Genomic DNA, 57,536 nt, shown 5'->3' on the forward strand with positions numbered 1-57,536 from the left:
CAACCCCGATGGCACGCAGAGCGAAGGCTTGGGCGACTGGGACATCAGTCGCGATGCGCCCTACTTCGGTATCGAGATTCCCGATGCGCCGGGCAAGTATTTCTATGTGTGGCTGGACGCGCCTGTTGGCTACCTGGCGTCGCTGAAGGCGCTGTTGGCCAAGCGCGGCGTGGACTACGACGCCTACATGGCCAACCCCGAACTGGAGCAGTACCACTTCATCGGTAAAGACATCGTCACGTTCCACACGCTGTTCTGGCCCGCGATGCTGAAGTTCAGCGGCCGCAAGACACCCGACAACGTGTACGTGCACGGCTTCCTGACCATCAACAACGGCGAGAAGATGAGCAAGAGCCGTGGCACCGGCCTGAACCCGCTCAAATACCTGCAACTGGGCATGAACCCCGAGTGGCTGCGCTATTACCTGGCCGCCAAGCTGAGCGGACGCAATGAGGACATCGACTTCAACGCCGATGACTTCATGGCGCGGGTCAACAGCGACTTGATTGGCAAGTATGTGAACATTGCCAGCCGTGCGGCGGGCTTTTTGACCAAGCGGTTTGATGGCAAGCTCTTGCAACGGAATGCATGGCACAACCGAGACGCCGTTAGTTTGATGGCAGATATCCAGGCCATGAAACAGCCCCTTGCGGAACTCTACGAGGCACGCGACTTCGGAAAAGCAATGAAAGAAGTCATGGCTTTGGCTGACGCAGTCAATTCCTTCGTAGACAAGAACAAGCCCTGGGACCTGGCCAAGGACACAGCCAACAACGCCCAACTGCACGAAGTCTGCTCCGTGCTGATCAACGCCTTCGCCGCGCTGACCCGCTACCTGGCCCCCGTGCTGCCCAGTCTGGCCAAGGCTGTGGAAGGCTTTGTGGGCCAGAGCATGCAGCAGTGGGATGTGGAGGGCAATGTGCAAGCCATCCAGCCCTACCAGCACCTGATGCAACGCGTCACCCCCGAGCAGCTCGATGCGCTGTTTGAGCCCCCAGCCCCCGTGGAATCTGCACAGGCCGCTACAGAAAGCGCAGCAAATGTTCCCGGTGGCGAGGAGATTGCACCCACGATCACCATCGACGATTTCGCCAAGGTGGACCTGCGCATCGCCAAGATCGTGGCCTGCGAGGCGGTGGAAGGTTCGACCAAGCTGCTGCGCCTGACGCTGGACGCGGGCGAGGGCAAGACGCGCAATGTGTTCAGCGGCATCGCCAGCATGTACAAGCCCGAACAACTGGTGGGCCTGCTCACTGTGCTGGTGGCCAATCTGGCGCCGCGCAAGATGAAGTTTGGCGTGTCTGAGGGCATGGTTCTTGCAGCCAGCCATGGCGATGAAAAAGCCAACCCCGGCATCTACGTTCTCAACCCCTGGCCCGGCGCCCAGCCCGGCATGCGCATCCACTAGCGCGCCACCGCCATCAACGCCCGCGCAGCATGCTGATGCACCACCGCCCCACACCACGGTCACGGGAGTGCACAGCGACATGAGCTACCGCGTGCACTGGTGGGCCGACATCCACCGCAGCGCGGCCCGCAATCTGCGCCTGGGCTGTGCGCTGTGCGTGGTCGCCGGGGCCACCAATGCGGGCGGCTTCCTGGCCGTGGGACAGTACACCTCCCACATGACGGGCATCGTGTCTTCGGTGGCTGACAACCTCGTGCTGGGGCAATTGCAACTGGCGGCCGCCGGGCTGGCCCTGGTGCTGGCCTTCATGGGCGGCTCCATGACCACGGCCTGGATCGTCAACTGGAGCCAGCGCCGCCAGATGCGCAGCGCCTTTGCCCGGCCCCTACTGCTGGAATCCGTGCTGTTGTTGGTCTTTGGCCTGTTTGGCGCCGCCATCCACCACTTCGCCGGCCTGTTCGTTCCGCTCACCGTGCTGCTGCTGTGCTTCATCATGGGCTTGCAGAACGCAGTCATCACCAAGGTATCGCATGCCGAGATACGCACCACCCACGTGACCGGCTTGCTGACCGACCTGGGCATCGAGGTTGGCAAGATGCTGTACATCAACGGCCCCGCCTACAGCCAGAAAGTGGTGGCCAACCGCGCCAAGCTGCGGGTCCACGCCTGGCTGGTTGGCAGCTTTCTGGGCGGGGCCCTGCTGGGCGCCTTTGGGTTCAAGACCTACGGCTATGTCGCCACGCTGCCCCTGGCCCTGCTGCTGCTGGCCTTGACCGCTGGGCCGCTGCTGGACGACCTGCACAACGGCCGCTTTGCGTCGGGACCACGGGGGTAAAATACCGCCAAGCAAGCCGCCTCTGCGAGGCGCCGCAACGACGAACGAGGTTTACACCATGGGTTTTTTCCGCCGCCCCGACTACAAATCCGACACCACGCTCTTCATTGAAAAGATGAAAAGCGACCAGCCCAAGCTGGTGACCGAACAACGCACGGGCCTGGCCCTGCTGTGGAACAAGCTGGTGGACCGCGACGCCTGGGCCGGTTACCGCAAGGGTAAAGTGGCACAAAAGCCCTACGTCTACCAGACCAACAACACCCAGCAATAAGCCCAATCAGGCTCTAGCCCTCGCGAATACTGCGTAGCCCGCTATTGCTTCGATAGCAGCCCTATGACACAAGCGCCCGCGAACGCGGACCCGGCCAGCGCCGACCTGGCCATTCTGCCCGCCATGCCCGACGTGGTGGACCACGTCGCCGTGGCCCGGCTCTATGGCGAGCCGCTGTTTGCGCTGCCGCAAGACCTGTACATCCCCCCCGACGCGCTGGAGGTCTTTCTAGAGGCCTTTGAAGGCCCGCTGGACTTGCTGCTGTACCTGATCCGCAAGCAGAATTTCAATATTCTGGACATTCCCATGCTCAGCGTGACCAAGCAGTATCTGGTCTACGTGGACCAGATCCGCAAGCGCAACCTGGAGCTGGCGGCCGAATACCTGCTGATGGCGGCCATGCTGATCGAGATCAAGTCGCGCATGCTGCTGCCGCCCAAGAAGGTGGCCGAGGGCCAAGAGGCCGAAGACCCGCGCGCCGAATTGGTGCGCCGCCTCATCGAATACGAGCAGATGAAGCTGGCCGCGGCCCGCCTGAACGCCATCCCGCAGTTCGGCCGCGACTTCTTGAAGGCCGAGATCACGATCGAGCAATCGCTGGCCCCCCGTTTCCCCGATGTGCACCTGGTGGATCTGCAAGAAGCCTGGCGCGATATCCTCAAGCGCGCCAAGCTGGTCCAGCACCACAAGATCACGCGCGAAGAGCTGTCGGTGCGCGAGCACATGGGCATGGTGCTCAAGCGCCTGCAAGGCCGCCGTTTCGTCGGCTTTGAAGACCTGTTTGACCCCGAGAGTGGCGCGCCCGTGCTGGTCGTCACCTTTATCGCACTGTTGGAACTGGCAAAAGAGACCCTGATCGAGATCACCCAGGCCGAGGCCTTTGCGCCCATCTACGTGCGGCTGGCGTACGCGCCCACCTGAAACTTTGCGGGACAGACCGCGCCCAACGCAGATCTGCACCAATGCGGTTAGTATTCGCCCGTTCTCGCACCAAAACCGTCAACGGACCAACCTAAACCCCTATGACACAACCCACCGACAGCAACGCTGCCGCGCTGCATGCCACGCCCTACGGCACGCTGCCCCCGGCATCCCCCATGCCCAGCCGCAAACCCATCAGCCTGCCACGCCTGGCCGAGATGCGCACCCGCGGCGAAAAGATCACGATGATCACCGCCTACGACGCCACCTTCGCGGCCGTGGCCGATGCGGCGGGCATCGACAGCATCCTGGTCGGCGACTCGCTGGGCATGGTCTGCCAAGGCCTGCACACCACGGTGGGTGTGTCGCTGGAGCACATGCGCTACCACACCGAGATGGTGTCGCGCGGCCTGCGCCGCGCCCAGGCCACGGCATGGCTGATCGGCGATATGCCGTTTGGCTCGTACCAGGAATCCAAAGAGCAGGCCATCCGCAGCGCGTCGGTACTGATGCAGGCCGGCGCCCACATGGTCAAGCTCGAAGGCGGCGGTTGGACGACGGAGACCGTACGCTTTTTGGTGGAGCGTGGCATCCCCGTCTGCGCCCACCTGGGGCTCACGCCACAGACCGTGCACTCGCTGGGCGGCTACCGCGTACAGGGCAAGACCCAGGCCAGTGCCGAGGTGCTCAAACGCCAAGCCCATGAGTTGCAAGACGCCGGCGCCACGATGCTGGTGCTGGAGATGGTGCCCGCCCCGCTGTCCAAAGAGTTGACCGATGAATTGGTGCATTGCGCCACGATCGGCATTGGCGCGGGCAAAGGCACGGCTGGTCAGGTGCTGGTGATGCACGACATGCTGGGCCTGAACCTGGGCAAGAACCCCAAGTTCGTGCGCAACTTCATGGACGAGGCCAGCAGCATACGCGGCGCGTTCGAAGCCTATGTGGCTGCCGTCAAAAACGGCAGCTTCCCCGACGACACCGTACACGCCTGGTGAAGAAGCGACGCCTATGAAAGTCATCCACACCATTGCCGAGCTGCACCAGGAACTCAGCGCCTACCGCCACCCCGCCGTGGTACCCACCATGGGCAACCTGCACGCCGGCCACCTGGCCCTGGTGCGCCAGGCCAAGCCGCTGGGCGACATCACGGTATCTACTATTTTTGTGAACCGGCTGCAGTTCGCACCGCACGAGGATTTCGACACCTACCCCCGCACACTGGACGCCGATTGCCAGCAGTTGGAGGCCGCTGGCTGCGACCTGGTGTTCGCCCCCAAAGAGGCCGAGATGTACCCGCAGCCACAGACCTTCAAGGTGCACCCACCCACCGAGCTGACTGACATTTTGGAAGGCCACTTCCGCCCCGGCTTCTTCATCGGCGTCTGCACCGTGGTGCTGAAGCTGCTGTCGTGCACGCAGGCGCGCACAGCGCTGTTTGGCAAGAAGGACTACCAGCAGCTGATGGTCATCCGCAACATGGTCAAGCAGTTCGCGATGCCGGTGAATATCGTCGGCGGCGAGACCCAGCGCAGTGAAGACGGCCTGGCCCTGTCCTCGCGCAACGGCTACCTGAGCCCCGCAGAACGCCAACAAGCCGTGCAGCTGTCGGCAACACTCAAGACCGTGATCGCTGCCTTGCACGCCAACCCGGCCATTGATGCTGCCGGCATCAGCCGCCTGGAGTCACAAGCCATGCAAAGCTTGAGCACGCTGGGCTGGCGTCCCGACTATGTGGCCGTGCGCCGCCAAGCCGATCTGCAGGCCGCACAGGCCGGGGATGCGATGGTGGTGCTGGCTGCGGCGCGGCTGGGGGCTACGCGCTTGATAGACAACATGGAAGTGTGACGAGGCTGCCTGGGTGAGCGCTGGGGATACAGCCACACTCGCCCCAAAACCTATGCTACTTTTTATGTAGCTACAAATCACCGTCTGACGAGGGCTAGAGGCCAGTTTCACTGACACCCACCTTTAAAATACCCGAAATGGGTATTTCAGATAGGCAGGCAATGCCACAAGCCTACATACGGCTATCGGCGCGCCTGTTGGATGATCGAATGCGCTTGACAGCGTATGCACCGGCAATCACGACGAGGACTTTTCCCCACTCGGCTACGAACATCGCCATGGAAATCTTGTGTGGCAGCAACAGGGAAATAAAAGCACCCGCGCAGTACCAAAGAAGAACGAATGGAATAACCCACACCATTCGATTCCCTTTTCCCACGAGAATGAATGACACGGCACCGCCGGCGAAGAACGGCAATACTTCACCCAACAAGAAGGCAACGGCAAGCAGGTCGCCTTTCATTTAATTCGTAAACGCAAGGCGTTGATACACGGCAACCGCCTACAAAAACCGATCCAATATCTTCCGACTCCGCACATCCAGCGCCAGATGGTCCTTGATCAAAAACTGGATGCCATGCGAGTCCGACACGAGCAGGGTGCCTGCGGTACCGATGCGGCGAATATCTTCATCGCCGCGCAGCACAAACTCGGTGTCACCGCGGTCTGTTTCCACTTTCCAGGTGCAGGGCGTCGAAAAGCTGGTGACTGCGGTGATCTTGGCTATCACCGGCATGAATTCACGGGTGCCCAGTTCCTGGCGCACCAGGGTCTGGGCGGGCTCGGCCACGGCGGCCAACTGTTCGATCCAGGCGACCTCATGCCCATCCGTATCGACCAACGAGATGCCGACCTCGGGCGACTGGATGGGGAAGGCGCGTATGGGCACCACGCCCACAAAGCGTTCGCCCTGAGCGTTGGTCAACACCAGTTTGCCAAAGGCGTCGCGCTGCAGGGTCCAGCCGCTGGTAATCACAATGCTTTGCTCGTTCATGCAGAGGCGTCCATGTCAACGTCCATATTGCGGGCCTGGGCCTGGTAGAGATTGAAGTAGGCACCCTCGGCGGCCATCAGCACATCGTGCGACCCTTCTTCGACCACACGGCCCCGGTCCAGCACCACCAGACGGTCGGCACGGTGCAGCGTCGACAGGCGGTGGGCGATGGCGATCGTGGTGCGGCCCTTCACCAGATTCTCCAGCGCCTTCTGGATTTCTTTCTCGGTCTCGGAGTCCACCGACGAGGTGGCCTCGTCCAAAATCAAAATCCGCGGGTCGATCAGCAGTGCGCGGGCAATCGAGATGCGCTGGCGCTCACCGCCCGACAGGCCCTGGCCGCGCTCACCCACCATGGAGTCATAGCCTTGCGGTAGCCGCAGGATGAACTCGTGCGCATGGGCCGCGCGGGCGGCGGCAATGATCTCGGCCCGCGTGGCATCGGGCTTGCCATAGGCGATGTTCTCGGCAATCGTGCCAAAGAATAAGAAGGGCTCCTGCAAGACCAAGCCGATGTTCTGGCGGTAGTCCGGGATGGCGTAGGAGCGGATGTCTACGCCATCGACCTTGATGGCGCCTTCGGACACATCGTAAAAACGGCAGATCAGGTTGACCAGCGTGCTCTTGCCCGAGCCGCTGTGGCCCACCAGGCCAATCATTTCGCCGGGCTCAATCGTCAGATTGATGCCGCGGTTGACCTCGCGGTTGCCATAGCGGAAGCCCACATCGCACACCTCGATGCGGCCCTGCACCTTGCCCACATGCACGGGCTGGGCGGGCTCGGGCACGCTGGAGACGTGGTCCAGGATATCGAAGATGCGCTTGGCAGCCGAAGCCGACTTTTGTGTGACCGACACGATGCGACTCATCGAATCCAACCGGCCATAGAAACGGCTGATGTAGGCAATGGCCATCAGCAGCATACCCACCGTGATCTTGCCCTTGGATACCTGCCAGATGCCAAAGGCCCACACCACCAGCAGACCCACTTCGGTCAGCAGCGACACACTGGGCGAGAACAGCGACCAGATCTTGTTGATGCGGTCGTTGACCAGCAGGTTGTGGTGGTTGGCCTCGCGGAAGCGCTTGGCCTCGCGCTGCTCCTGGGCAAAGGCCTTGACGACGCGGATACCGGGAATGGTGTCGGCCAGCACATTGGTGACCTCGCCCCAGACCCGGTCGATCTTCTCGAAGCCGGTGCGCAGGCGGTAGCGCACGAAGTGGATCATCCAGCCGATGAAGGGCAAGGGCACCAGCGTGATCATCGCCAGATAGGGGTCCATCGTGAACAGGATCACGGCGGTCATCACGATCATGACCACGTCGCTGGCAAAGTCTGTCAGGTGCAGCGACAAATAGACGGCGATGCGGTCACTCTCGCTGCCCACGCGCGACAGCAAATCGCCCGTGCGCTTGCCGCCAAAGTATTCCAGCGACAGGCGCAGCAGATGCTCGTAGGTGGTGGTGCGCAGGTCAGCCGCAATGCGCTCGGACACCAGGGCCAGCACATAGGTCTTGCCCCAGCTCAGCACCCAGGCCAGCAAGCCAGCACCCAGCAGGGCCAGCAGGTAGAAGGCGATGGTGCCAGTGCCCACGTCTTGGCCGTTTTGCAGCGGGATCAGCACCTTGTCGACCAGGGGAGCGGTCAGGTAGGGCGGCACCTGGTGGGCGGCGGTGCCCAGCAGCATCAACGCAAAGCCCAGTGCCAACTGGCCCTTGTACGGTTTGGCGAAGCGCCACAGGCGAAACAGCGTCCAGGTGGAGGGTGGCGTGTGGACCACCTTGGTGCAGATGGGGCATTCCTCCTGGTCCGGCTCCAGCGGAGCCTTGCAGCTGGGGCAGACATTGCGAAGCGCCTGCACCAGGGGTTTGCCGCTGATGTGGCTATCCAGTTGGGCCTGGAACTGGTTGACCAGGCGGATAGCGTGCAGGTTTTGGCCCAATGTAAAGCGCCAGGTGGCCAACAGGCCTTGGGTGTCCACCAGGTTCAGGTGGCCCACGCCGGCATGGTCGTGGTGGCGCAGCTCCAGCCCCTGGCGGAAGGCCCATTCCTGCCAGCGGGTGTCGCCACCGGCGCGGCTGAGCACGCGCAGATTGGTCACCACCACCAGGCTGCCCACGAAATTCAGCTTGGCATCAAGGTCAACCTCCAGCGTGGCCAGAACGTTCTCCTCTGGTCGGAGTTGTGATTGCAGGGCCTCGCGCCAACGGGCGGAAACATCACCCAGCATCGGGCTCGCGGCAATAGCGTCAGAGGTCATGGGATACAGCAGAAATTCTTTTCATTTTGAACCGGGAGCAGCCCGCAAACCGATTGCAGCAGGCTCCATACTTTACGATACTCAGTTTGGAGCATCCTCGCCGCTCCCCCCAGGGGGTTCGGGCGGGCAAGATACACAACGCGGTCAGCGCCACATTGGTGGACTGGCCCCCTGAAAAGCAGCCATGACGGACCTGAAAAAGATAGAGATTCTCCGGGTAACACACCTGCGTGGCCCCAATATTTGGACCTACCGCCCGGTCATCGAGGCCTGGGTGGACATTGGCACACTGGAAGACTTCCCCTCCAACACCCTGCCCGGCTTTGTGGATAGGCTCAAGGCCTGGCTGCCCAATATGGTGGAGCACCGCTGCAGCGAAGGCGTACGCGGCGGCTTTTTTCAGCGTTTAGAGGAAGGCACCTACGCCGCCCACATCCTGGAGCATGTGACGCTGGAGCTGCAAAACCTGGCCGGCATGAAGACCGGCTTTGGCAAGGCCCGATCCACATCCAAACGCGGCGTCTACAAGGTGGCCTTTCGCACCCGGCAAGAGCAGGTCGGGCGCGCGGCGCTGGAGGCCGGCCGCCAGCTGCTGGAAGCCGCCATCAACGACACGCCGTTTGACATGGCCGCCACCGTCGCCCATCTGAGCGAAATGGTGGACGACCTGTGCCTGGGCCCCAGCACCTCCCACATCGTGGATGCAGCCACCGATCGCCGTATCCCCTCCATTCGCCTGACCGAAGGCAACCTGGTGCAGTTGGGCTATGGCATCAACCAGCGCCGCATCTGGACGGCCGAGACCGACCAGACCAGTGCTATTGCCGAAGAGATCGCCAGCGACAAGGATCTGACCAAGGCCCTGCTGAAATCCTGCGGCGTGCCCGTGCCCGAAGGCCAGTTGGTGCGCAGCGCAGAAGCTGCCTGGGAAGCCGCGCAAGACATCGGCGTGCCCGTGGTGCTCAAGCCCTACGACGGCAACCACGGACGTGGCGTGTCGCTGGACCTGCGCACGCAGGCAGATGTAGAGGCGGCCTATGCGCTGGCCCACCGCAAGGGTGGCGGCAGCAGCGTCATCGTCGAGAAATTCATCCCTGGCAACGAGCACCGCATCCTGGTCGTTGGCAAGCAAGTGGTTGCCGCCGCGCGGGGCGAGGCCCTGTGGGTGGTAGGCGATGGCATCTCCAACATCGACCAGCTGACAGACGACCAGATCAATTCCGACCCACGGCGCGGCAGCGGCGAAGACTTCCCGCTCAATGCGCTGATGCCCAGCCGGTCGGGCGAAATCGTCCTGGAGCTGGAGCGCGCCGGCCTGACGCCGCAATCCGTTCCCGCCAAGGACCAGAGGGTGCTGATCCAGCGCAACGGCAATGTGGCCTTTGACGTCACCGATGCGCTACACCCTACCGTGGCCGCCGCGGCCGCACTGGCCGCACGCGTGGTCGGCCTGGACATTGCCGGTGTGGACATGGTGCTGGACGATGTGTCCAAGCCCCTGCAATCCCAGGGTGCCGCCGTCATCGAGGTCAATGCCAGCCCCGGCTTGCTGGCCCATATCCGCCCCGCAGAAGGCCAAGGCCGGCCGGTGGGCAAGGCCATCATGGAGCATCTGTTCGGCATGGACCGCAATGGGCGCATCCCCATCGTGGGCATCACCGGTACGCAAAAGACGGGCCGCATCGCCCGCATGGTGGCTTGGCTGGCGCACATCAGCGGCAAGCACGTGGGCCTGGCCTGTAGCGAAGGCCTGTACCTCGATGGCCGCCAGGTGGACGCCCGCGACTGCGCCACCTGGGACGCCGGTCAACGCCTGCTGATCAACCGCTCTGTGCAGGCTGCCGTTTTTGAAAACGGCAGCCAGACCATACTGGCCGAAGGGCTGGCCTACGACAAATGCTCTGTGGGTGTGGTCACCGACGTGAGCTGGAATGAGTCCCTGGTGCCGTTTGACATCCTGGATGCGGAACAGGCCTTCAAGGTGGCCCGCACCCAGGTCGATGTCATCCTGCCCACCGGCACCGCCGTACTGAATGCGGCCGACCCGCAGGTGGTGGAGATGGCTGAACTGTGCGACGGCAAGGTCATCTTCTACGGCATGGACGGCAACAGTGCCGTGCTGTCCCAGCACCGCGCTGCGGGTGAGCGCGTGGTGTTTGTGCGCGACGACCAGATCGTGCTGGCCCAGGGCGCCCAGGATGTGGCCCTGCTGCCGTTGGCCTCGCTGAAGCCGGCCAAGGCCTCGCAACCGGAAATGGTGATGGCCGCCGTGGCCGCAGCCTGGGCCCTGAACATTCCCCCCGAGTTGATCGGCGCAGGCCTGCGGACCTTTGAGTCCAACCCCAAGAAAACCCCTTACTGATCGAGACACCATCCATGGAAGTCACCCGCATCCGCGCCCTGCGTGGACCCAATTTGTGGAGCCACCACACCGCCATCCAGTCCATTGTTTCCTGCTCCCCGCTGGAGCGGGATGTCGGCAAGATTGACGGCTTTGAAGCCCGGCTGCGGGCACGCTTCCCCGAGATCAGTCCCTTTCAACCAACCGGCCATGACGACTCCATTCCCATGGTGCATGTGCTGGAGTTGGCGGCTCTGGGCCTGCAGGCACAAGCCGGCTGCCCGGTGACCTTTAGCTGCACCACGCCCACGGTGGATGCGGACGTCTACCAACTGGTGGTGGAGTACAGCGAAGAGGCCGTGGGCCACCTGGCCATGGACATCGCCCAAACGCTGTGCACGTCGGCGCTGGAAGACACACCCTTTGACCTGGCCAACGCCCTGACCCAACTGCGCGACCTCGACGAAGACGTGCGCCTGGGGCCCAGCACCGGTTGCATCGTCGACGCGGCCGTGGCCCGCGGCATTCCCTACAGCCGCATGACCGAAGGCAGCATGGTGCGCTTCGGCTGGGGTAGCAAGCAGCGGCGCATCCAGGCCGCCGAGATGGATGTGACCAGTGCCATCTCCGAAGCCATCGCCCAAGACAAGGAACTGACCAAGAAGCTGCTGGCCGCCGCCGGCGTGCCCGTGCCCTCGGGCCGAGCCGTGACCGATGCCGAGGATGCCTGGGCTGCAGCCCTTGAAATCGGCCTGCCCGTAGTGGTCAAGCCCAAGGATGGCAACCAGGGCAAGGGTGTGACGGTCAACATCACGACCAAGGAGCACCTGACCCGGGCCTATGCCATTGCCTGCGAATTCCGCGACGACATCCTGGTTGAGCGCTATATGCCCGGCAACGATTTCCGTTTGCTGGTGGTTGGCGACAAGCTGGTCGCCGCGGCGCGGCGCGACCCACCCAAAGTGGTGGGTGACGGCGTGCACACCATCACCGAGCTGGTCCACCAGATCAACCAGGACCCGCGCCGGGGCTCGGGCCACTCCACGTCGTTGACCAAGATCCGCATCGACGATATCGCCCACACCTGCCTGGCCAACCAGGGCTTCAAGGCAGACGATATTCCAGCCAAGGGCCAGCGCGTCAACCTGCGCAACAACGCCAACCTGTCCACTGGCGGCTCTGCCACCGACGTGACCGACGACGTGCACCCCGAGGTAGCGGCCCGTGCGGTGGCTGCGGCCCATATGGTGGGCTTGGACATTTGCGGGGTCGACCTGGTGTCGGACAGCATCTTGCGCCCCATCGAAGAAGTGGGCGGTGGCATCGTCGAGGTGAACGCCGCACCAGGCCTGCGCATGCACCTGAGTCCCTCGTTTGGCAAGGGCCGGGCCGTGGGCGAGGCCATCATCTCCAGCATGTTCAAGAACGGCCAGAACGGCCGCATTCCCATCGTGGCGGTGACGGGCACCAATGGCAAGACGACCACGGTGCGCCTGATCTCGCACCTGCTGGCGCAGAACGGCCTGACGGTGGGCATGACCAATACCGATGGTGTCTACGTGGGTGGCAATGTCATCGACACCGGCGACTGCAGCGGCCCTAAGAGCGCCAAGAGCGTGCTGTTGCACCCTGATGTGGATGCCGCCGTGCTGGAAACCGCCCGTGGCGGCGTGTTGCGCGAAGGCCTGGCCTTTGACCGCTGCGACGTGGCCGTCGTCACCAATGTGGGTAGCGGCGACCACCTGGGCCTGAACTACATCACCACGGTGCAAGACCTGGCCGTGCTCAAGCGCGTCATCGTGCAAAACGTGGCGCCCACCGGCACCGCAGTGCTCAATGCCAGCGACCCCATCGTGGCGGCTATGGCCAGCAAATGCCGTGGTTCGGTCACCTTCTTTGCTGTCGACAAATTCCACCCGGTCATGGCCACGCACCGCGCACAGGGCCAGGCCGTGGTCTATGTGGAGAACGGCCATATCGTCGCCAGCAAGGGCGACTTCCAACAGACCATTGCATTGGCAAGCATTCCTGTCACCATGGGCGGCCTGATCCCCTTCCAGGTGGAAAACGTCATGGCCTCGGTGGCTGCGGCCTGGGCACTGGGCATGGACTGGGACACGATACGCCAAGGCCTGTCGGGCTTCTCCAATGACACCCACAATGCCCAAGGCCGCTTCAACTTCTTCAAGTACCGTGGCGCCACCGTCATTGCCGACTATGGCCACAACCCCGACGCCATGATTGCACTGGTGCAAGCCGTGCAGGCCATGCCGGCCAAGCGGCGCTCGGTGGTCATCAGCGGCGCAGGTGATCGGCGCGACCAGGACATCCGCCAGCAGACCGAGATTCTGGGCGATGCCTTTGACGAAGTCATCCTCTATGAAGACCAGTGCCAACGCGGCCGCCGCGACGGCGAGGTGATTGCGCTCTTGCGCCAGGGCCTGGCCCACGCACGCCGGACCACACAGACGTCGGAGATCAAGGGCGAGTTCCTGGCGATCGACACCGCCATGGACAAGCTAGTGGCCGGTGAGCTGTGCTTGATCCTGGTGGACCAGGTGGAAGAAGCCTTGGCCCACATCGCGGCCAAGGTGCAAAAAGGCTGAATCTAGCCCCGTCTCACACGCCTTCAGCGGTGGGGCCTCGCCCCATCAGTGTGGCCACGGCCTGCGCGGGTTGCAGGCGGCCGTCCAGCAGATCGACGACACAGCGGGCTATCGGCATGTCCACCCCCAGGCTGGCGGCGCGCTGTACCACGGTGCGGGCGCTGTACACGCCTTCGGCCACATGGCCCAGCGCCTCCACGGCCTGTTGCAGGCTGTGGCCCTGGGCCAGGGCTTGGCCCACACGTCGGTTCCGGGACAAATCACCGGTGGCGGTCAGCACCAGATCACCCAGGCCGCTGAGCCCCATGAAGGTCTCGGACTTGGCGCCCAGCGCCAGCCCCAGACGCGTCATTTCAGCCAGCCCCCGTGTGACCAAGGCAGCCCGCGCATTGAGGCCCAGTTGCAGGCCATCGCAGAGACCGGTGGCAATGGCCAGCACGTTTTTGACCGCGCCCCCCACTTCAACACCGACGACATCGTCATTGGCATAGACCCGCAAGGTGGTGTTGTGGAAAGCCCCGACTAGAGCGTCGCGCACGGTGGCGTCGGCACTGGCAGCCACCAAGGCGGTGGGCTTGCCCAATGCCACCTCTTGCGCGAAGCTGGGACCGCTGAGCACGCCAGCGCGCAAACCGGCCGCAACCTGCGACTGGATTTCATGCCCCATCAAGCCGGCATTGGAGCCTATGCCGGCCTCAAAGCCCTTGCAGAGCCAAGCCACCGCCGCAGGGCTGCCCTGCAACTGCGCGAGCAGGCCGCGCAGCCCCGCCATCGGCGAAGCCAATATGACCAAATCTTGGGAATGCAAGGCCGCCAGAACGTCGGGTAAGGCCTGGCTGCTGACCTGCAAGGCGGGCGGCAGCGCCACGCCCGGCAGATAGCGCTGGTTCTCGCGGCCCTGCAGCATGGACTGCGCCTGCGCTGCATCGCGCACCCACAGCGTCACGCTGTGTTGCGCCGGGGCCCGGCTGGCATTGATGGCCAAGGCCGTACCCCAGGCGCCGCCCCCGATAACTACTATTTTCATAGCACTCTAGACAATAGATACGAGGGCTAGCGGGCTATTTGCCCAAATGCACTTACTGTGGCAGTGTGCTGGCGGGTGCGTTGGCAGAAGCTGCGGCCTGCGCCTGTTGCTGCTGCTCGTACATGGCTTGGAAGTTGATCTCGGTCAGGTGCACGGGTGGGAAGCCGCCGCGCTGGATCAGGTCGGCCACATTGCCACGCAGGTAGGGGTAGACGATTTGCGGGCAAGCGATACCCATCAACTGGCCCATTTGCTCTTCGGGCACGCCGCGGATTTCGAAAATGCCGGCTTGCTTGGCTTCGACCAGAAACACGGTCTTGTCCTTGATCTTGGTGTGCACAGTGGCGGTCACAGCCACTTCGAACACGCCGTCGGCCACGGGAGCGGCTTCCACACCCAGTTGGATGTCCACGGAAGGTTGCTCTTGTTCCAGCAGGATGGCGGGGGAATTGGGTTGCTCCAGCGAAGCCTCTTTGAGGTAGACGCGTTGGATCTGGAATACGGGAGTCGCAGGAGTCTGGTCGGACATAAAACAGTCTTTCAAAGTAAAACAATGCCCACCCAAAAACACTCCGGGCGGGCTGGCAATGACAATTAACGGGAATTTCGTTAATCGCAGATTATCTCAGGCCGGCATGCCCCCTCTTCAAGGGCATTCCGCCTCCCTCCGGGTTTGCCCTAGGCCGCGTTGAGCAGGGGCATGAGGCCGCCGCGGCTGTCCAGGGCCATCAGGTCATCGCAGCCCCCCACATGGGTGTCGCCGATGAAGATTTGCGGCACGGTACGCCGGCCGGTGATCTCCATCATTTTGACCCGCTCCTGGGGCAGGCTGTCGACGCGGATTTCGTCAATGCTTTCCACACCCTTGGAAACCAGAATGCGTTTGGCCTGCACGCAATACGGGCAAAACGCGGTGGTGTACATCTTCACACTTTGCACAGCTCAAGCCTTCTCAATGGGTAGGTTGGCGGCTTTCCAGCCGGCCATGCCACCGCCCAGTGACTGGGCCTGCTCATAGCCCAGCTTCTTGGCGATGGCCACTGCGCGCGCCGAGCGGGCGCCCGACTGGCAGACCAGGATCAGCGGCAGGGTTTTGTTCTTGACGGTGGTGGCCAGCTTGTTTTCCAGCTCAGCCAGTGGGATATTCTTGGCGCCGCCCACGTGGCCGGCCGCGAATTCGCTGGGCTCGCACACATCCACGACGACCGCTTTTTCGCGGTTGATCAATTGGACTGCTCCGGCCGGGTCCAGCCCCGCAACGGCCGCACCTTGGATCACCGGCCACAGCAGCATGGAGCCTGATGCCAGCGCGACCGCAAACAGCATCCAGTTATCGAGAAAGAATTTAAGCACTTTGTTCCTTGTAAGTAATCGAGCGTCCAACCCGCTATTTTAGAATGCTGGCTGTTTGGCTGCCCGGCAGCCCTTTTCCACCCCCACGCCCCCACCCCCTTCACCATGTACAAACTCGTTCTCGTTCGCCACGGCGAATCCACCTGGAACCTCGAAAACCGCTTCACTGGCTGGACCGACGTGGACCTGACCCCCACTGGCACGGAGCAGGCCAAAAATGCAGGGCGCCTGTTGAAGGCGGAGGGTTACGAGTTTGATGTGGCCTACACCAGCGTGCTCAAGCGTGCCACCCGCACGCTATGGCATTGCCTGGACGAGATGGACCGCACCTGGTTGCCCGTGGTGCATTCCTGGCGCCTGAACGAGCGCCACTACGGTGCGCTCCAGGGCCTGAACAAGACCGATATGGCCAAGCAGTATGGCGACGCCCAGGTGCTGCAGTGGCGCCGCAGCTACGACACTCCCCCGCCCGCGCTGGAAGCTACGGACCCCCGCAGCGAACGTGGCGACCTGCGCTACGCCAAGCTGGAACCCAGCCAGGTGCCGCTGACCGAGTGCCTGAAGGACACAGTCGCACGGGTGATGCCTTTCTGGAATGAGTCCATGGCGCCGGCCATCCAAAGCGGCAAGCGCATCCTCGTGGCCGCGCACGGCAATTCGATCCGGGCCCTGGTCAAGTATCTGGACAACATCGGCGACGATGACATCGTGGGTGTCAACATCCCCAATGGCATTCCCCTGGTGTACGAGTTGGACGCCAGCCTCAAGCCCATTCGCCACTACTACCTGGGCGATGCGGAGGCTGCCGCCAAGGCTGCGGCAGCCGTGGCATCCCAAGGCAAGGCCTAAAGAAATACGGCAATCGCGGGATTCCTCCCGCTTTTGCCCCGCTTTCAATACACCGGGAACAAGGAACTCGCTACCAGCCACCTCGTCCAAGGTGTATATTGAAGCGGCACTGGAATATTTATGGGTCAAAAACTGAAAATCGCGGGCTGGATTGGCTTGGGCGTTGTGGCCGGAGCACTGACCACCGTGTCGCTGCAAACCGTTGCGCGCGGCACCTTGGCGCCGCTACCGCTGGAAGAACTGCAACAACTGGCCGCCGCCTTTGGCATCGTCAAGAGCGACTATGTGGAACCGGTGGATGAGAAGAAGCTGATTGCCGAAGCCATTGCCGGCATGGTGTCCAGCCTGGACCCGCACTCCCAGTACTTTGACAAAAAGACCCTCAAGGAATTCAAGGAAAGCACGTCGGGTAAGTTTGTCGGCGTCGGCATCGAGATCACCCAGGAAGACGGGCTGGTCAAAGTGGTGTCTCCCATCGAAGGCTCCCCCGCATTCCGTGCCGGTATCAAGACCAATGACCTGATCACCCGCGTGGACGACACAGCCGTCAAAGGGCTGAGCCTGAACGAGGCTGTCAAGCGCATGCGTGGCGAGCCCAATACCAAAGTCGTCTTGACCATCTTCCGCAAAGAAGAAAACCGCACCTTCCCCGTCAACATCGTCCGCGAAGAAATCAAGCAGCAGTCGGTGCGTGGCAAGGTTGTCGAGCCCGGCTATGGTTGGGTCCGGGTCAGCCAGTTCCAAGAACAAACGGTGGATGATTTCGCCAAGAAGCTGGACGAAATCTACAAGCAGGAGCCCCACCTGAAGGGCCTGGTGCTGGACTTGCGCAGTGACCCCGGTGGCTTGCTGAATGCGGCCATCGCCGTGTCGGCCACCTTCTTACCGGAGAACGCCACCGTGGTCTCTACCAATGGTCAGACGGCGGACAGCAAACAAATTCTGAAGGCCACCGTGCGCGACTACCTGGGACGCGACGGCAGCGACCCACTGAAGAAACTGCCTGCCGGCCTGAAAAAGGTCCCGCTGGTAGTCTTGGTCAATGAGGGCTCGGCCTCTGCCAGCGAAATCGTGGCCGGCGCTTTGCAAGACCACAAGCGCGCCACGCTGATGGGCAGCCAGACCTTTGGCAAGGGCTCCGTCCAGACCTTCCGCCCACTTGGCCCGGACACAGGCCTCAAGATCACCACTTCGCGCTACTACACACCCAGTGGCAAGTCCATACAGGCCAAGGGCATCGTGCCCGACGTCATGGTCGATGACACCGAAGAGGGCAGCCCTTACGCAGCCTTGCGTACCCGCGAGGCCGATTTGGGCAAGCACCTGGCCAGTGGCCAAGGTGAAGAAGTCAAAGACGCCAACCGAGAGAAGGCCCGCGACGAAGCCTTGAAACGGCTGGAAGAAGAATCCCGCAAACCGGCCTTCGAGCGCCGTCCACCCGAATTTGGCTCTGACAAAGACTTCCAGTTGGCGCAGGCATTGAACCAACTGAAGGGCCGGCCGGTCATGGTCAGCAAGACCCAGGTGGAGCGCAAGGAAGAAGAGTCCAAGGACAACTAAAGCCATGGCCGTGAACCATCGCCATGGATGACTCGCAACTGCTGCGCTACTCGCGCCACCTCCTGCTCAATGAGATCGGCGTCGAAGGCCAAGAGCGCATCATGCAGGGTCGCGCGCTGGTCATCGGCGTGGGGGGCCTGGGGTCGCCGGTGGCGCTGTACCTGGCTACCGCCGGCGTGGGCCATCTGACCCTGGTCGACCATGACACCGTAGACCTGACCAATCTGCAACGCCAGATTGCCCATACCCAGGCACGGGTGGGCCAGCCCAAGGTCGAATCGGCGCGCGAGGCCTTGCTGGCCATCAACCCTGGGTTGCATATCACCACGCTGGTCGAGCGCGCCGATGCGGCACGACTGGATGCCTTGGTGGCGGACGCCGACGTCGTGCTGGACTGCAGCGACAACTTCGCCACACGCCAGGCCCTGAATGCGGCCTGCGTGCGCCACAAGGTGCCCCTGGTATCGGGTGCGGCAATCCGGTTTGACGGCCAACTGGCGGTCTACAACGCGCGCGACCCGCTGTCCCCATGCTACGCCTGCGTGTTCCCACCCGATGCCGACTTTGAGGAAACCCGCTGCGCGACCATGGGCGTGTTTGCGCCGCTGGTTGGCATCATCGGCAGCATGCAGGCGGCTGAAGCTCTGAAGCTGCTCAGTGGCGCCGGCGATCCCGCGCAGGGCCGACTGCTGATGCTGGATGGTCGCACCATGCGCTGGGACGACATCCGACTGCCGCGCAACCCGGACTGCCCAGTGTGTGGCAGGGCCCACTGAAAGCCCATCCCCGCCGGCAAATCGGTAGCACCAAAAATGCCCGGTAAAGCCGCGGCAAATGTCAGGCTGGACTGTCGCAATGTGTGACACCATGCCAGTAGTTCCTGTTATGCTTTATCGGCACAACCGAATCCCTGCAGTGGCCACCCAGACTTCTTCCTCACCCATCGAATTGCAGCAGTTGCAATTGGATGATGCGCGTGCGCTGTTGGACCATGGCATGCTGGTGGAGCTGCCCTCCCCGCAGGATTCGCCATTGGAATACTTGCAAGGTGTCATCGACGGGCTGTGTGAGCTGTCGCTGAAGGATCCGTTGACGGGACTGGCCAACCGCCGGCATTTCCGCTCCGTACAAGAGCGCACCATCGATGGCGTGGCACGCTCGGGCGACCCGGCGCTGCTGTTGATGCTGGACATCGACCATTTCAAGAAAGTCAACGACACCCACGGCCACCAGGCCGGCGACCAGGTCCTGCAGGCCGTGGCGCGCTGCGTGGCCAGTTGCGTGCGCCCTATGGACACGGTAGCCCGCTACGGCGGTGAAGAATTTGCCGTGGTGCTGCCCAATTGCCATACCTCCTTCGGGGCCACCGTGGCAGAGCGCATACGCGCCACCATCGAGGCCCTGGTCATCACCATTTCGCCAACGCTCACACTCCAGATAACCGTCAGCATCGGTGGTGCCTATGCGCCCGAGTGGGTGCGCTCGACTGCCGCGCTGTGGACGGAGCGGGCCGATGTCCAGCTCTACCGGGCCAAGAAAGAAGGCCGCAACCGCGTGTGCTTGGACCACCAACAAGAAATTTATGTCAGTGCAGAAGAAAAGAATCTGCTGTTCGGCCATCTCGCGTTGGGGGACCCGGCTTGGATTGAAAGTGTTTCTGGCGACGCGCCGCTTGGCCCGGCCAACGGTGCTATGCAGAGGGTGAATTGATGGCCGACGTACTAACCCCCACCACCCCCAGCGAGGCCCCTGTGCCCCTTCCGTTCAAACCGCTCGGCAAAGTCATTGCTGTGACCAGCGGCAAGGGCGGTGTGGGCAAGACCTTTGTGTCCGCCAATCTGGCATCAGCCCTGGCCAAATTGGGCCTGCGCGTGTTGGTGCTGGACGCCGACCTGGGCCTGGCCAACCTGGACGTGGTGCTCAATCTCTACCCCAAAATCACGCTGCACGACGTGTTCACCGGCAAGGCCAAACTCGAAGACGCTATCGTCCGCGCACCAGGTGGTTTCTCGGTGCTGTTGGCCGGCTCGGGCATGGTGGAATACTCCCGCCTCACGCCCGAAGTGCGCGACGATTTCTTGCGCATCATGGGCGGTCTGATACCCCACTACGATGTGGTCTTGCTCGACACCGGCGCCGGCATTTCCGATGTGGTCTTGTTTGCCGTGTCACTGGCATCTGAAGTCATCGTAGTCGCGACGCCAGAGCCCACCTCGCTGACCGACGCCTATGCCACGGTCAAGGTGCTGGTGGGACAGCAAAAACGCCAGACCATCCGCATGGTTATCAACCAGACCGCCCGCCTGGGCGATGGTCGCGCCATCACCGTGCAATTGCAGCAGGTCTTGGACCGGTTTGTGCCGACCGAGCCCGGCCGACCGATCAAGCTGGTGCATATGGGTGACATTCCGGCCGATCCCGCGGTGCGCCAGGCCATCATGCGGCGCCAATTGCTGATGCAGGCCACCCCCAGCTGCCCGGCAGCCATGGCGATTTCCCAACTGGCGCTCAAGCTCGAAGAGAGCGTGATCTCCCGCAACAAATAGAGCCTCCGGCGGCGGGACAATGCGCCCAGCAAAATCTCAGGCGCTCAGAATCCAGCCTTCCAATGGGTCCAGGTTGGCCGGTAGTCCGTACCGCGTATCACCCTGGGCATGCCGCTGGCTGCCCCAGGCGGCCTGCACCAGGCACAGCACGGCATCCAGGGCATCGCCCTTGGCGTCTTGCACCAGGGCGTCGTGCTGGGCATGGCTGAGTTTGAGCCGCAGGGCCAGACGGGTTTGCCCGGCTTCTAACGCGGTGAGCAAATCCTTGCGGGCGATCAGGCGATCGGCGGTTTGTTTGGACTTGTCGTCGCTCTTGTAGCTGCGGTTGCCCAGGATTTCGCGCGCCAATAGTCCGGGGTAGGCTTCCAGCGCAATACGCACATCCAACGAAGCATCCACAGGCATCAAACCCAGCATCGCGACACCTGCCGCCAGCAGCCGCGGCACCCCCGCATGGAGCATGTAGGCGACCGGCGGATTCACCCATTTCATCGAAGGACTGGAGCCGGCCGGCTTGTCACAAGCCCGGTGCGCGAACTTGCCGCCCACGGGGCGCGCATCGCAAAAGGCGGCGAAGGCTGCACGGATCTCTGCCCTGCTGAGCCCGGCGTAGTGCTGCATGCAGGCCTGCCATTCCAGGGGCCAGTCCAAAGCCTGGACCAACTCGCGCGGCAACCCAAAGGGCAAATCGAACCCGCCCACCCAGGGACCAGGTTGCTGCAGGAACTGCTCAAAGGCCTGGAGCGAGCTGGCAAATTCCAGGCGCTCCAACACCACCGCATGCCCGCGCAAACTCCCCCAGGCCAGCACAATGGGTTTGCTGCGCGTGGGTGCGCTGGAAAAGTCACAACCCAGCAGTTGCATGCCGCCCTGCCTTGTCTAGCCCAATGCCAGCGCCATAACGCCGGCACCAATGCAGGCGGCACCCAGAAGGCGCGCCATGCGGTCTCCCTCGCCCAGCAACTGCCCGCCAATCAGCGCCGCAAACAGCATGGACACCTCACGCGCAGGCGCCACATGGCTCATGGGTGCGACCTGCATGGCATACAAAACCAACACGTAGGAGATGGGGCTGATGACGCCAACCACCGTGGCATATTTCCACTGCGTCCGCCACAAGCTGCGTGCCTCGTCGGGGTTGCGGAACAACGGCGGCAGCAAAAAGGCCAGACGCACGAAATTGCCAAAGTAGTCGACAAGGATGGGCGACATGAACAGCATCTTGACGGCATAGCCATCGACCACGGTATAGCTGGCGATGAAGACCCCCGTCAACACTCCATACAACATGCCTTTGCGCACCCGCACACGGTGCTCCACGCTGTGGGTGTTGCGAAACAGGCCGGGGCCGCCAGCGATCAGGAACACGCCGACCACCACGGCCACAATGCCACCCAGGCCGATAGCCGATATGTGCTCACCCAAAAACAGAATCGCCACCATGGACGACAGCAAGGGGCCCGATCCCCGCGCCAGTGGGTAGACCACGGTCAGATCAGCCTTGCGGTACCCCCGCAACAGGATGATGAAGTAAATGGTGTGCAAGATGCCGCTGGCTGCCACCAGGCTCCATTCAACCGTGCCCCAGAATGGCACCTGCTGCCAGCCCAGCCACAGGCCCACCGGGGCCCAGAACACCATCATGACCAGGGAGCTGAAGCAGGAAAACCGCACGTCACCGCCCGCCTTTTTGGCGGCGATGTTCCAGCAAGCATGGATCAGGCCGGCCAGTACGACCAGCGCCAGCGCACTAAGGGGCATGCCTTACGGGATCAGGCCCGGCCGATGATGGACGCAGTGGCCATCAATTCTTCGAGCAAGGCCAGCGACACCTTGCCGGACACCGAATAGGGATCCAACTCGGGCTTCTCGGCGTACTTCAGCAGGATATTGGTGTTGATCTTGGACATGTTGACCTGTCCCATGGTCCAGCCACCAAACCGGCGTTCGGAAATCTCTTCGTAGTGCAACAACACCACGTCCTTGTGGCGTGCATCGCGCTGGATGTGGCCATACAGGTCGCTGACCGCCATGCGGCCACCTTCGATGGCCTGCAAAAAGATGCCGCCACCGTAGCACAGGATGCCCGTAATGCCACAGGTGGGGTTGTAGTGGCGGGATTTGGTCAGAATGGTTTCTATCGCCTCGGCGCTGGGATCGACCGCGCGGCTGGCGTACAACAAACGTACCAACATATCAAGCCTCCCGCAGGGCCGCCCCAAGGGTGGCCGCGCCCCCATGGGGGGCAGTGATTACACGAAGTGAAGAATGTGGGGGCTTCATCCTAGCCCCTTTGTGGAATCAAGGACAGAAACTCGCGGCGCAAATTGGGGTCTTTGAGGAACACGCCCCGCATCACCGAATTGATCATCTTGCTGTCCATGTCCTTGACGCCCCGCCAGGCCATGCAGTAGTGGCTAGCCTCCATGACGATGGCCAGCCCATCGGGCTGGGTTTTTTCCTGGATCAGATCGGCCAGTTGCACGACCGCTTCTTCCTGGATCTGGGGCCGACCCATGATCCACTCGGCCAGGCGCGCGTACTTAGACAGGCCGATGACATTGGTGTGTTCATTGGGCATCACGCCGATCCAGATCTTGCCGATGACGGGGCAAAAATGGTGGCTGCAGGCGCTGCGCACAGTGATGGGGCCAACGATCATCAGCTCGTTGAGGTGGCCCACATTGGGAAATTCGGTGATGGTAGGGCAAGTGGCGTAGCGGCCGCGGAAGACCTCGTTGAGGTACATCTTGGCCACACGGCGGGCCGTGTTGTCGGTGTTGTGGTCGTTGGCGGTGTCTATGACCAGGCTGTCCAGCACACCTTGCATCTTGACTTCAACCTCGTCCAGCAACTTTTCCAGCTCGGCAGGGGACACAAATTCTGCGATGTTGTCGTTGGCATGGAAGCGTTTGCGGGCGGCCACCAGGCGCTCCCGGATCTTGACGGAAACGGGCGTGCCCTCATCGGTGTCGGATGGGTTCATGGGAGTCGGGGATTTCATTAGCATTGCCAGAATACTACCAGCCTTTGGCAAGTAAGGTTTTTGGGCGCTAGCCCTCGTGCGAATTACCTGAGTAGCTATAAATTTAGTAGCGCCGTCCTGCCAGGAACAGCAGCAGCCGCATGACGCCAAAGGCCAGGCGGTCCAGCAGGCGCTGGTGCCAAGGGCGCTGGGCATAGGTCTGGGCATCCAATTGCACGCCGTGGGAGTCCATGGCCGCCACCAGGCAGGCGCGCAAGGACCGGGCAAAGGGAACATCGTCCACCACCACATTGGCCTCACGGGCCAACAGCAAACTCAAGGGGTCCAGGTTGGACGAGCCCACGGTGGCCCAGCGGCCGTCCACTACCGCCACCTTGGCATGCAGAAAGCCGGCAGAGTACTCATGGATCTCCACGCCGGCGGCCAGCAGCAGGCCCAGTACCGACCGGGCTCCGTGGTACTGCATGAAATATTCGTAACGGCCCTGCAGCAAGAGGCGCACACGCACGCCCCGCTTGGCGGCCAGTATCAGCGCACGGCGCAGTTTGCCGCCGGGCACGAAGTAGGCGTTGGCAATCACAATCTCGCTGCGAGCTCCGGCAATCGCCCTGCGGTAGGCCCGCTCAATGCGATTGCGGTTGCGCAGGTTGTCGCGCAGCACCAAAGCGGCCTGGATGCCGGGCGGCCCCTCTTGCGTGAAGGTGCCGGCCGATGGAGCCGCACCTGGGGCTGGAGCGGGCCGCCGAGAGTCTTTCCAACTGTGGCGCGCACCTTTGAACTCCATGTGCTTGAGCTGCTGCGTGATCTGCAGGCGGCTCCACAATTGGGCCATGGCGCGGTAGGCATCGGCCACCAAAGGACCTTGCACCTGCATCGCGAAGTCAAAGCGCGGAGACTCCAGCGCACCGTAGTTGGGGTCTACGTAATCGTCCAGGATGTTGATGCCGCCGCAAAACGCTGTGTGCCCATCCACGACGCATAGCTTGCGGTGCAAGCGCCTCCAGACCACGGGCACCAGAAACCCCCAGCGCCCCAACGGTGAAAAACGGTGCCAGTGCACCGAGGCATCCGACAGGCGTTGCGCCCAGGGCAGCGGCAGCTCGGGTGTACCCACACCGTCCATCAGCAGGTATACCCGCACCCCGCGCCGGGCAGCGCGTTCCAGCGCCGTGGCGACCTGTTCACCGGCCACATCGAAGTAGAAGATATAGGTTTCCAGCCGCACCTCTTGCGTGCTTGCGTCTATGGCCTGAATCAGGGCGGGGAAGAACTCTGTGCCACCTTGCAGCAAGCGAAGCTGGTGGCCTTCGCGGAGCGGCGGTGCGATCACGTTGCGCGCGCCGACCAATCGAAATCGGCGATCAGTGGCAAGTGGTCGGACATGCGTCCCCAAATCCGTCCCCGCGGCACGTGCAAGCCCGTGGGCACCAGCTCTCTGGCATACACGTGGTCGAGCTGCACCACCGGCAGGCGCGATGGGAAAGTTGCCACCCGGTGCTGGCTCTGGCTGAAGGCCTGCAGCCCCACGGCCGCCAGGGGACGTTGTACGGTGCTACCCCAGTCGTTGAAATCTCCGGCCACGACCACCGCGGCCGCCGGTGGTATCTCCCGTTCAATGTACTGCTGCAACTGCGCCAGCTGGCGTACACGGCTGGCCTTGATCAACCCCAGATGCACCACGACCACATGCAGCGCATGGCCGTCCATGTCCACCTCGGCATGCAACAGCCCCCTTTGCTCAAAGCGGTGGTCCGACATGTCTTCGTGCTGGTGGGCAACGACCGGCCAACGCGACAAGATGGCATTGCCGTGCTCGCCGTGGCGGGTGTAGGCATTGGTACGGTAGATGGCCGTATAACCCTGCGGGGCCAGAAACTCGGCCTGCGGCAGGTCTGGCCAGTGGGGGAAATACTCGGCCTCACGCCGGTGCAGCTTGCGCACCTCTTGCAGACACACAATATCGGCATCCAACTGTTCGACCGCATGGCCCAGGTTGTGGATCTCCAGTCGGCGCACCGGGCCAATGCCCTGCACGCCTTTATGGATGTTGTAGGTGGCCACACGCACGGCGGTCATGCTGCATGCTCCTGACCCTGCAACAACTGCGCTGCAAACCGAGGTAGCTGCAAAATGGCCTCGGCGTTCGACGGAGAAAAGCACCGCTCTGCCGCCTCCTGGTGTGGTAGCCATTGGTAGGCTGTGTGCTCACGCGGACTCAGGCGCACGGCACAGGGCAGTGGCACGCACAGGCCAAACAGGCGCTCCGTATTGCGCGTGACACCCGGCGCATAGCGGTGCTGCCATTGGGGGTAGATATCGTAGATATTCTCCAATTGCCAATCGACCAAGCTGATGCTGCCCCCTGTTTGCGGCGTGCAAACGATGCCTGTCTCCTCAAAGACCTCGCGTTCGGCCGTATGCCGCCAGTCTTCGTCCAGGCTGTCTTTGGTACCGGTTACGGATTGCCAATACTCGGCGCCCAAGCCATCGCCGTCCGTGCGGCGCAGCACCAAGACATCCAGGGCCGGCGTGTAGATCACTACCAGCACGGATTGCGGGATTTTGTAGGGCTTGGGCATAAAAAAGGGCGCTACCAGAGCGCCCTTTCATTGTGCACCACAAGCCGTACATCACACAGCTTTGGTGGCCTCCACATTGCGCAGGCGGATGTGTAATTCGCGCAGCTGCTTCTCGTCCACTGGGCTCGGGGCTTGCGTCAACAGGCACTGGGCACGCTGGGTCTTGGGGAAGGCAATCACGTCGCGAATGGACTCGGCGCCGGTCATCAGCGTGACGATACGGTCCAGGCCAAAGGCCAGGCCGCCGTGCGGTGGCGCGCCGTACTGCAGCGCGTCCAGCAGGAAGCCGAACTTGAGCTGGGCTTCTTCGGGCGTGATCTTCAGTGCGTCAAACACCTTTTGCTGCACATCAGCGCGGTGGATACGGACGGAGCCGCCGCCCATTTCCCAGCCGTTCAGGACCATGTCGTAGCCCTTGGAGATGCACTTCTCCGGCGCAGTGACCATCCAGTCCTCGTGGCCATCCTTCGGAGCGGTGAACGGGTGGTGGGTGGCGGTATAGCGCTGGGCTTCCTCGTCGTATTCGAACATCGGGAAGTCGACGACCCACATCGGGCGCCAAGCCTTCTCAAACATGCCGTTCTTCTTGCCGAAGTCGCTATGGCCAATCTTGATGCGCAGCGCGCCAATGGCGTCGTTGACGATCTTGGCCTTGTCGGCGCCGAAGAAGATCAGGTCGCCGTTTTGCGCGCCGGAACGCTCCAACACAGCATTCAGGGCCTTGTCGTGGATGTTCTTGACGATGGGCGACTGCAAACCGTCACGCCCCTTGGAGAGGTCATTGACGCGGATATAAGCCAAGCCCTTGGCGCCATAGATCTTGACGAATTCGGTGTAGGCGTCGATCTCGCCGCGGCTGATACCACCGCCTTCGACCGAGCCACCGGGCACGCGCAGCGCGACCACGCGACCATTCTTCATCGTGGCGGCGCCCGAGAAGACCTTAAAGTCCACATCGGCCATGACATCGGTCACTTCGGTGAATTCCAGGTTCACGCGCAGATCGGGCTTGTCTGAGCCATAGCGGTGCATGGCTTCCTGGTAGGTCATGACCGGGAACTCGCCCAGGTCGACATTGATGGTGTTCTTGAACACCGTCTTGATCATGCCTTGGAAGATGTCGCGGATTTCCTCTTCACCCAAGAACGAGGTTTCGATATCGATCTGCGTAAATTCGGGCTGGCGGTCAGCGCGCAGGTCTTCATCGCGGAAGCATTTGGTGATCTGGTAGTAGCGATCGAACCCCGCCACCATCAGCAGTTGCTTGAACAGCTGGGGCGACTGGGGCAGCGCAAAGAACTGGCCATCGTGCACACGGCTGGGCACCAGGTAGTCGCGCGCGCCTTCGGGCGTGGACTTGGTCAACATCGGTGTTTCGATGTCCACAAAACCATTGGCATCCAGGAACTTGCGCACTTCCATCGATACGCGGTAACGCAGCATCAGGTTGTTCTGCATGTAGGGGCGGCGCAAATCCAGCACGCGGTGGGTCAGGCGTGTGGTCTCGGACAGGTTGTCTTCGTCCAGCTGGAATGGAGGCGTCACCGACGCGTTGAGCACGGTCAGTTCGTGGCACAGCACCTCGATCTTGCCGCTCTTCAGGCCTTCATTGGTCGTGCCCTCGGGACGTGCACGCACCAGACCCTTGATCTGCACGCAGTATTCGTTGCGAATGCCTTCGGCCACCTTGAACATGTCCGCACGGTCGGGGTCACACACCACCTGCACATAGCCTTCGCGGTCACGCACGTCGATGAAGATCACGCCACCATGGTCACGGCGACGGTTGACCCAGCCGCACAGGGAAACGGTTTCGCCCATCTGGGCTTCGGTCACCAGACCGCAATAGTGAGAACGCATGGCCATAACTAACTTTCAAGGCGCCGCCTTGCGGGCAGCGGGTTTCGCAATTTAAGAGGATTTATTGGGCACTGCCTTGGTGGGCAGTTGCGCAGCTGTCGGGGGCACGGAGCCCATGGAGATCACATAGGTGAGTGCTTGGTCCACACTCATGTCCAGCTCCACCACTTCCGAACGGGGCAGCATCAGGAAGAAACCGCTGGTCGGATTGGGTGTGGTCGGCACGTACACGCTGACGAATTCGGCGCCCAGATGCGACGCTACCTCGCCGCTGGGCGTACCGGTTTGGAACGCAATGGTCCAGCTCCCGGCACGCGGATACTGGATCAGCAAGGCCGTGCGAAACGCATTGCCGTTGCTTGAAAACAGCGTGTCAGATACTTTCTTGACGCTGTTGTAAATGGATTTGACGATGGGAATACGGGTGAACAGGCCATCCCATTGCTTGAGCAGCCAGCGGCCGGCGACGTTGGAAACCAGGGCACCGGTCAGCAGCATGAAGGCTGCGACGATCAAGACCCCCAGACCGGGAATGCTGCGCAGACGACCAATGACGGGCCCCATGCTTTCCGGGCCCACGGCGGCAAACCCGAACAGCACGCCGCCCAACACACCATCGAGTGACTTCACCAGCCAAGACAGCACCCAGATGGTGATGGCCAGCGGCAGCCACACCATCAACCCGGTCAGCATGTATTTCTTGAAAGGCACAGAAACCCCCGGTTCGGTGGAAGACAAGATCAGGTTCCCGATGCGGCAGGCGCTGCACCGGCGGCAGGAGTCGCGTCCGTCTTGGACGCTGCAGCCGTTTCAGGGGCAGATGGCTTGGCTGCGCCTTCGCCAGCCGCGGCTGTCGTAGGCTGCGCCGTACTTCCGCCTTTGAAGTCGGTGGCATACCAGCCAGAACCCTTGAGCTGAAAACCAGCCGCCGTCAGTTGCTTCTTGAAAGTGGCCTGCGAGCAGGCAGGGCAAACTTCCAGAGGGGCGTCGGAGATTTTCTGCAATACGTCCTTGGCAAACCCGCAGGACTCGCATTTATAGGCGTATATGGGCATGGATGGAAAGCTCGAACTTCAAGTTGCAAAGCCTTCAATTATAGGCGGCAGCCTAAAAGAGGCGAACCCGTATCAGCATTTGCGTGAGCACCAACCCCAAACCAAAGCCAATCACCATGTATACCAGCGCCTGCAGCAACCGATTCGTGCGGCGTTGTTCCTTCAGTAACTCCTCCATCATCCGGCCGGAGTCCTGGCCGTTTCCGCGCAAAAAGTTGTGCAGCAAAGTAGGCAATTCCGGCACCAGCTTGGCGTAGTGCGGAGCATGGGCCTTGAACTGGTCCAGCAGCTTTTGTGGACCTACCTGGCCCAACATCCACTGTTCCAGAAACGGCTTGGCAGTGGCCCACAGGTCCAGATCGGGGTCCAATTGCCGGCCCAAGCCCTCGATGTTGAGCAGGGTTTTTTGCAGCAACACCAGTTGGGGTTGAATTTCGACCTGAAAGCGCCTGGAAATCTGGAACAGACGCATCAACAACAGACCCAAGGAAATTTCCTTCAGCGGCCGATCGAAGTAAGGTTCGCACACGGAGCGTATACCGGCCTCCAGCTCATCCACCCGTGCGGTGCGGGGCACCCAGCCGGACTCGATGTGCAACTCGGCCACGCGCTTGTAGTCGCGCCGGAAGAAGGCCGTGAAGTTTTGCGCCAGGTAGTCCTTGTCGGACTCCGTCAGTGTGCCTACGATGCCGAAATCCAGCGAGATATAGCGGCCAAAGGTCTTGGGGTCGATGCTGACCTGGATGTTGCCGGGGTGCATGTCGGCGTGGAAGAAGCCATCGCGAAAGACCTGGGTGAAGAATATCGTCACGCCATCGCGCGCCAGCTTGGGGATGTCCACGCCCGCTTCGCGCAGGCGGTCCACCTGGCTGATGGGCAGACCATACATGCGCTCCATGACCATGACCTCGGTGGTGCACAGATCCCACAAAATCTCCGGAATCTCCACCAGTTGCAGGCTCTCCATATTGCGCCGCAATTGCGCCGCGCTGGCGGCCTCGCGCACCAGATCCAATTCGTCGTGCAGGTGCTTGTCGAATTCGGCCACCACTTCGCGCGGGCGCAGGCGCTTGCCGTCGGCCGACAGGCTATCCACCCAGCCCGCCATCATGCGCATCAGGCGCAGGTCTTTTTCAATGGCATCCAGCATGCCAGGGCGCAGCACCTTGACAGCCACCTCGCGCTCTTGGCCATTGCGGCCGCGCACCACGGCAAAGTGAACTTGCGCGATGGAGGCGCTGGCCACCGGCTCGTGCTCGAACGACACAAATATCTCGCCCAGCGGCTTGCGCAGGGCGCGCTCTATGGTTGCCACAGCCACCTCGGATGGAAATGGCGGCACGCGATCCTGCAACTTTGCCAACTCGTCGGCGATGTCCAACGGCAGCAAATCTCGGCGGGTCGACAGCACCTGGCCAAATTTCACAAAAATAGGCCCCAGGCGCTCCAGAGCCTCACGCAGCCGCTGGCCGCGCGGGTGATCCAGCTTGCGGCCCACGGTCAGCACACGCGTCAGCCGGCGCAGCCAGGGCTTGTCGAACCCGCTCAGGACCAGTTCATCGAGCCCATAGCGAAACACCACCCAGGCGATGAAGAAGCCGCGGTACAGGCGGCTCATGCAGACGGTCCATCCGTTGTTGCATTCTTTGCGCTGCGGCCGGCGAACTGCTGTACCGCTTGGGCCATGGCACGCACGGCCTGCATCAGCCCGTGCGCGGGGGCATCGCCCATCAAACGGGCCATGTCCTCCTCCAAATCCCAGCGCACATGGTCTATCAGCCAACTGACGTCGGCCGCCAATTGCACATCGCCTTCAATGCGTACGCCCGGCTTGTTGCCCGCCATCAGGCTTTGGGCAATGGCCAAGGGGGATTCCTCGGTGATGACCAATGTCAGATCAGCCGATGCTTCTACATCCGCGACATCGAGCAGACCCGCAGGCGTCATGACGACCACAAAACGCATGTCGCGCCATTGCATGCGCACCACACTACCCTTTTGCCGGGCCAGGCGCTCCATGGCCTGGGGTTCCTGCATCAGCACATGGTTGAGTAGCAGCACGATGCGCCGATGCACCTCTTCAATGGCCCAGGCGGGTGGCGTGAAGGGAAGGCTGAAATTCTGGAGGAGGCCCTCCAGCATTGAAAAAGGGGACGGTGTTGCCATAGTGAATTATGGCGTACCGATCAACGCCCCCACGCTCCGCCGCTGCGCGGGTCGCTGCCCCGATCCGGGGAAGGGGCCCCGGATTCACCGAGGCGGGGGGCTAACTCGCCTTGGGGCGGCCCGGCGGCGAGTTGCTCCACAAACGAGGTACTCCTCGCAATGCAAAGCTATTGCAAGGCTTGCACGCCGGCGACCAACCAACCGCGACTGCCGTTGATGGGTTTGCTCATATTCCAGACTTCACGGAACGGACTGGGGCCTGCCGATGGTTCTTCGCGGATCATGCCGGAGAACTCCACGCTGGCAAGGTACTCCTCTGCCGTCTCCTCGATACCCAACAATTGGGCCTCCAGCATCACCACGTCGGTGCGGTTGGGGGTTGTGCCATGCTGGGCTTCGCGCTCGGCCAATTGGGTCTGGATTTCGCCCAACATGGTGTCCGTCATCATGGCCCGCAGGGCGGGTATGTCGGATTTGTCCCAGGCCATTTGCAGGGACACAAAATTGGTTTTAGCCGCACTGAGGAAGCCTGTGGTGTCAAAACCGGCAGGAATACCCCAGTTTTGTGAACCTTTCAGCGCCGAGCCAATCATGGAGCCCCCGGCGGGATTGGCGGCCTCAAAGGCCATGCTGCTGCGCTCCCAGGGGCGGGCCGAAGCATCGTTGCCGACGTTTTCCGGGCGGTAGGGTTTGGCTTCCGTTACCGGCACGCTGCCTGCACTGCCCGCCCCTTGGAAGGCGAATGGCCCCGAAGGATTGCCGGTTGGCGCCGCGCGCCGTCGCAGAAACCAACCTATGCCCATGACCACCACCAAGGCCAGCAGGACAAACACCAAAAACTCACCCATGCCCGCACCCAGGCCCAGGGAATGGGCCAGCCAAGCCAGGCCAAGGCCGGCCGCCAGACCGCCCAACATAGCACCCCACGGGCGCTTGGCCGGGACAGGTGGTGTGGCAGGCGCGGCAGGCTTCGGTGCCGCATTGGCCACGCCTTGGCTGGGTGCGGCCGGTGCCGCAGGAGCCGTCTCGCGTTGGGTGACGTTGGACGACTGTTTACCAACCGATTTGCCGCCGCCCAAGCGGCGCGCAGCCTCGGCATTGATGCTGGCCAATGCCAGTGTGGCGGCCAATAACACTGTCCAGATTTTCATGGTGTCTCCATAGGAACGCAGTTGACGGGGTGTTTGTTTTCGAATTCCACCCGCTTCAGCACTTGATTCCAACATGCAAAGCCACAACCCCGCCGGTCAGGTTGTGATAGTCCACATGGCCAAAACCCCCTTTGTGCATCATGGCTTTCAGTTCCGCCTGACCTGGATGCATACGAATTGATTCGGCCAGGTATTGGTAGCTGGCGTCGTCGCCGGCGACCAGCTTGCCCAATTTGGGCAGCACCTTGAACGAGTACCAGTCGTACACCTTCTCCAACGGCGCAGCCACCTTGGAAAACTCCAGCACCAGCAGCTTGCCACCGGGTTTGAGTACCCGGTGCATCTCGGCCAGTGCCACGTCCTTGTGCGTCATATTGCGCAGGCCAAACGCCACACTGACCAGGTTGAAATAATTATCGGCAAACGGCAGCTTTTCTGCATCGCACACCAAGGTGGGCAGGGTCACGCCGGCGTCTATCAGGCGATCGCGGCCCGTGCTCAACATGGCCTCGTTGATATCGGTGTGCACCACCTGCCCGGTGCTGCCCACTTTTTTGGAGAAGGCCAGCGCCAGATCACCAGTGCCGCCTGCAATGTCCAGCGCCTTGTCACCTTCCTGCAAGTTGGCCACCATCACGGTATAGGCCTTCCAGGCGCGGTGCAACCCCATGGACATGAGGTCATTCATCACATCATATTTGGATGCAACCGAGTCAAAAACGCCGCGCACATGGCGCGCCTTGTCCGCTTCATCTACCGATTTGAAGCCGAAGTGTGTGGTTGTCATACTATTGCTGTTGGTAAAATTGGCCTGTAGCCCTCGTCACCATTGCGTTTCAAGCTACTATTTTTATAGCAACCACCAATTCAATGGCTGGAGCAGGCATGCCCCGATTTTGCCACCATGGGCGTATCGCGGTCGATCTGGGCGACCTTCAAGCGTTCGGCATACTCTTGCCATAGGCGTTCTTGCTGGGAGCCCAGGAAATACAAGTAGTCCCAGGAAAAAATGCCAGTGTCGTGCCCGTCTGAAAAACGGGGTTGCACGGCATAGTTGCCGACGGGCTCCAAAGCTTCCAACTCCACATCGCGTTTACCGGTTTGCAAGGTTTCCTGGCCGGGGCCATGCCCTTGCACCTCGGCGGAGGGCGAATAGACGCGCATCAACTCAAACGGGATGCGAAAACTCGCCCCATCCGAAAAGCTGATCTCCAACACCCTCGATTGGCCATGGACCGTCAACGCCTGTGGCGTCGGGGCGCCTGCTTTCAAACCTGCCATCGTGAGATTTACCTGGAATACCTATGCCGCAAAAAAACTTCAGAACCGAGCCGACAAATTCACGTGCAACTTCTGGTCACCGGCCTGCGGTATGCCTGAACCTGCCACATAAGGCAGTGTGCTGCCACTGAATATACGACCAAAGTCTGCGGTGACGGTCAGTGTAGGCAAGCTGTAGCGCAGGCCGACACCGGCGCTGGACAGCGAGTCCGATGCCGGCTTGGGATTGCCATTGGGATACTTGTTGCTCAGCCAGCCTGCATCGACAAAGCCCAGCAGGCGAAGACCCGGCATCAGCTCACGGGTCGTCAGCTCGGTCGACAGCAGCAGGCCGCTATCACCCGCAATGGGGCGCTCCCCGGTACCACGCACCGAGCCTGCACCACCCAAGCCGAATTGCTCACCCGAAATCAAGGCTTCGTTACTGAACTGGAACTGGCCACGGATGCCCCACAACCAACCGTTGCCAACGCTGGTCAAATAGTTGGCCCCGCCCCGCAGGGCCTTCCAGTCGGCGGTCGTGATGCGAGGGTCTTCTGTCTGGTATGACGCAACATCGTTTCCTGAACCACCCGAGATGTTGGCAGCCAGTTCGAGGTTGTAGCCCGCCGCGGACGTATCGGACTCTATCTTGGCGGTATATCCCAGTGACAGGGGCCGGCTGCGCCGCACCCGTTGGCCCAACAGCGGTGCGCCATTGATCTGCGTCACATCAAACTGCTTGTCGTCCAGTCCCACGCCAACATAACTGCGGTAGCCACCATCGGGCGGTAGGTAATGGTTGTAATTGATGCCATAGGTCTGACCAGCACCCGTACTGTTGAAGGCTCCAAAGCTGCCCACCACATCCGAACGCGTGTAGCTCATGCCAAACACACCGCCCAGGCGGTACAGCGGTATGCGGTAGTTGAGGCCCAGTTGCTTCACATCGGCCGGACGCTCCAGGGACGTGGTATAGGCCGCAGTCAGTTGATGGTCTGCATCAAAGAGGTTGGAGTGCGAGCCAGACAGCGTGAAGCGGTCATTGCCAGTTGCACTGGATCCGGTATTGCTTTCGCTGATGGCGAAATTCCAGGGTTTGGACTCTTTGACCACGATGCGTACATCAATCTTGTCCGCTTCATCCGACTCTTTCAGAGCCACTTGCAACTGCTTGCCTTGTGATTCATTGGCGATGGCGGTCTGCACAGCCAGCGTGCGGAAATTGGGGGCGGCGCCCTCTTTCAACTCGGGCAAGCTGGCGCGGACATTGGACTCGCTGTAGCGCTCACGGCCCTCAATCGACACCTTACCGATTACAAATTTCACGATATTGAGCGTAACCGCCTTGCCAACCTCCTGAGGCGGCAGAGCCACGCGGTAGAGGCTGTAGCCCTTTTCCTTGAGCGCAGCCTCCAAGGCGGCGGTTGCCTTCTGCAGCGTGTCTATTGTGGCGTCGGACCGAAGAAAGGGCGCCAGCACACGCGTGGCCTCCCCATCGGCCAACGGGTTATCCCCGGTGATGTCAAAGCCACGGATCACAAAGGTCGGGGTTGTTGGCGCAGGCTGCGCTTGCGGCGTGACTTGCCCTTGCTGCGCACTGGCCGTCAGGGGCCAGGTCGAGGCATAGGACAACAATCCGATCAGAACAGCGTGATTCCAACGCAAGAGGGGGTTCAAGGGAGATTGCTTGCTATGGGCCATATTCACCTGCACTGCTTGTACGAGGAACCAATGCGATTCTCACCCAACACACTGGTCAGCATGGGATTGCGGCTATTGGGCATGGGCGTGCGGTCAAACTCCAGGAACAGCGGTGTCAGCAAAGGACGCACCGTATTGCCATCTATCCCCGCAAAACCGGTCTCGCCTCGCCCCAGATGCAGGGTCTGCTGGCCGTTGACCACTTCAATGTGCCCATCCCGCACAAACACAAACAGCCCTTCTTGACCGTCATCCACGGCTCCTTCGGTAAATAACTGCTTGGTGTCCACGTTGACACCATCAGGCCGCGGCAGCGTTTGCAGCGTCGGACTGCCCAGTGGGCGTATTTCCTTGGGGCCAACGAACAGGCCTTGACCCGCTTGCAACACCTGCAGCGCGGTCTGCCCATTGGGTGTGACCTCAATGGAACCCAACCAGGTAAATAAGCTGCAACCAGCGTCTGTCGAACAATCGAGGTCCAAACCGGTACCCCGTATGCCAACGGTGGCCGTCGGCGTCGTGAAGCCGACATTGCGGGTATTGGCCTTGCCAATCAAGCCCGTCAAGGCACGCAAGGATCCACGCAGCAAGGACACCAGGAAACGCCCATCCTTGGGGTTCTGGGCGTCAAATACAAAGCTGTCGACCCGGAAGCGCGTCACCGGCCCCAACGTCATCCGGCTGTCATCACGAAAGGCCAAGACCGCACTGGCGCTGGCACCCGTTTCCAACACATCGCCGGGGTAGACGCTGCCACCCGGCACGACGCGGCGGCGCACGCCCGCCGAATCCACCGCATTGACTTCTCCCAGCGCCGACACCAATTTGGCACTGGCCTGCACCGCGTTATCTCGCGGCTTTTCGGTGACCTGCGACGATTCGGCTTTGCAATCCACCGTGCAGATTCGGGCGTCAAAGTCCGTACCCCGAATACCCAGTGTCGCGGTCTTGGTCACGACTTTCGCGGCATTAGGTGCATTCTTGGAAATCAAACCGGTAATGGCGCGGAAACCACCCCGCAGCAACTGCATCACCATGCTGTTGTCCGGCGCACTTTCTCGAAAGTTGTACTGCTGTATCACCATCTCGGAATTAGGGCGCACTGTCATGCGCGTTCCGTCCTGCAGCTTGACAATGGCAGACCCGCCTTCCGCGGTCGTCAATCGGTCGCCCTGCCTCAGCGGCAGCCCCTTGCCCAATGTCCGGGGCCCTTGGCCCTCCGTTTGTGCAAAGCCCACCCCCCGCGCAAACTCCACCTCACCAATGGCTTGGGCTCGCGCAGCATTGCAAACCCACAATGTGCCTGCGACCATCAATAGCGAACCAAACGCCCAGGAAACCCGGCGATGGGCGATGCTCCGTCGATAACTTATGGCCTGCATGTTTCACCCTCCAACACCAATTCGTTCTTGCTCTTGTCCTTGTTGGGCTTGTTGTCGTTTTGGTTTTGCACCGCCACTTCAAACTTGTCCAGGAAGGTCGTCACCAGGTTGGTTTGAACCACCGCGTTGGTAATGGGGTCGCTTATGGTCGGCGTGTTAGGCGTCGTTGGGGTTACCGGCGTGGTGGGTGTAGTAGGCGTGGTTGGTGTGGTCGGCGTTGTCGGCGTCGTGGGTGTGGTGGGCGTTATGGGCACGCCTGGAGTTCCGGGTCCCGTCGCAACCGGTGGAGGTGTAACGGGCACGCCAGCGACCGTATAGCTCACCGGAGTTGCGCCAGTGGTCGCACCGGGGCTGATCGTCATGCTTCCGCCAACCACAGCCGTCACACCAGTAGCGCCGTACACGGTACTGTTCTGCGTCATATTGCTGGCCGCATTGAGTGACACTGAGCCTCCCGAAGTAACCGGCCCGTTCAAAGTCAGATTTCCCGAACTGGTCACATTGGTGGCCCTCAACGTAACATTTCCGCCGGCCGAGACGCCACCCGATCCAATATCCAATGGACTGTTGGCAGTGATGTCTACTCCGCCGGCTGCAGACACCGACCGCGTGGAAATGCCGCCAGTGTTGGAGACGATTACATTGCCGCCCGAGTTGTGGATCTCCAGAACCCCCAGGATGCCGACATTGGTCAACTCCACATTCCCACCACCGGTATTGTTTGCCACGAAGGAGCCAATACGGTTGTCCGGCGCGTTCAATATCGTCCCGCCTGACGAACTGGTCGTCAAGGATGCCGTCGTAACACCTCCTAATTGCGTAATAGAGCCAGCAGATGCTGTCAAAGTGACTACTGGGGCTTTGAGGCTGCTAAAGACTATTCCGCCAGAAGGTGTCAACACATCGATGGCCGTCATATCGATGCTGCCACCTGTCTGATTGAACGGACCAATCACCTTCAGCGTCCCTCCGCCAACAGCTCCACCTGTTTGCGTGAAACCGGCAGTGTTCAAAGTATTACTGACCTGCAACGTGCCACCGTTCACCAGGATCGGGCTACCACTGGTCAGTGATTGAAGACTGGTGGAACCAACAGCACCATCAAACACGATGGGGCCAAAACCCGCAGGAATCGTCACAGACGCCACATTTGCACCATCTGGCAACGCATCCCAATTCGCAGGGTTGCTCCAAGAACTACCAGAGCCGCTCCCCGTCCAAACGGATGACGGCCGTTGGCTTACGCTTCCAATGTTGCCGCTAATGGTCGGCAAGGAATATCCATAAACAGGAAGAGCGCCGCTGGTCGTGATACCAGAGACACTGACGCCAGCCGTCACCAACTTGCCGCTTCCTACATTCTTATTGTCAAGCCCACCAGACCCACCAGACAACACTGCGCCGGAAATAATGTCCCCATCGATAGCACCCCCGACGACCGTCGGTAGCGTCGCACCCGAGAGACTTATACCTGTATTGCCGTCATACACCTTGGACACCGAACCAGTCAGCGTGGTTGAAGACAGGGTCAACACGGGTGCAGCCGCCACTAAGACACCGTTACCGCTGCCTAGTACGGTGGTGCCGTAGGTCGCGTTGTATTGCTTGAACGCCATCCCCGAGGGGAAAACGTTGCTTGACATACTGGGAACATAGGCCAGCCAACGACCGCCCGCGCCACTGGTCACAACGGGCGTGGATGCAGATATCAAACCACCCGTAGCAATCAAGATGACTGCATCCCCGGCGGCGTCCGAATTGAGTCCCACGCTACTGGTCAAAGAAATGCCGGACGTCGCAGACAGCTTGATAGTGCCGCCAGACGCGGATATGCCTTCGCCGGAAGAAATCATGCCAGCGGTCGACGACATATCAACGCCGCCAGCGCTAGTACTGACCGTGCCCGAACTCTGTGTAATGGTCCCGTTGACCTTCAGGTTGAAGGATCCAGCACTCACGGAACCGATAGACAACGAAGTGTTGTTCTTGACATTGACCGCACCGCCACCCGAAATAGTCAGGAAACCCAGGTCATTGGACGCATTGTTCAGCGTCACATTGCCGCCACCGGACATGATGGTCAAGTTACCGCCGCCTCCAAGGTTCATGGCAGCAGACTGGGTAATGGCCCCGCCGTTGGATTTCAGCGTTAAGGAACCACTGGTCGTGATAGGCCCCGCAGCAAAGCCACTCGCATTCCAATACGAGATTCCGTTGGTACCAGAGGTTGTCGCGCTGAATGTGCCAACCGCATTGGAGTTATTGGCCAAGTTGGCGCCATTGACGGAAACCAAGGACAGACTGCCGGCAGTGATTGCAGCACTGGAAGCCGCGTTCTGGTTCACTGAAGCTCCCGAAGTCATCAAGGTCACGGTACCCGAGCCGGCATTCACGGCTTCGTTGATCTGGATACCGCCACTGGAATCCAAATTGATGTTCGCACCCATGGTGGTCACACCGGTCACGCTACCCACGGACCCCACCGTAATCAGGGAGGCCCCCTTGTAACTGAAGCCGCCGCCCGATACATGGGCAGCAATGGTTCCCACGCTATTGGCATTATTCAGCGACACAGCGCCAGATGAATCGACCTCCAAGGTAGACGCACTGATCGTGCCTGAAGACTGCGTAATGGTGCCACCGGCCTTGAGCTTCAAAGGCGCTGTCAGACTGACATTGGCGCCGAGCACCGTATTTCCGGCAGTAGACTCCAATGCCAGGCTGCCAGCGTACAGCGAGATGGGCTGATTGATGGACAGAGTCCCGCCCTGCGCCTTGAGGGACAGACTATTGCTGCCGCTATCGCTGATAGCGGTCGACACGGTGAGGTTGTCGATTGCGGTCACGGACACATTGGTAGACGACAAGGCAGCCGTCAAATCCGCGATATCCAGCGTTCCAGCGCCTGCAGATACGAAATTCGGAGCGCCAGTGACGTTGACAGTGGCAGTTGAATTGATATCGATATTGTTGGGGTCCAGCAGCCAAAGCCCTGTCGCCCCCAAGGCCGCACGGGTGTCCACGCGGGCACCAGCAGTCGTCAACGACAGCTTGCCCGAAGTCTCCACAAAACCGCCGTCCCCGCCCTGGGTACCCCCTCGTGCGGAAATAGACCCATGGGCACGGGTCGTGTCATTGGCCCACAAAATGACCCGCCCCCCGTTTCCATTGTCAGTGGCGTCCGCCTTGATCGTAGCCTGCGGCCCGAAATACACGAAATCAGCGTTCTGCACGTCGGGGTTCTTGCCTTGGTAATCCCCACCGACACGCACTTGACCAGCACCCTGTGCGCCAGACGCATCAATGACCGATTGATCGGTCACGGCCACACGCTGGCCCAAAACATCGACGCTACCGCCAACTGTGCCTGTAGCCAGAATCTTGCCCGCGCCTTCGACAAAGGCGTCGCCACTCGCCTTGAGAACGACCTTGCCCCCTTCCATGCTGGCTTTGGTCGCCTGGATCAGGCCGCTATGCCGCAAGGTGCCCGCGAAGATGCCAACTGCCTCGCCCTTCAGCGTCCCCAGGTTGACCGCCTGATCGGCCGGTGCCTGCACCTGCAGAGTGATGCCTTCCAGGCCACGCCCTGTGATCTCAACCTGCTGACCCGCAGCAAGGATCGTGCTGCCATTGGGGGCCTGTATCAAAGCCTGCGCACCGGTATCCAGTTTGGAGCCAACCAGCACAACATCTCCACTGCGGGCCAGAACAGTACCCTGCACCGACACGCCACTGGCTGACGCTGTTCCATCGCCAAAGCGCAGGCGGCCGGCCATGGCATCCGCATCCGACATGCGCAAGCTGGAGGCGGTGAAGCCCGCGGTGTCCACCAAAGCCCCCGCACCGACCGCAATGCCGGATTGGTTGACCAGCACCACATTGCCATTGCTCGACAAGGTGCCAAAAATAGCCGACGGTGTATTGGTTACTACCCGGTTGATGACGGTGCTGGCGGCTCCGGGCTGTTGGAAATAGGTTGAGTTGCCCGCCGGGATGGAAAAACTTTGCCAGTTGATGGCCGAATAATTGGTCCCCACGCCATTCTGGGTGGTGACCAGCAATTGGTTGCCGTTGCTCGTCATGCTGGCCTGCCCTGCCACGGCAACGCCACCGGTTGGATTGGCCTGTGCATTGCCGCAGACGGCACTCCAGGCTAAGGCAATCCCGAAGGCCAGCGCACTCAGGTTCAGGAAGCGACGGGGATCCCGATGGACGCTGCCCAGCGACACGGTACTGGCGCCGGAGGATCCTCCTCGACCTGTTGCGATTTCGGCAACCGCCACCATGGCCCCCAGTGCCTGGTTCCATACGGTTCGATACACGTGGTTGAGAGAGGCCCTAGAACTCATGATGCAACTCCAAAAACCGTCCGAAACGCGCTGGTAACGGACGCTTTAATGATTAAATCACATAGCCTGTCGAGGTAAAACCAAATATGGGCGGTTTCGTACGCCCACGTATCAGCACTGTAATCAAATGGATACATTTCGCAACACACTGCTGGAATGGCCCCACCAGGCCCCCTCCTCGGCCATCCACTGCCTCGTGGACGCCGATTTCATCCGCAACATGGAATTGGGTCCACCCGAATGGTGGCAAAGTTGGCAAAAACAGCGTGTCGCAGAACTGCTGGCCTGGTTAGGCCGCGGTAGCTTCTCCGAGCTCCCCATCCAGAGCCGGGCGGACTTTCGGGACCAATTGGAGGCCGCACGGGTACCACCTGGCCAAGGGGAGGCGACCCAATACCAGAGCTCGGGCTCCAGCGGCACGCCGGTGAAGTTCTGGCGCACCGAATTGGCCACCCGCATCAGTTGGGGCCACTACCTGGCAGACCATAGGCGCCAGGGCCGCAACCTGTATGCCTGCGTGGCCACACTGACCGGCACACCCGGCCCGCACGAGGGCAGCCACCGCACGTTGACCGGCGAACCCTGGATTCACCCAGGCGAACAACTGGCGCGCAATGCCCCCCAATTCACGATGAACGAGCACGCGCTATGGGTCTGCCAGCATGCGCCAACCTACCTGGCGACGACGCCCGCAACCCTGTCCAGCATCCTGTCCATCATCGAAATGAACGGCCTGAAGCCGCCGCGTATTGCGCAAATCATGACCTCATCCCACACCGTGGAGCCGCAATTGCGCGAGCGCACCCGCCGCCTATTGGGCGCAAGCATCCGCGACCGCTACTCCTGCGAAGAAATTGGACCCATTGCCTTCCAATGCCCCGAAAGCGACGACCACTACCATGTGGCCGTCTGCAATGCCGTGGTTGAAGTGGTGGATGCAGCCGGGCAGCCCGCACCCGAGGGAACCATCGGCCGGATACTGGTTACCGGGCTGCACCAATGGGCCAGCCCCGCGCTGCGGTACGACCTGGGCGATGTCGCCTGCCTGCACCCCAGCCACTGCCCAGCCTGCGGTACAACCGTACCGGCCCTCAGCCAACTGCTGGGCCGCAAATACTTTCTGCTGCACTCCACCGACGGTGGCCTGCGCCATGTCCGCATCCTGGCCGAGCATTGGTTGGCCTGCGCACCCGTGCAGGAGCACCGCGTGGTGCAGCTTGCCGCCGACCGTTTCCACGTGGAGGTGGTCTTGAACCGTCCCCTGCACGACGCAGAACGTGCAGCGCTACAAGCCATGCTGCGCAAAGCCTTGGGACCCGAATTTGCGATTGAGCTTGCCCAGGTCGACGCTATTGCCTGGCCTACCAGCAGCAAGCGGCAGGAATTCGTGGGGTTGGCAGCATGAACAACCACTGGCCCAACGAAGTAGACGGCCCCGCGGTACAGCGGGTCGTGGATACCCAAGCCATCCTGGCGCTGGAACACAGCCCCCGCGAGGTGATTGTGGCTTGGCAGACCGAGCATCTGACCAGTCTGATCCAGTGGCTGCTGGACCAAGTGCCAGTTTGGCGCGAACGCCTGGGCCCTCGGGTGGACCTGGATGCCTGGCATGCGCTGCCCATCCTCAGCCGCTTCCAATTGCGCCAGATGGTGGAAACCCATGGCGCTGCACCCGTGCCCAAACACCACGGAGCGGTCAACACCGCGCCGGGCGGCGCAGACCACCAGGGTGCCGGTCGCTTTTTCATCACGGCTTTCGCCCAGCGCCTGGTCAACCACGCCTTCCATGCCGACCACCAACGCCAGGGGCGCAACCCCTTCCTCAGGCATGCATGCATTTCCGAGGACGTACCCTTGCACAGTGAAGAACACCTGGCGATCGAGGCCTCCCTGGCGCATGGTGTGGGGCGCCAGGCCCTCCGAAACTTCGGTCTGTTCTCCAAAGCCCAACACCTGCAATGGATCGCCGCGCAAAAGCCCGACTACCTGACGGTGCGCCCCGACTGGTTTGAGGTGGCCCTGGTGCATGCCTCTGCCAACAAGGAGCCCTTACCCGAAATCCGCCAACTGCTGACCTTTGGCGCCACCGCGACAGACAGCCTGCGGCGCAAGGCGCGCAAATGGCTGGGGGCCAGCGTGCGCCACCGCTACACCTGCCCTCCCTGCGGGCCGCTGGCCTTCCAGTGCCCACAAAGCGATACCTATCACCACGTGGCGGTCAGCAATGTCCGGTTGGAAATCGTCGATGCGGCCGGTCACCCGCTGCCGATGGCCGGCAAGGGGGCGGCACCGCAAGTCGGTCGCGTGCTGGTCACGGCCCTGCACCAATACGCAACCCCGCTGCTGCGCTACGACACGGGCGACCACGCGGCGCTGCACGACGGTTGCCCCGGTTGCGGTCTGGCAGTACCCGCTCTATCCGCGTTGCGGCAAAACGTGTAGCGGGCGGCGCTGCCGGCCCGCTCCCACCAGGCGCCTAGACCAGCACCCGTTCGATACCGCCGGCATTGGCTGTGGCCACATACTCGAGCAACCATTCCTTGCCCAGGATCTGGTTGGCCATTTCCACAACGATGTAATCCGCCTCCAGCAGGCCGGATTTCAGGTCGTCCTGGTAGCGGTTCAGGCCCATCAAGCAACTGGGGCACGACGTCAGAATCTTCACATTCTGATCGGCCTGCACGGCGCCGGTCTCGCGCAGAGTCGCTTCACCCTTGCGGATTTCCTCTTCCTTGCGGAAACGGATTTGGGTCGAGACGTCGGGACGCGAACTGGCAAGGCCACCGCTCTCGCCGCAACAGCGCTTGCTTTCCAACACACCGTCGCCCACCAGCGCCTTCACCGTCTTCATCGGCTCTTGCAGCTTCATCGGACTGTGGCAGGGGTCGTGGTACAAGTAGCCGCCGCCTGCTGCCGCGCCCAAGGTGATGTTCTTCTCCAGCAGGTATTCGTGGATGTCGACGATGCGGCAGCCCGGGAATATCTTGTCGAATTCATAGCCCTGCAGCTGGTCATAACAGGTGCCGCAGCTCACCACCACGGTCTTGATGTCCAGGTAGTTCAGCGTATTGGCCACGCGGTGGAACAGCACGCGGTTGTCGGTGATGATCTTCTCGGCCTTGTCGAACTGGCCCGAGCCGCGTTGTGGATACCCGCAGCACAGGTACCCCGGTGGCAGCACGGTCTGCACGCCCGCATGCCACAGCATGGCCTGCGTGGCCAGCCCCACCTGGCTGAACAACCGCTCCGAGCCACAGCCGGGGAAGTAAAACACCGCCTCGGTCTCGGCCGTCGTGGTCTTGGGATTGCGGATGATGGGGACGTAATCCTTGTCCTCGATGTCCAAGAGCGCACGGGCCGAGCGCTTGGGGAGGTTGCCGGGCATCTTCTTGTTGATGAAGTGGATGACCTGTTCCTTGACCGTGGCCGTGCCCACCGTGGCCGGTGGCGCCTGGGTCTGCTTGCGGGCCAGCACATTGAGCACACGGTTGCCCAAGCGCTGGGCCTTGAAGCTCAGCGCCGTGGCCGCACGGCCCAGTGCAATCGCGTTCGGGCTGGCCGTGCCGATGAACCAGGCCTGGAACTCGGCCGCCGGGCGGTAGGATTTCTTGCCCATCTTGCGCAGCAGATTGCGCATGTTCATCGTCACATCGCCAAAGTCGATATTGACCGGACAGGGCGTCAGGCACTTGTGGCACACCGTGCAGTGGTCGGCCACGTCTTCAAACTCTTCCCAGTGCTTGATGGAGACGCCGCGACGGGTTTGCTCTTCGTAGAGGAAGGCCTCGACCAAGAGCGAGGTCGCCAGGATCTTGTTGCGCGGGCTGTACAGCAGGTTGGCGCGCGGCACGTGGGTGGCACACACCGGTTTGCACTTGCCGCAGCGCAGGCAGTCTTTGACCGAATCGGCGATGGCGCCGATATCGCTTTGCTGCATGATCAACGATTCGTGGCCCATCAGTCCGAAGCTGGGGGTATAGGCATTTGTCAAATCAGCCTCTAGCCCTCGTCCGTTCTGAGTGTTCCGCTCATTATTTCGTAGCAATTTGCCTTTATTGAAACGTCCCTCGGGGTCCACCTTGGCCTTGTAGTCGGTGAACGGCTGCAGTTCCGCATCCGTCAAAAATTCCAGCTTGGTGATGCCAATGCCGTGCTCGCCCGAGATCACGCCATCCAGCGAACGGGCCAGTGCCATGATGCGTTTGACCGCGCCGTGGGCGGCCTGCAGCATCTCGTAGTCGTCGCTGTTGACGGGGATGTTGGTGTGCACATTGCCGTCACCGGCGTGCATGTGCAATGCGACCCATACCCGGCCCTTCAGCACGCGTTGATGGATGGCCGTGCATTCCTTGAGAATGGCCCCGAACGCCGCACCGGTGAAGATGTCCTGCAGCGGTGTGCGCAGTTGTGTCTTCCAACTGGCGCGCAGGCTGTGGTTCTGCAACTCGGTGAACAGGCCTGCCACACCATCCAGCCAGCCTTGCCACTGCGCGCGCACCTCGGCGATCAGCGCCAGGGCCTGGGCCACACGGTCTTCCAGCAGCTCGGCCGCGGGAATGTCGTTGGCGTCGTCGCTCTTGCCCAGCGGCAGGCTGCCACTTTCAAAGAATTCGGTCAACGCATCGCAAAAAGCCAGCTTGTTGTGCAGGCTCAGTTCGATGTTGATGCGCTCGATGCCGTCGGTGTATTCGGCCATGCGGGGCAGCGGGATGACCACGTCTTCGTTGATCTTGAAGGCATTGGTGTGGCGGCTGATGGCCGCCGTGCGCTTGCGGTCCAGCCAGAATTTCTTGCGCGCCTCGGGGCTGATGGCGATGAAGCCTTCACCGCTGCGCGAGTTGGCAATACGCACCACTTCCGACGTGGCGCGGGCCACAGCGTCGGCGTCGTCACCGGCTATGTCGCCAAACAAGGCCATCTTCGGCAAGCCACCGCGCTTGCTCTTGGTGGCATAACCGACCGCCTTCAGGTAACGGTCGTCCAGATGCTCCAGCCCCGCCAGCAGCACGCCGCTGCGCTTCTGCTCGGCAAACATGAAGTCGATGATCTCTACGATGCTGGGCACGGCGTCCTTGGCGTTGCCAAAAAACTCCAGGCACACGGTGCGTGTGTGGGCCGGCATCTTGTGCACCACCCAACGGGCGCTGGTGATCAGACCATCGGTGCCCTCTTTCTGAATGCCGGGCAGTCCGCTCAAAAACTTGTCGGTCACGTCCTTGCCCAGGCCCTCCTTGCGGAAAGACGGGCCGGGAATGTCCAGCCGCTCGGTGCGAATCTTGGTCTTGCCGTCGGCCTTGAAATACTGCAGCTCGAAGCTGGCCACATCCGCGTCATGGATCTTGCCCATGTTGTGGTTGATACGGGTCACTTCCAGCCATTCGGCCTGCGGTGTCACCATGCGCCAGCTGGCCAGATTGTCCAGCGCCGTGCCCCACAACACAGCCTTCTTGCCGCCGGCATTCATGGCCACATTGCCACCAATGCACGAGGCCTCGGCCGATGTCGGGTCCACGGCGAACACATAGCCACCCCGCTCGGCCGCATCGGCCACGCGCTGCGTCACCACGCCGGCTTCGGTCCAGACGGTGGCCACATCCCGGTCCATGCCGGGCAGGCGCTTCATCTCGACCTCGGTCATGGCCTCCAGCTTTTCGGTGTTGATGACGGCGCTCTTCCAGGTCAGCGGGATCGCGCCACCGGTGTAGCCGGTGCCGCCCCCACGCGGGATGATGGTCAGGCCCAGGTCGATACAGCCCTTGACCAGACCGGCCATTTCTTCTTCGGAATCCGGCGTCAGCACGACGAAGGGGTATTCCACACGCCAGTCGGTCGCGTCGGTGACGTGGGACACGCGGGAGAGGCCGTCGAATTTGATGTTGTCCTTGGCCGTCAGCTTGGCCAGCGCACGCTGCGCCTTGCGCCGCAGGGCACCCACTTCAACCGACGCAGCGTTGAACGCTTCCACCGCCGCACCGGCCAAGACCAGCAGTTCCCCCACCATCGCGTCGCGCTCAGGGTCCGCATCCGGCGTGCGGCGCTTTTCCACCTCGTGCAGGCGGTGGTGCAAGGCATCGACCAGCAAGGCGCGGCGCTTGGGGTTGTCCAGCAGGTCATCCTGCAAATACGGGTTGCGCTGTACGACCCAGATATCGCCCAGCACCTCGTACAGCATGCGCGCCGAGCGGCCGGTGCGGCGCTCGCCACGCAATTGGTTCAGCAGGCCCCAGGCACGTTCGCCCAGCAGGCGGATGACGATTTCGCGGTCGGAAAAGGAGGTGTAGTTGTACGGAATCTCGCGGATGCGCTCTTGCACATGCGGTGTTGTGCCGGGTGCCGACAGAAGGTGATTGAGCGAGGTGGGTGCGTTCATCGGGCTGTACTTTGCAATCTTGGCGGCCTGGGGGACCAGGTGGCAGAAGGAAGATGTTACCGCAGTGCAGCAAACACCCGCGCCGCGCAGTGCCAAGCAATGTGCTAGGCAAATCGGGATTGCGGCTGGCAAATCCCGTCTAATGGAAACCACCGAGCACAGCAGCGCGGCGTATCAGTTTTAATCAGATCGACACAAAGAACTAGTACGATCGTGCGTTTTTTGCCCACAAGGACCTCGCCCATGAAACTCAAACTCGCAGCGCTGGCTTTTGCAGCAGCCCTTTCCCTTTCCGCCCACGCCGAGACCGAAATCCAATGGTGGCACTCCATGGACGGTGCCCTGAACGACTGGGTGACTGACCTGGCCAAGCAATTCAATGCCAGCCAGACCGCCTACAAGGTGGTCCCCACCTACAAGGGCGAATACGACCAGTCCGTGGCCGCGGGCATTGCGGCCTTCCGCGCCGGCAATGCACCCGACATCCTGCAGGTCTTTGAAGTGGGCACGGCGACGATGATGTACTCCAAGGGCGCCATCAAGCCCGTGTCCGAAGTCATGAAGGAGGCCGGCGCCAAATTCGACCCCAGCGTCTACATCCCTGCCGTGGCCGGCTACTACACCGCCCCCAACGGCCAAATGTTGAGCATGCCGTTCAACAGCTCCACCACCGTCTTCTACTACAACAAGGACGCCTTCAAGGCCGCCGGCCTGGACCCCGAAAAGGCCCCCACCACCTGGCCCGAAGTCGTGTCCATCGCCGCCAAGCTCAAGGCAACCGGCAACCAGTGCCCCTTCACCACGTCGTGGATGACTTGGGCACAACTGGAAAGCTTCTCCACCTGGCACAACACCAGCTACGCCACCAAGAACAACGGCTTTGGCGGGCTGGACGCACGGCTGGAGTTCAACTCGCCCTTGCATGTGCGCCATTTCGAAAACCTGGGCAATATGTCCAAGCAGGGCCTGTTTGTCTACAAGGGCCGCGCCAGCAAGCCGGTGTCGGCATTCACATCGGGTGAATGCGCGATGTTTGTGGGTTCGTCGGGCAGCTATGCCTCCATCACCCGCGACGCCAAGTTCAAATTCGCCGAGTCCACACTGCCCTACTACCCCGATGTGCCCGGTGCGCCGCAGAACACCATCATCGGTGGCGCCAGCCTGTGGGTGTTCTCGGGCAAGCCTGCGGACCACTACAAGGGCGTTGCAGCCTTCTTCAACTTCCTGTCCGACCCCAAGGTGCAGTCCGCCAGCCACATGCGCACCGGCTACCTGCCCATCACCTCGGCGGCCTTCAAGTTGACCGAGGAATCCGGCTTCTACAAGAAGAACCCCGGTACCGATGTGGCCGTGAACCAGATGATCCGCAAGACCACCGAGAAGTCGCGTGGCGTGCGCCTGGGCAATTTTGTGCAGATCCGCGCCATCATGGACGAAGAAACCGAACAAATCTGGGCCGGCAAGAAGACCGCCAAGCAGGCACTGGATGACGGTGTCAAGCGCGGCAACGAGTTGCTGGCCAAATTCCAGGCTGCGAACAAGTAAGAATTAAGTTTTAAGGCAATGGAAAAACGCGTCCTGTTTCGTTCGTCGTGGTTGCCCTGGGTGCTGCTGGCACCCCAGTTGTTCATCGTCGGGGTTTTCTTCTTCTGGCCCGCGGGCCAGGCCCTGGTGCAGTCGTTGCAACAACAGGACGCGTTTGGCAGTTCGATTACCTGGGTGGGTCTGGATAACTTCAAGACCCTGTGGGCAGACGAGACCTATATGGCCTCGTTCAAGACCACGCTGATTTTTTCGGTACTGGTCACGGTGCTGGGCCTGAGCATCGCCTTGATGCTGGCCGTGTTTGCCGACCGCATCACCAAGGGTGCGGCCTTTTACAAGACCATACTGATACTCCCCTACGCGGTGGCACCGGTGGTGACCGGCCTGCTGTGGGCGCTGATGTTTTCCACGTCGATTGGCATCATCACCTATTGGCTCAAGCACATGGGTTTGCAGTGGAACCATTTGCTCAACGGCGACCACGCGATGGCGCTCATCGTCATGGCCTCAGTCTGGAAGCAGATCTCCTACAACTTTTTGTTTTTCCTGGCCGGTCTGACCAGCATCCCCAAATCGCTGATCGAGGCTGCCGCCATTGATGGCGCGCGGCCGTGGCGGCGTTTCTGGACCATACAGCTCCCACTGTTGTCACCCACCGCGTTCTTCCTGCTGGTGATCAACATGGTCTATGCCTTCTTTGATACCTTCGCCATCATCGACGCCACCACCCAAGGCGGCCCCGGCAAAGACACGGCCACGCTGGTCTACCGCGTGTACTTCGACGGCTTCCGCGGCATGGACTTCGGCAGCTCGGCCGCGCAGTCGGTCGTGCTGATGGTGATCGTGATTGCGTTGACCGTTGTTCAATTCAAGTTCATCGAAAAGAAAGTGAACTACTAAGATGCTAGACCCCCACGCTCCACCGTTCCACGGGTCGCTGCCCCCCAAGGGGGCTCTCATGCCTTGGGGCGGCCCGGCGGCATTCGGGACCTCCCATGGTTGAGCGCCGTCCTACGCTGGGCATACTGGCCCATGCCGTCATGATCATCGGCGTGCTGATCGTCGCCTTTCCGATCTATCTGGCATTCGTAGCCTCCACGCACAGCCCGCAAGAGATCATGCAGGCGCCCATGCCCATCCTGCCCGGCGGCCATTTCTGGGAGACCTACAAGACGGCCTTGCTGGGCACCGGTGCCTCCAGTTCGCACGTGGCCGTGGGCCGCATGATCTGGGTGAGCTTTGTCATCACCTTCATCATCACCTTTGGCAAGATCAGCATCTCGCTGCTGTCGGCCTTTGCCATCGTCTACTTCCGGTTTCCGTTGCGCAACCTGTGCTTCTGGCTGATCTTCATCACGCTGATGCTGCCGGTGGAAGTGCGCATTGGCCCGACCTACCAGGTAGTGGCCGACTTGGGCATGATCAATACCTATGCCGGCCTGTCGGTGCCCCTGATAGCCTCTGCCACCGCGACCTTCTTGTTCCGCCAGTTTTTTCTGACCGTGCCCGATGAACTGGTAGAGGCCGCCCGCATCGACGGCGCAGGGCCCTTGCGCTTCTTCAAGGATGTGCTGTTGCCCTTGTCGGCCACCAGCATTGCCGCGTTGTTTGTGATCCAGTTCATCTACGGCTGGAACCAATACCTGTGGCCGCTGATCGCTGCCACCAGCGAAGACATGTACCCCATCGTCATCGGCATCAAGCAGATGATTGGTGGCGGCGATTCGCCCATCGAATGGAACGTCGTCATGGCCACCGCGATCCTGGCCATGCTGCCACCCGCCGTGGTGGTGGTGTTGATGCAGAAGTGGTTTGTCAAAGGTTTGGTTGATACGGAAAAATAATAATGGCCTCCATAGAACTCAAAAACGTCATCAAACGCTACGGCTCTGGCAAGCACGTCAACCAGGTCATACACGGCGTCAATGCGCAGATCACGGATGGCGAATTCATCGTCATCGTGGGACCTTCGGGCTGCGGCAAGTCCACGCTCCTGCGCATGGTCGCCGGGCTCGAAGAAATCAGCGATGGCGAGATCTCCATCGGCAACCGCGTCGTCAACCACCTGGAACCCGCCGAACGCGACATCGCCATGGTGTTCCAGAACTATGCGCTCTACCCCCATATGAGCGTGTTCGACAACATGGCCTATGGTCTGAAGATCGCCAAGGTGCCCGAGGATGAAATCCGGGCCCGCGTGGACAAGGCCGCCAAGATTCTGGAGATTGGCCAGTTCCTCAAGCGCAAACCCCGCGAACTCTCCGGTGGACAACGCCAACGCGTAGCCATGGGCCGTGCCATCGTGCGCCAGCCCCAGGTGTTTTTGTTTGACGAGCCTCTGTCCAATCTGGACGCCAAGCTGCGCGCCCAGACCCGACTGGAGATCCAGAAGCTGCACCGCGAACTGGGCATCACCTCGCTGTTCGTCACCCACGACCAGGTCGAGGCCATGACGCTGGCGCAGCGCATGATCGTCATGAACGGCGGCAAGATGGAGCAATTTGGCACGCCCGAAGAGGTCTACACCCGGCCGGCCAGCACCTTTGTCGCCAGCTTCATTGGTTCGCCGCCGATGAACTTGTTGAAGAACGCGCCCGGCGCCTTGACAGGCCGTATCACCGGCATACGCCCGGAGCATCTGGACATTGGTGACACCGGCTGGGCCTTGCAGGTGGAAACGGTGGAATTGCTGGGTGCCGAGCGCCTGGTCTATGGCCGCTGGGCCCATGGCAGCGGTGACGAACTGGTGATTGTGCGTACCGAAGAAGCACAGACCCCGCCCGCCATAGGCGCCACTATCCACGTGACGCCCCGCGCTGGCAAGTTGCACACCTTCGACGCAACCACCGGCTTGCGTGTGGCGGGGACCGAATGACGGACGGCCACGTCGATATAGCCGGTGACTTGCCCCCCTGGCCCTACCCCCGCTGGGTCGCCCACCGCGGCGCCGGCAAGCTGGCGCCCGAGAACACGCTGGCGGCCTTTCGCCTGGGCGCCAGCCATGGCTACCGCATGTTCGAATGCGATGTCAAACTCAGCGCCGATGGCGTGCCCTTCTTGCTGCACGACGCCACCTTGCAGCGCACCACCAATGCCCGCGCCCAACTCGGCAAGGGCAACAGCGCGGTCGCGGGCGACCACCCGTGGAGCGCGCTGTCGCAGCTAGATGCCGGTGGCTGGCATTCACGTGCCTATGCGGGCGAGCCGATTCCCACGTTGGACAGTATTGCCGCCTTTTGCATCCGCAACGGCTACCTGTTGAACATCGAGATCAAACCCACACCCGGCACCGAGCACCACACCGGCGAGGTCGTGGCCCGGCAGGCCGCGCGGCTGTGGGCCGGCCAGGCCGTGCCGCCGCTGCTGACCTCGTTCGCAGTCGAGGCGCTGCAAGGCGCGCAAGAAGCGCAGCCCGATCTGCCCCGTGGGCTGCTGTTGGACACGCTGTGGACGGGTTGGGTTGAGACCGCGCTGACGTTGGATTGCCGGGCCATTGTCTGCAACCACGCCCTGTGGGACCGCAGCAGCGTGACCCAGGCCCAAAGCGCAGGTTTTCGCACGCTGAGCTATACGGTGAATGACGAATGGGCCGCACAGCGCCTGCTGGAGCTGGGCACCGACGGCATCATCACCGACCGGGTAGACCTGTTCACCCCGGCATAGAATCGGCACGATGCCAAGCCCCAAAACCCCTGCCAACGCTACCGCCACAGCCAAAAAGCCCCGCGCACCGTCCAAGAAGAAAGCCCTGGCCGCCGCAGAGACCACCAGCAGCCGCCTGACACGTGAAGACTGGCTGGACGCGGCATTCCGTGCCGCGATTGACGGGGGTTTCGGCGCAGTCCGGGTGCTGACGCTGGCCGACACGTTGGGCGTGAGCCGGGGCAGCTTCTACTGGCACTTTGCCGACCATGCCGAGCTGGTCCATGCCTTGATCGACCGCTGGTACCAGCGCGAGCTGGCCATGGACAAGCGCATGCTGGAGGGTGACCTGCCCGACCCCGCGGCCCGCATCCTGCAGATACTGGACAACGCCATTGCCCACTCGATCGAAGAGCGCGAATTCGACCGTTTCGAGCTGGCCCTGCGCGCCCTGGCCGGCAAGGATGCCGCCATGGCCGCGTTGCTGGAAAAGGTGGACCGCAAGCGCCTGCAACTGGTCCACACCTACTACGCCAAGCTGGTCAACGGCGACGAAGAAAAGGCGCGTGAGCTATCGGCCCTGTTCTACCTGGCCGTGGTGGGTAGCCACCAGGCCATGAACAGGCCCTCGTCCAATGCCAAGGTCTCGGACTACCTCAAGTCCATCATCGCCAAGCACCTGGTGCAGGCGGTGCAAGCCAAGGCCAAAGCCGCTTAAAACCCCAAAACGGGTTTATTGGCAGCCGCACCGACCGAATTTTCATCAAATCGGCCTCTAGCCCTCGTCACACAAGGGTATCTCGCTACTTTATTGGTAGCACTCCTATCACGCACCCGGTTAGGCGTGTACATCCGGTACCACGCGCAGCCCCTGCCTTCGCAGGCGTGGTAACTGCAGCGCCAGCAAGCGTTCACCACCCAGCGGTGCCAGCGCACGGGCCACTGCCTGCTGATCCTGCGCGGGCATGGCGCGGTACACATCCAGTGCGCGTTGCACCATCCACAGCGTGTACGGAATTGCAGCCCTGCGAAACGTGCCGTGAGCCCCCAGGGGTATCTCCACATCGGCCAGCGTGCGGGGCAAGGGCTTGCCCGTAGGCCAACCGGCAGCCAGCCTGTCCTGCACCTGGGTGGCTATGCCTTCGACCATGGGTACAAACTGCGCGAATATGGCGCGCAGCACAGGCTCCAGCGTGGGCGCGATGGCGTCGCCCTCCAGCAGTTCGCCACTGTCGGCGTGGGGCGTAGGGCTGGCCATGCGGTCTATCCAGTCGCGCAAATGCCGGCGTGGCGCCACCAGTTCGCGCGCGGGCCAGGGGTCGCGCCCCAGGTGGCCATACATGGTGCCCACCAGGCTGAAGTCGGCCAGCGTGGGCCGTGCGCCCAGCAGGTAGGGCACCTCGGCGAAATGGGCATCCAGCGCATCGCACATCTGCGCCGTCCAGTCGTTCATCAACTGGTACTGCTCGGGCCGCACGCCAACCCGGTGCAGCATGCCGCGCAAGTTGTTGGCTACATAGGCCACGGCCTTGCGCTGCAGCCACTGGGGGAATCCGGGCAACAGGCCGGCACCCGCCTCTTTTTCAAACAGCGCATAGTTCTCGGGGTAGGACCAACGCGTATGCATGGCGATGGGTATCCACCACTCGTCGCCCCAGGCCTCCAGCAGGTAGGCCACGAAGGTCTGCACCGGCGTGTGGGGGATCACGCTGCGGTTGGGGAACTCTGCCTCCATGCGGTCGATGATGAAGCTGGTGTCCTGCAGCCACTCGTCTTGCGGCGTGCGCAGCACCGGCATCACCACCTCGCCGGTCTTGCGCTTGATGCGCTGGGTCAGCGTGTACATGTCCACGGCCTGGTCTACAAAGGGAATGCCCTTGTAGCGCAGGTAGCAGCGCGCCTTGCCGGCAAAGTAGGACAGGTGCCAGCCGTAGAGGATGAAGGCTTGTTGTTGCGGCTGGCTCATGCTGGGTTGGCCTCAATGAAGGTGCACAGCGCCTCGGCGACTTCAACACCCTTGTCTTCCTGCAAAAAGTGGCCCGCGCCACGCGTGACGGCATGGGCCTGTCCCTGGGCACCGGGGATCAGCTTCTGGAAGATCTTGGCACCGCCGCGCGTGACCGGGTCGCGGTTGCTGAACAGTGTGAGGAAAGGCTTCTCCCATTGCTTGAAGACCTCCCAGGCCTTCTCGTTGTTCCCGCACTCCGGGTTGTCGGGCGTGGTGGGCACAAAAGTGGGGAACAGCCGGGCACCCAGGCGGTAGCTGCGCGACGGAAACGGTGCGTCATAGGCCGCCACCTCGTCCGGCGCCAGGCCCATGGCGCAGCCGGATTTGACAATGCGGCCGATCGGGAACCAGGGGCTGTACATGGCGAAGGCGCGCCAGATCTTGAAGGCCTTGGGCACGGCGCCCACACCCGTTGGCAGGCCCCCATTGGCCAGCGCAACGCGGTCAAAGCGCTGCGGCATCTCGGCCGCCATGCGCAGGCCAATCAGCGAGCCCCAGTCCTGGCAGAAGAGTGTGGTGTGCCGCAGGTCCAGCGCTTCCATCCACGCGCTCATCCACTGCACGTGGTTGAAGTAGGAATAGTCCTGGGCCTGGGTAGGCTTGTCCGATCGCCCAAAGCCCACCAGATCGGGTGCCAGCACGCGGTGACCGGCGGCCAACAGTACCGGGATCATCTTGCGGTACAGGTAGGACCAGGTGGGCTCGCCATGCATCAGCAACACCGGCGCCGCGTCGCGCGGGCCTTCGTCGATGTACGCCACGCGCAGACCACCGACCATGCGGTAGTGCGGGGTATAGGGAAAGTCGGCAATAGCAGCAAATCGCTCCTCCGGCGTGCGGACGAATTCAGTGACCTTGGGCAATGGGCGCATGGGGATCGTTTTCTACATTTTCTAGAAATAGGGAATACGGCGTCAGAAGCGGCGGCTGACCCGTATCTGCTTATCGCCAGCCGGCAGGCTGACAAAGTCGCCATCCACACCCACCCGTATGGGACCGGCGTAGATGGTTTTTGCATCGCCCAGAAAGGCAGACTCCATGCCAGGTATGGGTGGCAGGGTGGGCACGATGTGGTTGAGCAACAGGTAGCCCACCTGGGCGTCGCGCGCGGTTTCGGCGGCCTGCTCGGGGGTCGTGTGGTAGTTCTGAATGTCACCGAAGATCTTGTCCAGATTGGCCCGCCCGGCCTGCCCTGCGGCCCGCTGCAGGCCCTGCATTAGCGGCACCGACAAGGCCTCGTGTACCAGCAGATCTGCCCCCTGTGCAGCGCGTAGTACGGCGGCCGATTGCACCGTGTCGCCGCTGAGTACCACACTGCGGCCCTTGTAACGTATGCGGTAGCCCACGGCCGGGTGTATGGGTGCGTGGTCCACGGCAAACGCGGCAACCTCCAACGGCCCATCCTGCAACACCACCGTGGCTTGGTCGGGCAGCAGCATAAACGGCCGTGCCACACCGCCAAAGCCGCTGGCAGCGACGGTGGCGTCGCCATGGTGGGCGACGCGGTATTGCTGGTCCTGCTGGTAGGCCTGTAGGAAGCCCGCCAGCACGGCCTCCACACCCGGCGGGCCATAGACGGGCACGGGCGCGCGGTTGGAGGTGCTGACCCAGCGCTGCAGCATCAATTCGCCCAAGCCATCGATGTGGTCGGAGTGGAAGTGGGTCAGGAAAATGCCCTCCACATGGCCCTGGTTGAAGCCCATCTTGCCGATGTTCCGCGAGGCACCACTGCCCGCATCAAATACCAACTGGTGCTTGCCCGCAATCACCAGCGTGCAGGGGCCGGAACGCCTCTCGTCCGGGAAGGGAGAGCCAGCACCGCACAAACCCACGTGCAGGCCATCGGGCAATTCAGACGCGGCGTCGGCCGCCAGCTTGTCCGCGGCCACCCGGGTTGCGATGGCCAGCGCAAAGGGCGCGCGCAGCGTGTAGGCCGCGGCTGCCACCAGGCCAAGCAGCAGCGCCAGTGCCACGGCGACTTTGCGGATCTTTCTCATGCGGCCCCGCGCTTCTTGCCCCGCCTGCGCAACCACAGCGCCACGAGCAGTAGGGCCAGCGCAATGGCAGGCCAACGCAACATCGGCAGGTAGACATTGACCAGCGAATTGACCATGACCTGGTGGCGGGGCTCATAGCCCTCGGGCATGGGCAGCACGCCATTGGCTTGGGCGTAATGCTCGTAGTCGGCACGCAGGGCTTGGAACAGTTGCGGCATCTGCTGTTGCAGATCGACCGTCTCCCCAGGGTCGCCCACCACATTGAACAGATGCCATTGGCCGTCGCCCACGGGCGCCATGTTTTGCGTGAGCTTCCAATCGCCACGGAAGACGGCCTTGTTGCCCGACAACTCATAGCCCACGGGTTCATCGGGCGCATGGGCTTGTGCGGCGGTGCCCTGCAGCACCGGCAGCAGGCTGCGGCCCGTCATGGGCTCCACGGCCGCGCCCCGGTAATGCCCCGTGGGTTGCGCCACACCAGCCAGCGCCAGCAGAGTGGGCGCGATGTCCTTGACGTGGGCCATGCGGGGGTGGATGCTGTTGGCTACCGTGCCGGGCACACCGGCAATGATCATCGGCGAGCGCACACCGCCCTCTCCCGCATAGAACTTGTACGTGGACAGCGGCGACGCGGCGGCACTGGCCCAGCTCGGGCCTATGGT

51 protein-coding genes (2 of these 51 running past the window's edge) are annotated in these 57,536 nt (G+C 61.9%); 21 read left to right on the plus strand and 30 right to left on the minus strand.

What is annotated here, in order from left to right:
- The 6 genes from metG to panC all read left to right on the plus strand — a co-directional run.
- Nucleotides 1-1,408, plus strand: the 3' portion of a protein-coding gene (gene metG / locus AC07OO_RS03660) for a methionine--tRNA ligase (RefSeq protein WP_495080695.1). The gene continues 677 nt to the left of window position 1, outside the view; only the last 1,408 of its 2,085 coding nucleotides appear in the window; the start codon falls outside the window, past its left edge; it ends in the stop codon at nt 1,406-1,408.
- 79 nt (nt 1,409-1,487) lie between these two features.
- Nucleotides 1,488-2,243, plus strand: coding sequence for a YoaK family protein (locus AC07OO_RS03665; protein WP_495080696.1), 756 nt, complete (start codon nt 1,488-1,490; stop codon nt 2,241-2,243).
- 58 nt (nt 2,244-2,301) lie between these two features.
- On the plus strand, nt 2,302-2,514 hold the full coding sequence (locus tag AC07OO_RS03670; RefSeq protein ID WP_495080697.1) for a DUF3460 family protein: 213 nt from the start codon (nt 2,302-2,304) through the stop codon (nt 2,512-2,514).
- A gap of 63 nt (nt 2,515-2,577) precedes the next feature.
- Nucleotides 2,578-3,435: a segregation and condensation protein A gene (locus tag AC07OO_RS03675; RefSeq protein ID WP_495080698.1), complete on the plus strand. Its 858-nt coding sequence runs from the start codon at nt 2,578-2,580 to the stop codon at nt 3,433-3,435.
- A 101-nt stretch (nt 3,436-3,536) separates the two neighbouring features.
- Complete coding sequence (panB, locus tag AC07OO_RS03680) at nt 3,537-4,433, plus strand: 3-methyl-2-oxobutanoate hydroxymethyltransferase (RefSeq protein ID WP_495080699.1); 897 nt, start codon at nt 3,537-3,539, stop codon at nt 4,431-4,433.
- A gap of 13 nt (nt 4,434-4,446) precedes the next feature.
- Complete coding sequence (gene panC, locus AC07OO_RS03685) at nt 4,447-5,283, plus strand: pantoate--beta-alanine ligase (RefSeq protein ID WP_495080700.1); 837 nt, start codon at nt 4,447-4,449, stop codon at nt 5,281-5,283.
- A gap of 172 nt (nt 5,284-5,455) precedes the next feature.
- Here the strand turns inward: panC and AC07OO_RS03690 are convergent, their stop codons facing one another.
- From AC07OO_RS03690 to AC07OO_RS03700, 3 genes are read right to left on the minus strand one after another with little or no spacing between them, the layout of a single operon-like run.
- Nucleotides 5,456-5,746, minus strand: a complete 291-nt coding sequence (locus AC07OO_RS03690) for a hypothetical protein (RefSeq protein ID WP_495080701.1) — start codon at nt 5,744-5,746, stop codon at nt 5,456-5,458.
- A 39-nt stretch (nt 5,747-5,785) separates the two neighbouring features.
- Entirely contained in the window at nt 5,786-6,277 is a 492-nt protein-coding gene (locus tag AC07OO_RS03695; protein WP_495080702.1) for a cyanophycin metabolism-associated DUF1854 family protein, read from the minus strand.
- The gene (locus AC07OO_RS03700) at nt 6,274-8,538 is read right to left on the minus strand and encodes a cyanophycin metabolism-associated ABC transporter (RefSeq protein WP_495080703.1); all 2,265 of its coding nucleotides are present in this window, start codon (nt 8,536-8,538) and stop codon (nt 6,274-6,276) included. The genes AC07OO_RS03695 and AC07OO_RS03700 overlap by 4 nt, the downstream gene beginning before the upstream one ends.
- A gap of 184 nt (nt 8,539-8,722) precedes the next feature.
- On the opposite strand from AC07OO_RS03700, the gene AC07OO_RS03705 reads away from it, so the two are divergent.
- Nucleotides 8,723-10,900: a cyanophycin synthetase gene (locus AC07OO_RS03705; protein WP_495080704.1), complete on the plus strand. Its 2,178-nt coding sequence runs from the start codon at nt 8,723-8,725 to the stop codon at nt 10,898-10,900.
- 14 nt (nt 10,901-10,914) lie between these two features.
- Complete coding sequence (cphA, locus tag AC07OO_RS03710; protein WP_495080705.1) at nt 10,915-13,485, plus strand: cyanophycin synthetase; 2,571 nt, start codon at nt 10,915-10,917, stop codon at nt 13,483-13,485.
- Between the two features lie 13 nt (nt 13,486-13,498).
- Here cphA and AC07OO_RS03715 read toward each other — a convergent pair whose 3' ends face one another.
- The 4 genes from AC07OO_RS03715 to AC07OO_RS03730 all read right to left on the minus strand — a co-directional run bounded on the left by AC07OO_RS03715 (nt 13,499) and on the right by AC07OO_RS03730 (nt 15,838).
- Entirely contained in the window at nt 13,499-14,512 is a 1,014-nt protein-coding gene (locus AC07OO_RS03715; protein WP_495080706.1) for an NAD(P)H-dependent glycerol-3-phosphate dehydrogenase, read from the minus strand.
- Nucleotides 14,513-14,564: 52 nt separating this feature from the next.
- A complete protein-coding gene (secB, locus tag AC07OO_RS03720) occupies nt 14,565-15,041 on the minus strand; it encodes a protein-export chaperone SecB (protein WP_495080707.1) in 477 nt (158 codons plus the stop codon).
- Nucleotides 15,042-15,190: 149 nt separating this feature from the next.
- Nucleotides 15,191-15,451, minus strand: coding sequence for a glutaredoxin 3 (gene grxC / locus AC07OO_RS03725; protein ID WP_495080708.1), 261 nt, complete (start codon nt 15,449-15,451; stop codon nt 15,191-15,193).
- A 3-nt stretch (nt 15,452-15,454) separates the two neighbouring features.
- Nucleotides 15,455-15,838 (minus strand): rhodanese-like domain-containing protein, encoded by a 384-nt coding sequence (locus AC07OO_RS03730; protein ID WP_495081768.1) that lies wholly within the window; start codon nt 15,836-15,838, stop codon nt 15,455-15,457.
- A gap of 132 nt (nt 15,839-15,970) precedes the next feature.
- On the opposite strand from AC07OO_RS03730, the gene gpmA reads away from it, so the two are divergent.
- The 5 genes from gpmA to AC07OO_RS03755 all read left to right on the plus strand — a co-directional run bounded on the left by gpmA (nt 15,971) and on the right by AC07OO_RS03755 (nt 20,820).
- Nucleotides 15,971-16,714 (plus strand): 2,3-diphosphoglycerate-dependent phosphoglycerate mutase, encoded by a 744-nt coding sequence (gpmA, locus tag AC07OO_RS03735; protein ID WP_495080709.1) that lies wholly within the window; start codon nt 15,971-15,973, stop codon nt 16,712-16,714.
- A gap of 120 nt (nt 16,715-16,834) precedes the next feature.
- On the plus strand, nt 16,835-18,274 hold the full coding sequence (locus tag AC07OO_RS03740) for a S41 family peptidase (protein ID WP_495080710.1): 1,440 nt from the start codon (nt 16,835-16,837) through the stop codon (nt 18,272-18,274).
- Between the two features lie 23 nt (nt 18,275-18,297).
- Nucleotides 18,298-19,050 (plus strand): HesA/MoeB/ThiF family protein, encoded by a 753-nt coding sequence (locus tag AC07OO_RS03745; RefSeq protein ID WP_495080711.1) that lies wholly within the window; start codon nt 18,298-18,300, stop codon nt 19,048-19,050.
- 109 nt (nt 19,051-19,159) lie between these two features.
- Nucleotides 19,160-19,984: a GGDEF domain-containing protein gene (locus AC07OO_RS03750; protein WP_495080712.1), complete on the plus strand. Its 825-nt coding sequence runs from the start codon at nt 19,160-19,162 to the stop codon at nt 19,982-19,984.
- Nucleotides 19,984-20,820 carry a MinD/ParA family protein gene (locus tag AC07OO_RS03755; RefSeq protein WP_495080713.1) on the plus strand — a complete coding sequence of 279 codons (837 nt, stop codon included), beginning with the start codon at nt 19,984-19,986 and terminating at the stop codon, nt 20,818-20,820. The genes AC07OO_RS03750 and AC07OO_RS03755 overlap by 1 nt, the downstream gene beginning before the upstream one ends.
- Before the next feature lie 36 nt (nt 20,821-20,856).
- Here AC07OO_RS03755 and AC07OO_RS03760 read toward each other — a convergent pair whose 3' ends face one another.
- The 18 genes from AC07OO_RS03760 to AC07OO_RS03845 form a co-directional block, all read right to left on the minus strand.
- On the minus strand, nt 20,857-21,684 hold the full coding sequence (locus tag AC07OO_RS03760; RefSeq protein ID WP_495080714.1) for a DUF429 domain-containing protein: 828 nt from the start codon (nt 21,682-21,684) through the stop codon (nt 20,857-20,859).
- A 15-nt stretch (nt 21,685-21,699) separates the two neighbouring features.
- Complete coding sequence (locus AC07OO_RS03765) at nt 21,700-22,581, minus strand: EamA family transporter (RefSeq protein WP_495080715.1); 882 nt, start codon at nt 22,579-22,581, stop codon at nt 21,700-21,702.
- 11 nt (nt 22,582-22,592) lie between these two features.
- Nucleotides 22,593-23,015 carry a BLUF domain-containing protein gene (locus AC07OO_RS03770; RefSeq protein ID WP_495080716.1) on the minus strand — a complete coding sequence of 141 codons (423 nt, stop codon included), beginning with the start codon at nt 23,013-23,015 and terminating at the stop codon, nt 22,593-22,595.
- Nucleotides 23,016-23,104: 89 nt separating this feature from the next.
- Nucleotides 23,105-23,830 carry a GTP cyclohydrolase I gene (gene folE / locus AC07OO_RS03775; RefSeq protein WP_495080717.1) on the minus strand — a complete coding sequence of 242 codons (726 nt, stop codon included), beginning with the start codon at nt 23,828-23,830 and terminating at the stop codon, nt 23,105-23,107.
- A 79-nt stretch (nt 23,831-23,909) separates the two neighbouring features.
- A complete protein-coding gene (clsB, locus tag AC07OO_RS03780; RefSeq protein ID WP_495080718.1) occupies nt 23,910-25,136 on the minus strand; it encodes a cardiolipin synthase ClsB in 1,227 nt (408 codons plus the stop codon).
- Entirely contained in the window at nt 25,133-25,882 is a 750-nt protein-coding gene (locus AC07OO_RS03785) for an endonuclease/exonuclease/phosphatase family protein (RefSeq protein ID WP_495080719.1), read from the minus strand. The genes clsB and AC07OO_RS03785 overlap by 4 nt, the downstream gene beginning before the upstream one ends.
- The gene (nudB, locus tag AC07OO_RS03790) at nt 25,879-26,385 is read right to left on the minus strand and encodes a dihydroneopterin triphosphate diphosphatase (RefSeq protein WP_495080720.1); all 507 of its coding nucleotides are present in this window, start codon (nt 26,383-26,385) and stop codon (nt 25,879-25,881) included. Before nudB ends, AC07OO_RS03785 begins: the two co-directional genes overlap by 4 nt.
- 51 nt (nt 26,386-26,436) lie before the next feature.
- Nucleotides 26,437-28,251, minus strand: a complete 1,815-nt coding sequence (aspS, locus tag AC07OO_RS03795; RefSeq protein WP_495080721.1) for an aspartate--tRNA ligase — start codon at nt 28,249-28,251, stop codon at nt 26,437-26,439.
- A gap of 45 nt (nt 28,252-28,296) precedes the next feature.
- Nucleotides 28,297-28,938 (minus strand): DUF502 domain-containing protein, encoded by a 642-nt coding sequence (locus AC07OO_RS03800; RefSeq protein WP_495081769.1) that lies wholly within the window; start codon nt 28,936-28,938, stop codon nt 28,297-28,299.
- A 47-nt stretch (nt 28,939-28,985) separates the two neighbouring features.
- Nucleotides 28,986-29,300: an FmdB family zinc ribbon protein gene (locus AC07OO_RS03805; RefSeq protein WP_495080722.1), complete on the minus strand. Its 315-nt coding sequence runs from the start codon at nt 29,298-29,300 to the stop codon at nt 28,986-28,988.
- Between the two features lie 52 nt (nt 29,301-29,352).
- The gene (gene ubiB, locus AC07OO_RS03810) at nt 29,353-30,918 is read right to left on the minus strand and encodes a ubiquinone biosynthesis regulatory protein kinase UbiB (protein ID WP_495080723.1); all 1,566 of its coding nucleotides are present in this window, start codon (nt 30,916-30,918) and stop codon (nt 29,353-29,355) included.
- Nucleotides 30,915-31,466 (minus strand): ubiquinone biosynthesis accessory factor UbiJ, encoded by a 552-nt coding sequence (locus AC07OO_RS03815; protein WP_495080724.1) that lies wholly within the window; start codon nt 31,464-31,466, stop codon nt 30,915-30,917. The genes ubiB and AC07OO_RS03815 overlap by 4 nt, the downstream gene beginning before the upstream one ends.
- Nucleotides 31,467-31,633: 167 nt before the next feature.
- Complete coding sequence (locus AC07OO_RS03820) at nt 31,634-32,617, minus strand: Tim44 domain-containing protein (protein ID WP_495080725.1); 984 nt, start codon at nt 32,615-32,617, stop codon at nt 31,634-31,636.
- 55 nt (nt 32,618-32,672) lie between these two features.
- Nucleotides 32,673-33,404 carry a bifunctional demethylmenaquinone methyltransferase/2-methoxy-6-polyprenyl-1,4-benzoquinol methylase UbiE gene (gene ubiE / locus AC07OO_RS03825; RefSeq protein ID WP_495080726.1) on the minus strand — a complete coding sequence of 244 codons (732 nt, stop codon included), beginning with the start codon at nt 33,402-33,404 and terminating at the stop codon, nt 32,673-32,675.
- A gap of 80 nt (nt 33,405-33,484) precedes the next feature.
- Nucleotides 33,485-33,898: a gamma-butyrobetaine hydroxylase family protein gene (locus tag AC07OO_RS03830; RefSeq protein ID WP_495080727.1), complete on the minus strand. Its 414-nt coding sequence runs from the start codon at nt 33,896-33,898 to the stop codon at nt 33,485-33,487.
- 39 nt (nt 33,899-33,937) lie between these two features.
- Nucleotides 33,938-35,557, minus strand: a complete 1,620-nt coding sequence (locus AC07OO_RS03835; protein WP_495080728.1) for a ShlB/FhaC/HecB family hemolysin secretion/activation protein — start codon at nt 35,555-35,557, stop codon at nt 33,938-33,940.
- A gap of 26 nt (nt 35,558-35,583) precedes the next feature.
- On the minus strand, nt 35,584-36,963 hold the full coding sequence (locus AC07OO_RS03840; protein ID WP_495080729.1) for a FecR family protein: 1,380 nt from the start codon (nt 36,961-36,963) through the stop codon (nt 35,584-35,586).
- Entirely contained in the window at nt 36,951-41,312 is a 4,362-nt protein-coding gene (locus tag AC07OO_RS03845) for a beta strand repeat-containing protein (RefSeq protein WP_495080730.1), read from the minus strand. The genes AC07OO_RS03840 and AC07OO_RS03845 overlap by 13 nt, the downstream gene beginning before the upstream one ends.
- Before the next feature lie 127 nt (nt 41,313-41,439).
- On the opposite strand from AC07OO_RS03845, the gene AC07OO_RS03850 reads away from it, so the two are divergent.
- Together AC07OO_RS03850 and AC07OO_RS03855 are read left to right on the plus strand one after the other, a co-directional pair.
- Nucleotides 41,440-42,717 (plus strand): AMP-binding protein, encoded by a 1,278-nt coding sequence (locus AC07OO_RS03850; RefSeq protein ID WP_495080731.1) that lies wholly within the window; start codon nt 41,440-41,442, stop codon nt 42,715-42,717.
- On the plus strand, nt 42,714-43,754 hold the full coding sequence (locus tag AC07OO_RS03855) for a hypothetical protein (protein ID WP_495080732.1): 1,041 nt from the start codon (nt 42,714-42,716) through the stop codon (nt 43,752-43,754). The genes AC07OO_RS03850 and AC07OO_RS03855 overlap by 4 nt, the downstream gene beginning before the upstream one ends.
- A gap of 34 nt (nt 43,755-43,788) precedes the next feature.
- Here the strand turns inward: AC07OO_RS03855 and AC07OO_RS03860 are convergent, their stop codons facing one another.
- Entirely contained in the window at nt 43,789-47,682 is a 3,894-nt protein-coding gene (locus AC07OO_RS03860; RefSeq protein WP_495080733.1) for a DUF3683 domain-containing protein, read from the minus strand.
- Nucleotides 47,683-47,925: 243 nt separating this feature from the next.
- Between AC07OO_RS03860 and ugpB the strand changes: the two genes are divergently transcribed.
- The 6 genes from ugpB to AC07OO_RS03890 all read left to right on the plus strand — a co-directional run bounded on the left by ugpB (nt 47,926) and on the right by AC07OO_RS03890 (nt 53,587).
- Complete coding sequence (gene ugpB / locus AC07OO_RS03865; protein WP_495080734.1) at nt 47,926-49,227, plus strand: sn-glycerol-3-phosphate ABC transporter substrate-binding protein UgpB; 1,302 nt, start codon at nt 47,926-47,928, stop codon at nt 49,225-49,227.
- 18 nt (nt 49,228-49,245) lie between these two features.
- Nucleotides 49,246-50,127, plus strand: coding sequence for a sn-glycerol-3-phosphate ABC transporter permease UgpA (ugpA, locus tag AC07OO_RS03870; protein ID WP_495080735.1), 882 nt, complete (start codon nt 49,246-49,248; stop codon nt 50,125-50,127).
- 95 nt (nt 50,128-50,222) lie between these two features.
- Entirely contained in the window at nt 50,223-51,071 is an 849-nt protein-coding gene (ugpE, locus tag AC07OO_RS03875) for a sn-glycerol-3-phosphate ABC transporter permease UgpE (RefSeq protein ID WP_495080736.1), read from the plus strand.
- 2 nt (nt 51,072-51,073) lie between these two features.
- On the plus strand, nt 51,074-52,102 hold the full coding sequence (locus tag AC07OO_RS03880) for a sn-glycerol-3-phosphate import ATP-binding protein UgpC (protein ID WP_495080737.1): 1,029 nt from the start codon (nt 51,074-51,076) through the stop codon (nt 52,100-52,102).
- Nucleotides 52,099-52,890 (plus strand): glycerophosphodiester phosphodiesterase, encoded by a 792-nt coding sequence (ugpQ, locus tag AC07OO_RS03885; protein WP_495080738.1) that lies wholly within the window; start codon nt 52,099-52,101, stop codon nt 52,888-52,890. Before AC07OO_RS03880 ends, ugpQ begins: the two co-directional genes overlap by 4 nt.
- A gap of 10 nt (nt 52,891-52,900) precedes the next feature.
- Nucleotides 52,901-53,587, plus strand: a complete 687-nt coding sequence (locus tag AC07OO_RS03890; RefSeq protein WP_495080739.1) for a TetR/AcrR family transcriptional regulator — start codon at nt 52,901-52,903, stop codon at nt 53,585-53,587.
- A 120-nt stretch (nt 53,588-53,707) separates the two neighbouring features.
- On the opposite strand, the gene AC07OO_RS03895 is transcribed toward AC07OO_RS03890, so the two are convergent.
- The 4 genes in view from AC07OO_RS03895 to AC07OO_RS03910 are tightly spaced (at most 42 nt apart) and all read right to left on the minus strand, a layout consistent with a single transcriptional unit that may run on beyond the window.
- Nucleotides 53,708-54,835, minus strand: coding sequence for a glutathione S-transferase family protein (locus AC07OO_RS03895; RefSeq protein ID WP_495080740.1), 1,128 nt, complete (start codon nt 54,833-54,835; stop codon nt 53,708-53,710).
- Nucleotides 54,832-55,749, minus strand: coding sequence for a haloalkane dehalogenase (locus tag AC07OO_RS03900; protein ID WP_495080741.1), 918 nt, complete (start codon nt 55,747-55,749; stop codon nt 54,832-54,834). The genes AC07OO_RS03895 and AC07OO_RS03900 overlap by 4 nt, the downstream gene beginning before the upstream one ends.
- A 42-nt stretch (nt 55,750-55,791) precedes the next feature.
- Nucleotides 55,792-56,874: an MBL fold metallo-hydrolase gene (locus AC07OO_RS03905; RefSeq protein WP_495080742.1), complete on the minus strand. Its 1,083-nt coding sequence runs from the start codon at nt 56,872-56,874 to the stop codon at nt 55,792-55,794.
- Nucleotides 56,871-57,536: the 3' portion of an arylsulfatase gene (locus AC07OO_RS03910; RefSeq protein ID WP_495080743.1), read on the minus strand. It continues 1,062 nt past the right edge of the window; only the last 666 of its 1,728 coding nucleotides appear in the window; its start codon lies off the right edge, out of view; its stop codon occupies nt 56,871-56,873. The genes AC07OO_RS03905 and AC07OO_RS03910 overlap by 4 nt, the downstream gene beginning before the upstream one ends.

This window comes from Rhodoferax sp. GW821-FHT07G04, assembly GCF_059418585.1.

Coding starts and splice junctions, on each gene's coding strand:
- AC07OO_RS03665 (WP_495080696.1), top strand. CDS start 1,488: ATGAGCTACCGCGTGCACTGGTGGGCCGACATCCACCGCAGCGCGGCC.
- AC07OO_RS03690 (WP_495080701.1), bottom strand. CDS start 5,746: ATGAAAGGCGACCTGCTTGCCGTTGCCTTCTTGTTGGGTGAAGTATTG.
- AC07OO_RS03800 (WP_495081769.1), bottom strand. CDS start 28,938: ATGCTGACCGGGTTGATGGTGTGGCTGCCGCTGGCCATCACCATCTGG.
- AC07OO_RS03705 (WP_495080704.1), top strand. CDS start 8,723: ATGACGGACCTGAAAAAGATAGAGATTCTCCGGGTAACACACCTGCGT.
- aspS (WP_495080721.1), bottom strand. CDS start 28,251: ATGGCCATGCGTTCTCACTATTGCGGTCTGGTGACCGAAGCCCAGATG.
- AC07OO_RS03700 (WP_495080703.1), bottom strand. CDS start 8,538: ATGACCTCTGACGCTATTGCCGCGAGCCCGATGCTGGGTGATGTTTCC.
- AC07OO_RS03750 (WP_495080712.1), top strand. CDS start 19,160: ATGCTTTATCGGCACAACCGAATCCCTGCAGTGGCCACCCAGACTTCT.
- gpmA (WP_495080709.1), top strand. CDS start 15,971: ATGTACAAACTCGTTCTCGTTCGCCACGGCGAATCCACCTGGAACCTC.
- secB (WP_495080707.1), bottom strand. CDS start 15,041: ATGTCCGACCAGACTCCTGCGACTCCCGTATTCCAGATCCAACGCGTC.
- ugpE (WP_495080736.1), top strand. CDS start 50,223: ATGGTTGAGCGCCGTCCTACGCTGGGCATACTGGCCCATGCCGTCATG.
- AC07OO_RS03770 (WP_495080716.1), bottom strand. CDS start 23,015: ATGTTGGTACGTTTGTTGTACGCCAGCCGCGCGGTCGATCCCAGCGCC.
- ugpQ (WP_495080738.1), top strand. CDS start 52,099: ATGACGGACGGCCACGTCGATATAGCCGGTGACTTGCCCCCCTGGCCC.
- AC07OO_RS03890 (WP_495080739.1), top strand. CDS start 52,901: ATGCCAAGCCCCAAAACCCCTGCCAACGCTACCGCCACAGCCAAAAAG.
- AC07OO_RS03855 (WP_495080732.1), top strand. CDS start 42,714: ATGAACAACCACTGGCCCAACGAAGTAGACGGCCCCGCGGTACAGCGG.
- AC07OO_RS03755 (WP_495080713.1), top strand. CDS start 19,984: ATGGCCGACGTACTAACCCCCACCACCCCCAGCGAGGCCCCTGTGCCC.
- ugpB (WP_495080734.1), top strand. CDS start 47,926: ATGAAACTCAAACTCGCAGCGCTGGCTTTTGCAGCAGCCCTTTCCCTT.
- AC07OO_RS03905 (WP_495080742.1), bottom strand. CDS start 56,874: ATGAGAAAGATCCGCAAAGTCGCCGTGGCACTGGCGCTGCTGCTTGGC.
- ugpA (WP_495080735.1), top strand. CDS start 49,246: ATGGAAAAACGCGTCCTGTTTCGTTCGTCGTGGTTGCCCTGGGTGCTG.
- AC07OO_RS03730 (WP_495081768.1), bottom strand. CDS start 15,838: ATGCTGTTTGCGGTCGCGCTGGCATCAGGCTCCATGCTGCTGTGGCCG.
- nudB (WP_495080720.1), bottom strand. CDS start 26,385: ATGCCCAAGCCCTACAAAATCCCGCAATCCGTGCTGGTAGTGATCTAC.
- AC07OO_RS03765 (WP_495080715.1), bottom strand. CDS start 22,581: ATGCCCCTTAGTGCGCTGGCGCTGGTCGTACTGGCCGGCCTGATCCAT.
- ubiE (WP_495080726.1), bottom strand. CDS start 33,404: ATGACAACCACACACTTCGGCTTCAAATCGGTAGATGAAGCGGACAAG.
- AC07OO_RS03845 (WP_495080730.1), bottom strand. CDS start 41,312: ATGAGTTCTAGGGCCTCTCTCAACCACGTGTATCGAACCGTATGGAAC.
- AC07OO_RS03675 (WP_495080698.1), top strand. CDS start 2,578: ATGACACAAGCGCCCGCGAACGCGGACCCGGCCAGCGCCGACCTGGCC.
- ubiB (WP_495080723.1), bottom strand. CDS start 30,918: ATGAGCCGCCTGTACCGCGGCTTCTTCATCGCCTGGGTGGTGTTTCGC.
- AC07OO_RS03850 (WP_495080731.1), top strand. CDS start 41,440: ATGGATACATTTCGCAACACACTGCTGGAATGGCCCCACCAGGCCCCC.
- AC07OO_RS03785 (WP_495080719.1), bottom strand. CDS start 25,882: ATGACCGCCGTGCGTGTGGCCACCTACAACATCCATAAAGGCGTGCAG.
- AC07OO_RS03880 (WP_495080737.1), top strand. CDS start 51,074: ATGGCCTCCATAGAACTCAAAAACGTCATCAAACGCTACGGCTCTGGC.
- AC07OO_RS03895 (WP_495080740.1), bottom strand. CDS start 54,835: ATGAGCCAGCCGCAACAACAAGCCTTCATCCTCTACGGCTGGCACCTG.
- panB (WP_495080699.1), top strand. CDS start 3,537: ATGACACAACCCACCGACAGCAACGCTGCCGCGCTGCATGCCACGCCC.
- AC07OO_RS03695 (WP_495080702.1), bottom strand. CDS start 6,277: ATGAACGAGCAAAGCATTGTGATTACCAGCGGCTGGACCCTGCAGCGC.
- AC07OO_RS03740 (WP_495080710.1), top strand. CDS start 16,835: ATGGGTCAAAAACTGAAAATCGCGGGCTGGATTGGCTTGGGCGTTGTG.
- AC07OO_RS03805 (WP_495080722.1), bottom strand. CDS start 29,300: ATGCCCATATACGCCTATAAATGCGAGTCCTGCGGGTTTGCCAAGGAC.
- AC07OO_RS03840 (WP_495080729.1), bottom strand. CDS start 36,963: ATGCAGGCCATAAGTTATCGACGGAGCATCGCCCATCGCCGGGTTTCC.
- AC07OO_RS03670 (WP_495080697.1), top strand. CDS start 2,302: ATGGGTTTTTTCCGCCGCCCCGACTACAAATCCGACACCACGCTCTTC.
- AC07OO_RS03815 (WP_495080724.1), bottom strand. CDS start 31,466: ATGGCAACACCGTCCCCTTTTTCAATGCTGGAGGGCCTCCTCCAGAAT.
- AC07OO_RS03745 (WP_495080711.1), top strand. CDS start 18,298: ATGGATGACTCGCAACTGCTGCGCTACTCGCGCCACCTCCTGCTCAAT.
- AC07OO_RS03820 (WP_495080725.1), bottom strand. CDS start 32,617: ATGAAAATCTGGACAGTGTTATTGGCCGCCACACTGGCATTGGCCAGC.
- AC07OO_RS03760 (WP_495080714.1), bottom strand. CDS start 21,684: ATGCAACTGCTGGGTTGTGACTTTTCCAGCGCACCCACGCGCAGCAAA.
- AC07OO_RS03715 (WP_495080706.1), bottom strand. CDS start 14,512: ATGAAAATAGTAGTTATCGGGGGCGGCGCCTGGGGTACGGCCTTGGCC.
- AC07OO_RS03900 (WP_495080741.1), bottom strand. CDS start 55,749: ATGCGCCCATTGCCCAAGGTCACTGAATTCGTCCGCACGCCGGAGGAG.
- folE (WP_495080717.1), bottom strand. CDS start 23,830: ATGCTAATGAAATCCCCGACTCCCATGAACCCATCCGACACCGATGAG.
- cphA (WP_495080705.1), top strand. CDS start 10,915: ATGGAAGTCACCCGCATCCGCGCCCTGCGTGGACCCAATTTGTGGAGC.
- AC07OO_RS03830 (WP_495080727.1), bottom strand. CDS start 33,898: ATGGCAGGTTTGAAAGCAGGCGCCCCGACGCCACAGGCGTTGACGGTC.
- panC (WP_495080700.1), top strand. CDS start 4,447: ATGAAAGTCATCCACACCATTGCCGAGCTGCACCAGGAACTCAGCGCC.
- AC07OO_RS03860 (WP_495080733.1), bottom strand. CDS start 47,682: ATGAACGCACCCACCTCGCTCAATCACCTTCTGTCGGCACCCGGCACA.